General features: G+C 63.2%; 42 protein-coding genes (1 of these 42 only partly in view). 19 read left to right on the forward strand and 23 right to left on the reverse strand.

Annotated features, from left to right (window positions below):
• The 4 genes from ligA to NRG23_RS09625 form a co-directional block, all read right to left on the reverse strand.
• A protein-coding gene (gene ligA, locus NRG23_RS09610; RefSeq protein ID WP_257374568.1) for an NAD-dependent DNA ligase LigA crosses the window boundary here: on the reverse strand, positions 1-1051 show its 5' end (the start). Its footprint begins 1316 nt before the window's first position; 1051 of the gene's 2367 nt are visible here — the first part of the coding sequence; it begins with the start codon at positions 1049-1051; its stop codon lies beyond the left edge, outside the window.
• Between the two features lie 129 nt (positions 1052-1180).
• On the reverse strand, positions 1181-2029 hold the full coding sequence (zipA, locus tag NRG23_RS09615; RefSeq protein WP_009047922.1) for a cell division protein ZipA: 849 nt from the start codon (positions 2027-2029) through the stop codon (positions 1181-1183).
• A 261-nt stretch (positions 2030-2290) separates the two neighbouring features.
• Entirely contained in the window at positions 2291-5779 is a 3489-nt protein-coding gene (gene smc / locus NRG23_RS09620) for a chromosome segregation protein SMC (RefSeq protein ID WP_038631191.1), read from the reverse strand.
• 2 nt (positions 5780-5781) lie between these two features.
• Positions 5782-6441 (reverse strand): GntR family transcriptional regulator, encoded by a 660-nt coding sequence (locus NRG23_RS09625; protein ID WP_009047920.1) that lies wholly within the window; start codon positions 6439-6441, stop codon positions 5782-5784.
• 268 nt (positions 6442-6709) lie between these two features.
• Between NRG23_RS09625 and xdhA the strand changes: the two genes are divergently transcribed.
• The 4 genes from xdhA to guaD all read left to right on the forward strand — a co-directional run bounded on the left by xdhA (position 6710) and on the right by guaD (position 12858).
• On the forward strand, positions 6710-8164 hold the full coding sequence (xdhA, locus tag NRG23_RS09630) for a xanthine dehydrogenase small subunit (RefSeq protein ID WP_257374569.1): 1455 nt from the start codon (positions 6710-6712) through the stop codon (positions 8162-8164).
• Positions 8157-10556 (forward strand): xanthine dehydrogenase molybdopterin binding subunit, encoded by a 2400-nt coding sequence (gene xdhB, locus NRG23_RS09635; protein WP_124313039.1) that lies wholly within the window; start codon positions 8157-8159, stop codon positions 10554-10556. Before xdhA ends, xdhB begins: the two co-directional genes overlap by 8 nt.
• A gap of 130 nt (positions 10557-10686) precedes the next feature.
• Positions 10687-11529 (forward strand): xanthine dehydrogenase accessory protein XdhC, encoded by an 843-nt coding sequence (xdhC, locus tag NRG23_RS09640; protein ID WP_053268569.1) that lies wholly within the window; start codon positions 10687-10689, stop codon positions 11527-11529.
• Between the two features lie 24 nt (positions 11530-11553).
• Positions 11554-12858, forward strand: a complete 1305-nt coding sequence (gene guaD / locus NRG23_RS09645) for a guanine deaminase (RefSeq protein WP_257374570.1) — start codon at positions 11554-11556, stop codon at positions 12856-12858.
• Between the two features lie 177 nt (positions 12859-13035).
• On the opposite strand, the gene NRG23_RS09650 is transcribed toward guaD, so the two are convergent.
• Entirely contained in the window at positions 13036-13800 is a 765-nt protein-coding gene (locus NRG23_RS09650; protein ID WP_007932193.1) for a GntR family transcriptional regulator, read from the reverse strand.
• Positions 13801-14099: 299 nt separating this feature from the next.
• On the opposite strand from NRG23_RS09650, the gene NRG23_RS09655 reads away from it, so the two are divergent.
• Positions 14100-15290 carry a benzoate/H(+) symporter BenE family transporter gene (locus NRG23_RS09655; protein ID WP_124313037.1) on the forward strand — a complete coding sequence of 397 codons (1191 nt, stop codon included), beginning with the start codon at positions 14100-14102 and terminating at the stop codon, positions 15288-15290.
• Between the two features lie 233 nt (positions 15291-15523).
• On the opposite strand, the gene NRG23_RS09660 is transcribed toward NRG23_RS09655, so the two are convergent.
• Positions 15524-15868, reverse strand: a complete 345-nt coding sequence (locus NRG23_RS09660) for a YggL family protein (protein ID WP_007932191.1) — start codon at positions 15866-15868, stop codon at positions 15524-15526.
• Positions 15869-16101: 233 nt separating this feature from the next.
• Between NRG23_RS09660 and dacB the strand changes: the two genes are divergently transcribed.
• Entirely contained in the window at positions 16102-17562 is a 1461-nt protein-coding gene (dacB, locus tag NRG23_RS09665) for a D-alanyl-D-alanine carboxypeptidase/D-alanyl-D-alanine-endopeptidase (protein ID WP_028682010.1), read from the forward strand.
• 60 nt (positions 17563-17622) lie between these two features.
• Here the strand turns inward: dacB and NRG23_RS09670 are convergent, their stop codons facing one another.
• Positions 17623-20022 (reverse strand): diguanylate cyclase, encoded by a 2400-nt coding sequence (locus NRG23_RS09670; RefSeq protein WP_103331029.1) that lies wholly within the window; start codon positions 20020-20022, stop codon positions 17623-17625.
• Between the two features lie 126 nt (positions 20023-20148).
• Entirely contained in the window at positions 20149-22413 is a 2265-nt protein-coding gene (gene rlmKL, locus NRG23_RS09675; protein ID WP_257374571.1) for a bifunctional 23S rRNA (guanine(2069)-N(7))-methyltransferase RlmK/23S rRNA (guanine(2445)-N(2))-methyltransferase RlmL, read from the reverse strand.
• Between the two features lie 556 nt (positions 22414-22969).
• Between rlmKL and rmf the strand changes: the two genes are divergently transcribed.
• Complete coding sequence (gene rmf / locus NRG23_RS09680; RefSeq protein WP_002553055.1) at positions 22970-23185, forward strand: ribosome modulation factor; 216 nt, start codon at positions 22970-22972, stop codon at positions 23183-23185.
• Between the two features lie 128 nt (positions 23186-23313).
• On the opposite strand, the gene NRG23_RS09685 is transcribed toward rmf, so the two are convergent.
• Positions 23314-24333: a quinone-dependent dihydroorotate dehydrogenase gene (locus tag NRG23_RS09685; RefSeq protein ID WP_009047911.1), complete on the reverse strand. Its 1020-nt coding sequence runs from the start codon at positions 24331-24333 to the stop codon at positions 23314-23316.
• Between the two features lie 254 nt (positions 24334-24587).
• On the opposite strand from NRG23_RS09685, the gene NRG23_RS09690 reads away from it, so the two are divergent.
• The 8 genes from NRG23_RS09690 to cobA all read left to right on the forward strand — a co-directional run bounded on the left by NRG23_RS09690 (position 24588) and on the right by cobA (position 36331).
• A complete protein-coding gene (locus NRG23_RS09690) occupies positions 24588-25799 on the forward strand; it encodes a CmpA/NrtA family ABC transporter substrate-binding protein (RefSeq protein ID WP_198919972.1) in 1212 nt (403 codons plus the stop codon).
• Positions 25800-25814: 15 nt separating this feature from the next.
• Positions 25815-26390 (forward strand): ANTAR domain-containing response regulator, encoded by a 576-nt coding sequence (locus NRG23_RS09695; protein ID WP_007932173.1) that lies wholly within the window; start codon positions 25815-25817, stop codon positions 26388-26390.
• A gap of 333 nt (positions 26391-26723) precedes the next feature.
• The gene (locus NRG23_RS09700) at positions 26724-27935 is read left to right on the forward strand and encodes a NarK/NasA family nitrate transporter (protein ID WP_016704979.1); all 1212 of its coding nucleotides are present in this window, start codon (positions 26724-26726) and stop codon (positions 27933-27935) included.
• Positions 27936-27942: 7 nt separating this feature from the next.
• Positions 27943-29613 carry a bifunctional protein-serine/threonine kinase/phosphatase gene (locus NRG23_RS09705; RefSeq protein ID WP_028682005.1) on the forward strand — a complete coding sequence of 557 codons (1671 nt, stop codon included), beginning with the start codon at positions 27943-27945 and terminating at the stop codon, positions 29611-29613.
• Between the two features lie 461 nt (positions 29614-30074).
• Positions 30075-32528, forward strand: a complete 2454-nt coding sequence (gene nirB / locus NRG23_RS09710) for a nitrite reductase large subunit NirB (protein WP_257374572.1) — start codon at positions 30075-30077, stop codon at positions 32526-32528.
• Complete coding sequence (gene nirD, locus NRG23_RS09715; RefSeq protein ID WP_009047906.1) at positions 32525-32842, forward strand: nitrite reductase small subunit NirD; 318 nt, start codon at positions 32525-32527, stop codon at positions 32840-32842. The genes nirB and nirD overlap by 4 nt, the downstream gene beginning before the upstream one ends.
• A complete protein-coding gene (locus NRG23_RS09720; RefSeq protein WP_257374573.1) occupies positions 32842-35559 on the forward strand; it encodes a nitrate reductase in 2718 nt (905 codons plus the stop codon). The genes nirD and NRG23_RS09720 overlap by 1 nt, the downstream gene beginning before the upstream one ends.
• A 10-nt stretch (positions 35560-35569) precedes the next feature.
• Positions 35570-36331, forward strand: a complete 762-nt coding sequence (cobA, locus tag NRG23_RS09725) for a uroporphyrinogen-III C-methyltransferase (RefSeq protein WP_028682001.1) — start codon at positions 35570-35572, stop codon at positions 36329-36331.
• A 77-nt stretch (positions 36332-36408) separates the two neighbouring features.
• Here cobA and NRG23_RS09730 read toward each other — a convergent pair whose 3' ends face one another.
• The 8 genes from NRG23_RS09730 to ppsA all read right to left on the reverse strand — a co-directional run bounded on the left by NRG23_RS09730 (position 36409) and on the right by ppsA (position 44563).
• Positions 36409-37395 carry an OmpA family protein gene (locus NRG23_RS09730; RefSeq protein ID WP_007927525.1) on the reverse strand — a complete coding sequence of 329 codons (987 nt, stop codon included), beginning with the start codon at positions 37393-37395 and terminating at the stop codon, positions 36409-36411.
• 107 nt (positions 37396-37502) lie between these two features.
• On the reverse strand, positions 37503-38093 hold the full coding sequence (sigX, locus tag NRG23_RS09735) for an RNA polymerase sigma factor SigX (protein ID WP_009042922.1): 591 nt from the start codon (positions 38091-38093) through the stop codon (positions 37503-37505).
• Between the two features lie 88 nt (positions 38094-38181).
• Positions 38182-39006, reverse strand: a complete 825-nt coding sequence (locus tag NRG23_RS09740; RefSeq protein ID WP_007927520.1) for a mechanosensitive ion channel domain-containing protein — start codon at positions 39004-39006, stop codon at positions 38182-38184.
• A gap of 2 nt (positions 39007-39008) precedes the next feature.
• Positions 39009-39254 (reverse strand): hypothetical protein, encoded by a 246-nt coding sequence (locus NRG23_RS09745; RefSeq protein WP_007927518.1) that lies wholly within the window; start codon positions 39252-39254, stop codon positions 39009-39011.
• Between the two features lie 63 nt (positions 39255-39317).
• Complete coding sequence (locus NRG23_RS09750) at positions 39318-40313, reverse strand: zinc transporter ZntB (RefSeq protein WP_009042920.1); 996 nt, start codon at positions 40311-40313, stop codon at positions 39318-39320.
• Between the two features lie 25 nt (positions 40314-40338).
• On the reverse strand, positions 40339-40830 hold the full coding sequence (gene rraA / locus NRG23_RS09755; RefSeq protein WP_009042919.1) for a ribonuclease E activity regulator RraA: 492 nt from the start codon (positions 40828-40830) through the stop codon (positions 40339-40341).
• A 267-nt stretch (positions 40831-41097) separates the two neighbouring features.
• The gene (locus NRG23_RS09760; RefSeq protein WP_028682000.1) at positions 41098-42087 is read right to left on the reverse strand and encodes an alpha/beta fold hydrolase; all 990 of its coding nucleotides are present in this window, start codon (positions 42085-42087) and stop codon (positions 41098-41100) included.
• A 100-nt stretch (positions 42088-42187) separates the two neighbouring features.
• The gene (gene ppsA, locus NRG23_RS09765) at positions 42188-44563 is read right to left on the reverse strand and encodes a phosphoenolpyruvate synthase (protein ID WP_009047902.1); all 2376 of its coding nucleotides are present in this window, start codon (positions 44561-44563) and stop codon (positions 42188-42190) included.
• 173 nt (positions 44564-44736) lie between these two features.
• Between ppsA and NRG23_RS09770 the strand changes: the two genes are divergently transcribed.
• On the forward strand, positions 44737-45555 hold the full coding sequence (locus NRG23_RS09770) for a pyruvate, water dikinase regulatory protein (RefSeq protein WP_007927505.1): 819 nt from the start codon (positions 44737-44739) through the stop codon (positions 45553-45555).
• A gap of 108 nt (positions 45556-45663) precedes the next feature.
• Here NRG23_RS09770 and prpD read toward each other — a convergent pair whose 3' ends face one another.
• The 6 genes from prpD to NRG23_RS09800 all read right to left on the reverse strand — a co-directional run bounded on the left by prpD (position 45664) and on the right by NRG23_RS09800 (position 54218).
• Positions 45664-47148, reverse strand: coding sequence for a 2-methylcitrate dehydratase (prpD, locus tag NRG23_RS09775; protein WP_016704984.1), 1485 nt, complete (start codon positions 47146-47148; stop codon positions 45664-45666).
• Positions 47149-47277: 129 nt separating this feature from the next.
• A complete protein-coding gene (gene prpF / locus NRG23_RS09780; RefSeq protein ID WP_257374574.1) occupies positions 47278-48468 on the reverse strand; it encodes a 2-methylaconitate cis-trans isomerase PrpF in 1191 nt (396 codons plus the stop codon).
• 60 nt (positions 48469-48528) lie between these two features.
• Positions 48529-51123: a Fe/S-dependent 2-methylisocitrate dehydratase AcnD gene (gene acnD, locus NRG23_RS09785; protein WP_257374575.1), complete on the reverse strand. Its 2595-nt coding sequence runs from the start codon at positions 51121-51123 to the stop codon at positions 48529-48531.
• 175 nt (positions 51124-51298) lie between these two features.
• Positions 51299-52426: a 2-methylcitrate synthase gene (gene prpC, locus NRG23_RS09790; protein ID WP_025804288.1), complete on the reverse strand. Its 1128-nt coding sequence runs from the start codon at positions 52424-52426 to the stop codon at positions 51299-51301.
• A gap of 176 nt (positions 52427-52602) precedes the next feature.
• A complete protein-coding gene (gene prpB, locus NRG23_RS09795) occupies positions 52603-53499 on the reverse strand; it encodes a methylisocitrate lyase (protein ID WP_016704988.1) in 897 nt (298 codons plus the stop codon).
• Positions 53496-54218, reverse strand: coding sequence for a GntR family transcriptional regulator (locus NRG23_RS09800; RefSeq protein ID WP_009047896.1), 723 nt, complete (start codon positions 54216-54218; stop codon positions 53496-53498). The genes prpB and NRG23_RS09800 overlap by 4 nt, the downstream gene beginning before the upstream one ends.
• 269 nt (positions 54219-54487) lie before the next feature.
• Between NRG23_RS09800 and NRG23_RS09805 the strand changes: the two genes are divergently transcribed.
• The 3 genes from NRG23_RS09805 to NRG23_RS09815 are packed head-to-tail and all read left to right on the forward strand — an operon-like array spanning position 54488 to position 57554.
• Positions 54488-55030, forward strand: coding sequence for an ATP-dependent zinc protease (locus tag NRG23_RS09805; RefSeq protein WP_009047895.1), 543 nt, complete (start codon positions 54488-54490; stop codon positions 55028-55030).
• A gap of 5 nt (positions 55031-55035) precedes the next feature.
• Entirely contained in the window at positions 55036-56568 is a 1533-nt protein-coding gene (locus NRG23_RS09810) for an inactive transglutaminase family protein (protein ID WP_009047894.1), read from the forward strand.
• Positions 56568-57554: an alpha-L-glutamate ligase-like protein gene (locus tag NRG23_RS09815; protein WP_009047893.1), complete on the forward strand. Its 987-nt coding sequence runs from the start codon at positions 56568-56570 to the stop codon at positions 57552-57554. The genes NRG23_RS09810 and NRG23_RS09815 overlap by 1 nt, the downstream gene beginning before the upstream one ends.
• Positions 57555-57671 lie beyond the last annotated feature (117 nt).

Consider the following 57671-nt stretch of genomic DNA (forward strand, 5'->3'; position numbering starts at 1 on the left):
TCAGACGCGCCACTGGGGTCACCGCGCCGGTACGGCCGACCTGGAATTCCACGTCCAGCAGCTCGGTCAGCTCTTCCATCGCCGGGAACTTGTGGGCGATGGCCCAGCGAGGCTCACGGGCCCGGAAGCCCAGTTCGCGCTGCGAGGCAATGCTGTTGACCTTGAACACCACGCCGTCGATTTCATAAGGCAAGCCATTGCGGCGCTCGCCGATATCGCGGTAGTAATCCAGGCATTCGTCGATGCCCTTGGCCAGCTTCAGCTCGCGACTGACAGGCATGCCCCAGTGCTTGAGCTGCTCCAGATTGCCAATATGGGTGTCGGCGATATCAGCAGTGACCTGGCCGATCCCGTAGCAGCAGAATTCCAGTGGACGGCTGGCGGTGATCTTCGAGTCCAGCTGGCGCAAGCTGCCCGCCGCGGCGTTCCGCGGGTTGGCAAAGGTCTTGCCGCCAACCTCCAGCTGCGCGGCATTCAGTCGCTCGAAACCGGCCTTGGACATGTAGACCTCGCCGCGCACCTCCAGGGTCGCCGGCCAGCCGCTGCCATGCAGCTTCAGCGGAATGTTGCGCACGGTGCGCACGTTGACGCTGATGTCTTCGCCGGTGGTGCCATCGCCGCGGGTCGCGCCGCGCACCAGCACACCGTCCAGATACAGCAGGCTGACCGCCAGGCCATCGAGCTTCGGCTCGCAGCTGTATTCCACCGCCGCCCCGCCACCGAACAGATCGCCCACCGGCAGGTCGAGCCCCTCGGTCACCCGCCGATCGAACTCACGCATGTCGGTTTCTTCGAAGGCGTTGCCCAGGCTGAGCATGGGGATTTCATGGCGCACCTGAGTGAAGGCCGAGAGCGCCGCGCTACCCACGCGCTGGGTCGGCGAATCGCTGCTGACCAGCTCCGGATGCTCGGCCTCCAGCGCCTTGAGTTCGTGGAACAAGCGATCGTATTCGGCGTCGGGAATGCTCGGCTCGTCGAGTACGTGGTAGCGGTAGTTGTGCTGATCCAGCTCAGCGCGCAGCTCAAGAATGCGGGTTTCGGCGGCGGTCATGGTGTTCTCTCAAAAAGCAAAAGAGCAGCCTAGGCTGCTCAATATTTGTCTGGAGGGTCTTGCGACCCTGTCGCGAGCCTGCTCCGGCAGGCCAAGGGTTTATGCCGGAGCAGCTGGCTCGCGAAGCGCTCAGCGCTTCTGGGTCAGGGCGCGACGTTCGAATTCGACGATGCGCTGACGGTAGTGTTCGATGGTCTGGGCGGTCAGCACACTGCGCTGGTCGTCCTTCAGTTCGCCGTTCAGTTCCTGGGACAGCTTGCGCGCCGCGGCCACCATCACGTCGAAGGCCTGCTTCGGATGACGCGGGCCTGGCAGGCCGAGGAAGAAGCTCACGGCCGGGGTGCTGAAGTGGTCGATGTCGTCCAGGTCGAATACGCCTGGCTTGACCGCGTTAGCCATGGAGAACAGCACTTCGCCGTTGCCGGCCATGCTTTCGTGACGGTGGAAAATATCCATCTCGCCAAAACGCAGGCCACTTTCCAGGATGTTCTGCAACAGCGCCGGGCCCTTGAAGCCGCCGGCATCACGACAGATCACGCTGATCACCAGCACTTCTTCGGCTTGCGGCTGGTCCTTGTCGGCGTAGCCGGAAGCCTTGGTTTCATCCGGGAAGTCGTCGTCACGGCTGCTGAAGCTCGGGCCGCCGTCCAGGTCCAGGTTGAGGTTCAGGTCGCCCTGCTGTGGCTCGCTGCCACGCTTGCCACGCTTGGAACCAGACTCGCGCGGTTCGCGCGCCGGCGCGCTCATCGACGGCAGGTCGTGCTCATCGAGTTGCGGTTCCTTATGGGTATCCAGCACGCGGGGCGGGCCCAGCAGTTCGGCACTGCTGTCGTCGTCCGGCAGGTTGGACAGGCTACGATCCAGACGGAATTTCAACTTTCCCTTGCCGCCGCGCATACGGCGCCAGCCATCAAAAAGAATACCGGCAATGACAATGATGCCGATGACGATCAGCCACTCGCGCAGACCGATTTCCATGTAATCCCGTGCCTCTATGAAAAATGCTGAAAAATAAGAGGTTTAGCAAACTGCAAACCGCTTTAAAACGTGGCGCCAACTCTATGTTCTGACTGGCCTTTTGCCCACGTATAGGAAAAATTGACATTAAACTAGCACGACCAAAGACAACTTTACACCGTCTGTCGCAACGGCTTCATTCAATATGTCGATCAGCCAGTACTCGGCGCAGGTAAAAAACTCTTACTTGTCACTTACATACCGGCTTTGGTCGCCCGGATATCAGGCGTCCACCATCGCCATCGCCTCCTCGACATCCACGGCTACCAGGCGTGAACAGCCGGGCTCGTGCATCGTCACGCCCATCAATTGATCGGCCATTTCCATGGCGATCTTGTTGTGGGTGATATAGATGAACTGCACCGTCTGCGACATCTCTTTAACCAGCCTTGCGTAGCGTCCAACGTTAGCGTCATCCAGCGGAGCGTCAACTTCGTCGAGCATGCAGAACGGCGCCGGGTTCAACTTGAAGATGGCAAATACCAGCGCCAGGGCCGTCAATGCTTTCTCACCACCGGACAACAAATGAATGGTGCTGTTCTTCTTCCCTGGCGGACGCGCCATGATCGTTACCCCTGTATCGAGTAGATCTTCGCCCGTCAGTTCCAAATAAGCGCTGCCGCCACCGAAAACTTTTGGAAAGAGTGCCTGTAAACCGCCGTTAATCTGATCAAAGGTATCCTTGAAACGATTACGGGTTTCCTTGTCGATCTTGCGAATCACGTTTTCCAGGGTTTCCAGGGCTTCCACCAGATCGGCGTCCTGGGCGTCCAGATAACGCTTGCGCTCGGACTGCTGCTGGTACTCATCGATGGCCGCGAGGTTGATCGCCCCCAGGCGCTGGATACGCGCGGCAATCCGCTCGAGCTCTTCCTCGGCCTCTTTCTCGCTGGCCTGTTCGGTCAGCGTGGCGAGCACGCCCTGCAAGTCGTAGCCGTCTTCCAGCAACTGGTCCTGCAAGGTCTTGCGGCGCACGCTCAGGGCTTGCCATTCCATGCGCTGCTGTTCGAGCTGGCCACGGATCAATTGCGATTGCTGCTCGGCCTGGGTCCGGCGTTTTTCCGCATCGCGCAATTCGCGGTCGGCATCCTCCATGGCGATCTGCGCGCTCTTGAGCTCGACGTCGACGGTCATGCGCTTTTCCAGCAACTCCTCGAGCTTCAGGCGCAGCTCTTCCAGCGGTGCGGCGCCCTCCTCCAGGTTCAGGCTGAGCTGTTCGCGCTTCTCCGTCAGGCGCTCCGATTGCAGCTCCAGGCGTTCCAGGGCCTGGCGGGTGGAATCGTGCTGGGCCTTGAGCGAACCCAGGCGTACCGCCAGTTGGTGAGCGTGATCCTTGTGCTGGCGAGCCTCCTGGCGCACCCGGTCCAGGCGCTCACGCAAACTGTCGCGCTGGGCCAGCAGCAATTCGCGCTGCTCGGTGTCCAGGGCCATGCTGTCGAGGGCTTCCTGCAGCTGCAGACGGGCTTCGCCCACCTGCTCGTGTTCCACGGCGCGCTGCTCGCCCAGCTCCGCCACCTCTTCATCCAGGCGGGTACGGCGCAAGGCCAGCTGTTCGGCCTTGGCCTTGCCGGCGGAAAGCTTGGCTTTCAATTCACCCTGCTGACGGGCTTCGTCCTGCAGCAGGCGGCGCAGGTGTTCGCGACCGTTCTCCTGCTGGCGCTGTTGCGCACGCAGGTTCTGCAAGTGGGTTTCCAGGTCTTCCACGCTGGCTTCGCGCTCGTCGCGCTCTTGGCTCAACTGCTCGATTTCCTGGTTGCGCGCGAGCATGCCGCTTTCCGCTTCGCTGGCGCGGCGCACCCGCAGGAAATGCCGGCCGACCCAGAAACCGTCGCGGCTGATCAGGCTCTCGCCGGCCGCCAATTGGCCACGCAGGGCAAGAGCCTGTTCAAGGTTTTCCACCGGTTTGACCTGACCCAGCCAGGGCGCCAGGTCGACCTGGGCATCGACCTTGTCCAGCAGGCTGCCGGGTATCCGCGCGCCCTCGCCCGCCAGCTGGAGCAGGCGCAGATCGCCCTGCTCGAACCCGGCCAGGTCAAAGCCGGCAAAGTCGTCGACCAACACCGCTTGCAGGTCGGCGCCGAGCACGGTTTCCACCGCCAGCTCCCAACCGGCCTCGACCTTCAAGCCTTCGGCCAGACGGGGACGCTCGGCCAACTGTTGCTCGCGCAGCCACTCCGCCGCGCCAGTCCCCGGATTGAGCGCTGCCTGCTGCAAAGCCTCCAGCGAGGCCAGGCGCCCATTGAGACGCTGCAATTCGCCCTGGGCCTGCTGCTGGGCCTGGGTCGCCTGATGCAGCTCCTGGCGCAGTTGCTCCAGGCGCTCGACCTGACCGTCTTCGCTGGCCTGCAAATCTTCCAGGGTCGCCTCGCTCGCCGCGAGTTGTTCGTTGAGTTCGAGGATTGCCGCGTCTTCCGGATCGGCGGCGAGCAACGCGCGCTCCTCCACCAGACGCCGCTGGCGCTCGCCCAGACGCTCCATGCTGCCTTCGAGCTGCTGGATACGCGACTGCTGCACCTCGGCCTGGCGCCGCGGCTCGGCGGACTTGAGGTTGAATGCGTCCCACTGCTCCTGCCAGCCGTGCATGGTGGCTTCGGCTTCTTCCAGGGCCGCGGCAGCCTCTTCGGCGGCGGCGCTGGTGACTTCCTGCTCGGGCTCGAGCATTTCCAGCTCTTCACCGAGGGTGGCGAGCAAGGTGCGGTCGTGACCCAGGTGGGATTCGGTCTCCTGGCGTGCACGCTCGGCCTCGCGCAAGTCGTCCTGCAACTGGCGCAGACGCTGCTGACCGTGCTGGATGCTCTGCTCGACCCGAGCGATATCGCCGCCGACCGAATAGAAGCGCCCCTGCACCAGATTGAAGCGCTCGGACAGCTCATGGTGACCGTCGCGCAGGCGCTCGATGGCGGCGTCGGCATTGCGTTGTTCCGCCACCAGGGCTTCAAAGCCGACTTCCTGGTTGCCGATGATCGATTCGCGCTGGCCGACCTGCTCGTTAAGCTCCTGCCAGCGCAACGCCGACAGCTGGGCCTTGAGCTGACGCTCCTCGGCTTTGTATTCCTGGTACTTCTCGGCCGCCTGGGCCTGGCGGTGCAGGCGTTCGAGCTGGCGCTCCAGCTCTTCGCGCAGGTCGGTCAGGCGCGCCAGGTTTTCGTGGGTACGGCGGATGCGGTTTTCGGTTTCCCGGCGACGCTCCTTGTACTTGGAAATCCCCGCCGCTTCTTCGATGAAGTTGCGCAGGTCTTCCGGCTTGGCTTCGATCAGCTTGGAGATCATGCCCTGCTCGATGATCGAGTAGCTGCGTGGCCCCAGGCCGGTGCCGAGGAAGATATCGGTAATGTCGCGACGGCGGCACTTGGCGCCGTTGAGAAAATAGCTGTTCTGGCTGTCGCGGGTGACCTTGCGGCGGATGGAGATTTCCGCGTAGGCCGCGTACTCGCCGACCAGGGTGCCGTCGGAGTTGTCGAAGACCAGCTCGATGCTGGCCTGGCTCACCGGCTTGCGGCTGGTGGAACCGTTGAAGATGACGTCGGTCATCGACTCGCCGCGCAGGTTCTTGGCCGAGCTCTCGCCCATTACCCAGCGCACGGCGTCGATGATGTTCGACTTGCCGCACCCATTGGGCCCGACCACCGCCGCCATGTTACTGGGGAAGTTCACCGTGGTCGGGTCGACGAAGGACTTGAACCCCGCCAGCTTGATGCACTTGAGCCGCACGCTCAGGCAACCGTCAAGGCGGCGACTACCAGGTCGCAACTGCGCCGGGCATAGGCCGTCAACACCAGGCGGATGGTCGACAGGTCACGGGCCAGCACGGCGGCCAGCAGTTGCTCGAACAGGTCGAGGAATTCGCTCATTTCCGCCTTGCGCTGCTCCAGGGCCAGGAAATAGGCACGGCTCATCGCCGGCTGCAGGTTCTCGACGGTTTCCTGCAGGTACGGGTTGTTGGCGAACGGATAAGCGGCGCGCATCACGTTGAAGCTGTCTTCGACGAAGCTGCGGATATCCTGGCGCTCGTAGGCGGCGATCAGCCGTTGCTGGATCTGCAGGAACGGCGCCATGTCGGCTTGCAGTTCCCAGCCGTTGGCCACCGAGTTGCCCAGCAGGATGTACAGTTCGCTCATCAGGGTGCACAGGCTCTGCACCTTGTGCGGGGTGAGTTCGGTCACATGGGCGCCACGACGCGGCAGGATGGCGATCAGGTGACGGCGTTCGAGGATCAGCAGGGCCTCGCGGACCGAGCCGCGGCTGACGTTGAGGGCCAGCGTGACCTTCTGTTCCTGAATGCGCTCCCCAGGCTTGAGCTCGCCGCGAATGATGCGTTCGGCGAGGTGGTGAGCGATTTGCTCGGCGAGGCTGTCCGGCGCCTTGAACGTCATGGTTTTCCTTCAAACTCTTAGATCGGTACAAGCGGCGCAGTGTAGCGCAATTGCTACCTCATGGCGGAGTGCCCAAGGGCCTGAATTTGGCACGGAATAAGCAAAAAGCACTGCGGCCCGGGAGGGTCAATACTGTTTGAAAGCGCTTGTTGATCGGCAAAAAGCAATTTCTTGACCCTTAGGTCAGAAATTAATTGACCGAAAAGTCAGACATGACTAAATTCGGCCCACGTCGGTTACCAATAATAATGAGTCTGCGAGGCCTTCCGTGATCCAGTTTTTACTCAACCAGGAACTCCGTAGCGAGCACAGCCTGGACCCGAATCTGACGGTGCTCAACTATCTGCGCGAGCACCTGGGCAAGCCCGGCACCAAAGAAGGCTGCGCCAGTGGCGACTGTGGCGCCTGCACCGTGGTGGTCGGCGAATTGCACACCGATGACACGGGCGCGGAGCACATCCGTTATCGCAGCCTCAACTCGTGCCTGACCTTTGTCTCGTCGTTGCACGGCAAGCAGTTGATCAGCGTCGAAGACCTCAAGCACCAGGGCCAGTTGCACAGCGTGCAGAAGGCCATGGTCGAGTGCCACGGCTCGCAGTGCGGCTTCTGTACGCCGGGCTTCGTCATGTCGCTGTTCGCCCTGCAGAAGAACTCCGAGCAACCCGACTCGCACAAGGCCCATGAAGCCCTGGCCGGCAACCTGTGCCGCTGCACCGGCTACCGCCCGATCCTCGCCGCCGCCGAGCAGGCCTGTTGCGGCAAACAGCCTGACCAGTTCGACGCCCGCGAAGCCGAGACCATCGCGCGCCTGAAAGCCATCGCCCCCAGCGAGACCGGAGAGCTGAACAGTGGCGACAAACGTTGCCTGGTACCGCTTACCGTATCCGACCTGGCCGACCTGTATGACGCCTACCCGCAAGCCCGGCTGCTGGCCGGCGGCACCGACCTGGCGCTGGAAGTCACCCAGTTCCACCGCCCGCTGCCGGTGATGATCTACGTCGGCAACGTCGCCGAAATGAAACGCGTCGAACGCTTCGACGACCGCCTGGAAATCGGCGCCGCCACCGCCCTCTCCGATTGCTACGACGCCCTCAAGGCCGAGTACCCGGACTTCGGCGAGCTGCTGCAACGCTTCGCCTCGCTGCAGATCCGCAATCAGGGCACCCTGGGCGGCAACATCGGCAACGCCTCGCCCATTGGCGACTCGCCACCCTTGCTGATCGCCCTGGGCGCGCAGATCGTCCTGTGCAAAGGCAACACCCGCCGCACCCTGGCCCTGGAAGACTATTTCATCGACTACCGCGTCACTGCGCGCCAGGAAAGCGAGTTCATCGAGAAGATCATCGTGCCGCGGGCCAGCGCCCAGCAGCTGTTCCGCGCCTACAAGGTGTCCAAGCGCCTGGACGACGATATTTCCGCGGTCTGCGCAGCCTTCAACCTGCGCATCGAAAACGGCGTGATCGCCGACGCCCGCGTGGCCTTCGGCGGCATGGCCACCACCCCGAAACGCGCCAAGCACTGTGAAGCCGCACTACTCGGCGCCGCTTGGAACGAGACCACAGTCGAACGTGCCTGCGCCGCCCTGGGCGAGGACTTCACCCCGCTTTCGGACTTCCGCGCCAGCAAGGAATACCGCCTGCTCAGCGCCCAGAACCTGCTGCGCAAATACTTCATCGAACTGCAAACACCGCACATCGAGACCCGGGTGACCGCTTATGTCTAATCATCACAAAGTCGAGAAGACTCAAGCCGAACTGAGCGCCCTGTTTCAGCAGGACCTGACCACCGGCGTCGGGCGCAGCGTCAAGCACGACAGCGCCGTCAAGCATGTGTCCGGCGAAGCGGTGTACATCGATGACCGGCTGGAATTCCCCAACCAGCTGCATGTCTATGCGCGTCTCTCGGACCGGGCGCACGCGAAGATCCTCAGCATCGACACCGCGCCCTGCTACGCCTTCGACGGCGTGCGTATCGTCATCACCCACAAGGACATTCCGGGGCTGAAAGACATCGGCCCGCTGCTGCCCGGCGACCCGCTGCTGGCCATCGACGATGTGCAGTTCGTCGGCCAGCCGGTGCTGGCGGTGGCCGCCCGCGACCTGGAAACCGCGCGCAAGGCGGCCATGGCCGCAGTCATCGAATACGAGGACCTGGAGCCGGTGCTGGACGTGGTCGAAGCCCTGCGCAAACGCCACTTCGTCCTCGACAGCCACACCCACCAGCGCGGCGACTCGGCCAAGGCCCTGGCCAGCGCCGAGCATCGCCTGCAGGGCACCCTGCACATCGGCGGCCAGGAACACTTCTACCTGGAGACCCAGATCTCCTCGGTGATGCCCACCGAAGACGGCGGCATGATCGTCTACTGCTCGACCCAGAACCCCACCGAAGTGCAGAAGCTGGTGGCCGAGGTGCTGGACGTGTCGATGAACAAGATCGTGGTCGACATGCGCCGCATGGGCGGTGGTTTCGGCGGCAAGGAAACCCAGGCCGCCAGCCCGGCATGCCTGTGCGCGGTGATCGCGCACCTCACCGGCCAGCCGACCAAGATGCGCCTGCCGCGGGTCGAAGACATGCTGATGACCGGCAAGCGCCACCCCTTCTATATCGAGTACGACGTCGGCTTCGACAGCACCGGGCGCCTGCATGGCATCCAGCTGGAGCTGGCCGGCAACTGCGGTTGCTCGCCGGACCTGTCGGCCTCGATCGTCGACCGGGCGATGTTCCACGCCGACAACTCGTACTACCTGGGCGACGCCACCATCAACGGCCATCGCTGCAAGACCAACACCGCGTCGAACACCGCCTACCGTGGTTTCGGCGGCCCGCAAGGCATGGTCGCCATCGAGGAAGTGATGGACGCCATCGCCCGCCATCTCGCCCTCGACCCGCTGGCGGTGCGCAAGGCCAACTATTACGGCAAGACCGAACGCAACATTACCCACTACTACCAGACCGTCGAGCACAACATGCTCGAAGAAATGACCGCCGAGCTGGAAGCCAGCAGTCAGTACGCCGAGCGCCGCGAAGCGATCCGCCGCTACAACGCAGGCAGCCCGATCCTGAAAAAAGGCCTGGCGCTGACCCCAGTGAAATTCGGCATTTCCTTCACCGCCAGCTTCCTCAACCAGGCCGGCGCGCTGGTGCACGTCTACACCGACGGCAGCATCCACCTCAACCACGGCGGCACGGAAATGGGCCAGGGCCTGAACACTAAGGTGGCGCAGGTGGTGGCCGAGGTGTTCCAGGTGGAAATCGACCGGGTGCAGATCACCGCGACCAACACCGACAAGGTGCCCAACACCTCGCCGACCGCTGCTTCCAGCGGCGCCGACCTGAACGGCAAGGCCGCGCAGAATGCCGCCGAGACCATCAAGAAACGCCTGGTGGAATTTGCCGCCCGGCAGTACAAGGTCAGCGAGGAAGATGTGGAATTCCACAACGGCCATGTGCGGGTCCGCGACCAGATCCTGAGCTTCGAGGAGCTGATCCAGCAGGCCTATTTCGCCCAGGTCTCGCTGTCCAGCACCGGCTTCTACAAGACTCCGAAAATCTACTACGACCGTGCCCAGGCCCGTGGCCGGCCGTTCTACTACTTCGCCTACGGCGCCGCCTGCGCCGAAGTGATAGTCGACACCCTGACCGGCGAGTACAAGATGCTGCGCACCGACATCCTGCATGACGTCGGCGCCTCGCTGAACCCGGCCATCGACATCGGCCAGGTGGAAGGCGGCTTTATCCAGGGCATGGGCTGGCTGACCATGGAAGAGCTGGTGTGGAACGCCAAGGGCAAATTGATGACCAACGGCCCGGCCAGCTACAAGATTCCGGCGGTGGCCGACATGCCGCTGGACCTGCGGGTCAAGCTGGTGGAAAACCGCAAGAACCCGGAAGACACGGTGTTCCATTCCAAGGCCGTGGGCGAGCCGCCGTTCATGCTCGGCATCGCTGTCTGGTGCGCGATCAAGGATGCCGTGGCCAGCCTTGGCGATTACCGGCACCAGCCAAGGATCGACGCGCCGGCCACGCCGGAGCGGGTGTTGTGGGGCTGCGAGCAGATGCGCCAGTTGAAGGTGACCAAGGCCGTCGAGGCCGAGTCTGAACTGGCGCCGCTCTAGACCGAGGTGCGCCCATCGCGGGCAAGCCTCGCTGCTACAGGTTGTGCGTCGTTCGCGCGTTACCTGTCCGTAGGAGCGAGGCTTGCCCGCGATGATGGCCGAACAGACAACAGCGATGTTGAGGTGAAACATGTACAACTGGATCAGCGCCCTCGCCGACCTGCAAACCCGCGGTGAACCCTGCGTGCTGGTGACTATCATCGAAGAGCTGGGTTCGACGCCACGCAATGCCGGCTCGAAAATGGTCATCAGCGCCACCCAGAGTTTCGACACCATCGGCGGTGGCCACCTGGAATACAAGGCCATGCAGATCGCCCGCGAGATGCTCGCCAGCGGCAAGCAGGACACCCATCTGGAGCGCTTCAGCCTGGGCGCCAGCCTCGGCCAGTGCTGCGGCGGCGTGACGGTGTTGCTGTTCGAACCCATGGGCCAGGTCCAGGCGCAGATCGCGGTCTTCGGCGCCGGCCATGTCGGCCGCGCCCTGGTGCCGCTGCTCGCCAGCCTGCCGTGCAAGGTGCGCTGGATCGACTCACGGGAACAGGAATTCCCCGAGCAGATCCCCCTGGGCGTGCGCAAGATCGTCAGTGAAGAGCCCGTCGATGAAATCGACGACCTGCCCGCCGGCAGCTACTGCATCGTCATGACCCACAACCACCAGCTCGACCTGGAGCTCACCGCCGCGATCCTCAAGCGCAACGACTTCGCCTACTTCGGCCTGATCGGCTCGAAGACCAAGCGAGTGAAGTTCGAACACCGCCTGCGCGAGCGCGGCTTCGACAACAGCGTGCTGCAACGCATGCGCTGCCCGATGGGGCTGGGCGAAGTCAAAGGCAAGTTGCCTGTGGAAATCGCCATCTCCATCGCCGGCGAAATCATCGCCACCTATAACGCCAATTTCGGCCAGCACAGCGTCCGCGCCGAACCCATTGCCAAGCTGCTGCCGGCCTCGCGCCGCAGCCATGCCTCCCATTAAAAAGCCACGAACCGAGACTGCCTCATGCCTCTGACTCGCAAAGCCTACCGTGCCGCCATCCTGCACAGCATCGCCGACCCCGCCGAGGTCGGCATCGAAGCCTCCTACGAGTACTTCGAGGATGGCCTGCTGGTGGTCGACAACGGCCAGATCAGCGCCCTCGGCCACGCCAGCGAATTGCTCGCCAGTTTGCCCCCCGATACCGAGATCACTCACTACCAGGATGCGCTGATCACCCCAGGCTTTATCGACACCCATATCCACCTGCCGCAGACCGGCATGGTCGGTGCCTATGGCGAGCAGTTGCTGGACTGGCTCAACACCTACACCTTCCCTTGCGAAAGCCAGTTCGCTGACCGGGCCCATGCCGAGGAAGTGGCGGAGATTTTCATCAAGGAGCTGCTGCGCAACGGCACCACCACCGCCCTGGTCTTCGGCAGCGTGCATCCGCAATCGGTGAATGCCTTTTTCGCAGCGGCCGAAAAGCTCGATCTGCGGATGATCGCCGGCAAGGTGATGATGGACCGCAACGCTCCCGACTACCTGACCGACACCGCCGAATCCAGCTACCTGGAAAGCAAGGCGCTGATCGAGCGCTGGCACGGCAAGGGTCGCCTGCACTACGCGGTGACGCCGCGTTTCGCCCCAACCAGCACCCCGGAACAACTGACCCTCGCCGGGCAGTTGCTTGGTGAATACCCCGACCTGTACATGCAGACCCACATCAGCGAGAACCTGCAGGAAGTCGAATGGGTCAAGGAGCTGTTCCCGGAGCGCAAGGGCTATCTGGATGTGTACGACCACTATCAGTTGCTGGGCGAACGCTCGGTGTTCGCCCACGGCGTGCACCTGTGCGACGACGAATGCGCACGCCTGGCGCAGACCGGTTCGGCCGTGGCCTTCTGCCCGACCTCGAACCTGTTCCTCGGCAGCGGCCTGTTCAACCTGCCGATGGCCGAGAAACACAAACTGAATGTCGGCCTCGGTACCGACGTCGGCGGCGGCACCAGCTTCTCGCTGCTGCAGACCCTGAACGAAGCCTACAAGGTCATGCAGCTGCAGGGCGCACGGCTGAGCCCGTTCAAGTCGCTGTACCTGGCCACCCTCGGCGGCGCCCGCGCACTGCGCCTGGAAGAGCGGATCGGCACCTTGCAGCCGGGCACCGACGCCGACTTCCTGGTGCTCGACTACAACGCCACGCCGCTGCTGAGCTATCGCCTGAAGCAGTCCAAGAGCATCGCCGAGACCCTGTTCGTGCTGATGACCCTGGGCGACGACCGCACCGTGGCGCAGACCTATGCCGCGGGCAATCTGGTGCACCAGCGCTAATCCCGAAAACGAAAAATCCCCCGCCTCAGATTCTGGGGCGGGGGATTTTTTTACCTGCTGTAAACCCTGTAGGAGCGAGCTTGCTCGCGAAAAGATCGCCAACGATGACGCGTCTTGGCAGACAGGTCGCCGCTTCGCGGCTATCGCGAGCAAGCTCGCTCCTACAGAGAGATGGCGTTACAGCTTGGCGGGAGAACGGCCCGGCTTCTTGGTTTGCAGCAGGTGCGAGAACACCGCGTGCAGGTCGTCCGAGGCGCTTTCTTCGTCGAGGTTGAGCTTGCTGTCGATGTGATCCATGTGATGCATCATCAGGGTCACCGCCAGCTCCGCGTCGCGGGCCTCGATGGCGTCGATCAACTGGGTGTGTTCATCGTAGGAACAGTGCGAGCGGTTGCCGCTTTCGTACTGGGCGATGATCAGCGATGTCTGCGAGACCAGGCTGCGCTGGAAGCTGATCAGCGGGGCATTCTTCGCCGCTTCGGCAAGCTTCAGGTGGAACTCGCCCGACAAGCGGATACCGGCGCCGCGATCGCCGCGGGAGAAGCTGTCGCGCTCGTCGTTGACCATCTGCCGCAGCTCGGCAAGCTGCTCGGCCGTGGCATGCTGCACCGCCAGTTCGGTGATCGCCCGCTCCACCAGCCGGCGCGCCATGAACACCTGACGGGCTTCCTCGACACTCGGGCTGGCCACTACCGCGCCGCGATTGGGCCGCAGCAGCACCACGCCTTCATGGGCCAGGCGCGACAGCGCACGACGAATGATGGTACGGCTGACCCCGAAAATTTCCCCCAGCGCCTCTTCGCTCAACTTGGTGCCGGGCGCCAGGCGCTGTTCGAGGATGGCCTCGAAGATATGCGCGTAGACAATATCGTCCTGGGTCCCGCTGCGACCGGCCTTGCCTGCTCGCGGTTGTTTCTTGAGGGGTTGCAACTGTTCGTTCATGGGCACTCGAGTCGGGAGAACTGCGGCGAATTGACCGTGACTGTAATACGGCACAGTGGGTCGCTGACAAGTATCGCGTAAAAACAATGGCACATTGTACACAACCCATGGGGTCCATTCGCAATAACTGTATGGTCCAGCGCCTGTCGCAACGACTGTACGGCCATTTGCCGCCCTGGCTGTATTGCAATGAATAGTTACTTTTACGTTTAGGCTTGGCCCCTGCTTTCGTCACCCAACGCCCCTGCGCCGGGCTTTCGGGTGGCAGATATCTTCATCAGAACAAGGAACAGTGCTCCATGTCCGACGCCTCCCTCGCGCCGTTACGCCCCCTGGCCGATACTTCGCCCTCGGCCGTAGTCGCTGGCTTCATCGCCATGATGACCGGCTACACCAGCTCCCTGGTGCTGATGTTCCAGGCCGGACAGGCCGCGGGGCTGAGCAGCGGGCAGATTTCCTCCTGGATCTGGGCCATCTCCATCGGCATGGCCGTGTGCAGCATCGGCCTGTCCTTGCGCTACCGCACCCCGATCACCGTCGCCTGGTCGACCCCCGGCGCCGCGCTGTTGATCACCAGCCTGTCCGGGGTGAGCTACGGCGAAGCCATCGGCGCCTATATCACCTGCGCGGTGCTGGTGACCATCTGCGGCCTGACCGGCAGCTTCGAACGCCTGGTCAAGCGCATTCCGGCCTCGCTCGCCGCGGCGCTACTGGCGGGCATCCTGTTCAAGATCGGCAGCGAGATCTTCGTCGCGGCGCAGCACCGCACTGGCCTGGTGCTGGGCATGTTCTTCAGCTACTTGCTGGTCAAGCGCCTGTCACCACGCTACGCGGTGCTCGCCGCGCTGTTGATCGGCACCGCGCTGGCCGGCGTGATGGGCCTGCTGGACTTCAGCCAGTTCCACCTGGAAGTCGCCACACCGGTGTGGACCACTCCGCACTTCTCCCTGGCGGCGACCATCAGCATCGGCATCCCGCTGTTCGTGGTGGCCATGACCTCGCAGAACATGCCCGGGGTCGCAGTACTGCGCGCCGACGGCTACAACGTGCCGGCCTCGCCGCTGGTCACCACCACCGGTATCGCCTCCCTGCTGCTGGCGCCATTCGGCTCCCACGGCATCAACCTGGCGGCCATCAGCGCGGCGATCTGCACCGGCCCCCATGCCCACGAGGACCGCAACAAGCGCTACACCGCGGCGGTCTGGTGCGGGATTTTCTATGGCATCGCCGGGATCTTCGGCGCCACCCTAGCGGCCTTGTTCGCGGCACTGCCCAAGGAGCTGGTGCTGTCGATCGCCGCCCTGGCGCTGTTCGGCTCGATCATCAACGGCCTGAGCATCGCCATGAGCCAGGTGAAGGAGCGCGAGGCAGCGTTGATCACCTTTATGGTGACGGCCTCGGGCCTGACCCTGTTTTCCGTCGGCTCGGCGTTCTGGGGAATCGTGGCCGGCGTGCTGACCCTGGTGATCCTGAACTGGAACAACGAATAAGCCTGTGGCCGCTGCCGCAGGCTGCGATCGCGACCGAAGGGTGCGCAAGGCCTCAGGATCGCTGAAGCCCTTCGGGCTTATCGCAGCCTACGGCAGCGGCTACAACCCGCCCACGCGAAATCCCGGGAAACAGGCCCGAGGCATATAAAGGTTCTGCGGGGGGAATAAATAGATGAAGGCTGTACAGCGACAGCCGTGAGTCGGTAGCCCGGACGGGCCACCGACTCAGCACATCAGGCTACCGGATTGATCGAGTTTTCCGGGTACCAGACATCCAGCAGCGGGCTGACTTCAACGCTGGTCAGCTCGGTGCGGGCCTTGAGCCAGGCTTCGACCTTGGCACGTTGCTCTTCGCTGACCGAACCGCGTTTGCTCAGGCAAACCAGGCCGAAGTCATCGCCACCAACATAGCCGAGGCCGTTGGCTTCCATCGCTTCTTTGAGGAACGCGTCGAGGAAAGCGTCAATAGCCTCTTCGGCCAGATCTTCTTTGAAATCCAGGTTCAGCTCAAAACCCAGCTCCTGAAATTCATCTACGCACAGTTTTTTGCGCAGACGGCGGGAACGGTTAGTGGCCATGGAACAATCCTCATAAGTAATAACGGGCGGCACTTTACCAGTTTAAGCAACCGATTGCCTGACTCTATGAGGGCCTTGGCCGGCCATTGGGAAAAAAATAGCGGATTCGCCCGACGCGGCACGGCACAAGCCGCTATACCTTGGGGCATAATGCCGACACTTTCGTGACCACTGAGGGAATTTATCGTCATGCCCTCGTCTTTTCTCCCCTCGGCTGTAGGGTTTTACTTCACATGATCAAATCTTTGCGCCCACTTTTTCTTGCCGGTCTTCTTCTGCCCCTGGCCATTTCCGTTTCCGCAGCCCCCGTCAACACCACCCTTTCGCCCAAGGTTCAACAGGCCCTCAAGGCCAGCAAACTGCAAGACAACGCCCTGTCGCTGGTGATGATCCCGCTCAACGGCCCGGGCACGGCCACGATCTACAACGCCGACGTGTCGGTCAACCCGGCCTCCACCATGAAACTGGTCACCACCTACGCCGCCCTGGAAATGCTCGGCCCGACCCACCAGTGGAAAACCGAGTTCTATACCGACGGCACCCTGAGCGGCGGCATCCTCAATGGCAACCTGTACCTCAAGGGCGGCGGCGACCCCAAGCTGAACATGGAAAAACTCTGGTTGCTGATGCGCGACCTGCGGGCCAACGGCGTGCAGCAAGTGACCGGCGACCTGGTGCTGGACCGCAACTTCTTCGTGCAGCCGCAACTGCCGCAGTTCAACGACGACGGCAATGACGAGAACAAGCCGTTCCTGGTCAAGCCCGACTCGCTGCTGGTCAACCTCAAGGCCCTGCGCTTCGTGGCGCGCAATGACTCGGGCAAGGTGCTGATTTCCGTCGAACCGCCGATTGCCAGCATTCGCATCGACAATCAGGTCAAGGCCGTCGGCGGTAAACAGTGCACCGGCAACGTTCGCTACAACCCGGTCCCGCAGGCGGACGGCGGCGTCACCGTGACCGTCAACGGCCAGTTGGGCGACGGCTGCAGCTCGCAGACCTACCTGTCGCTGCTTGACCACGCGACCTACACCGCCGGCGCCGTACGCGCCATCTGGAAGGAACTGGGCGGCAGCATCCAGGGCAAGGACCGCCTGGCCGCCGTGCCATCCAGCGCCAAGGTGCTGGCCCGGGCCTTCTCGCCGGACCTGGCGGAAATCATCCGCGACATCAACAAATACAGTAACAACACCATGGCCCAGCAGCTGTTCCTCAGCCTCGGCGCGCAATACCGCACCGAAGCCGATGGCGACGATGCCAAGGCAGCGCAACGAGTGGTGCGTCAGTGGCTGGCCAAGAAAGGCATCACCGCGCCGCATCTGGTGATGGAGAACGGTTCGGGCTTGTCCCGTGCCGAACGGGTCAGCGCCCGCGAAATGGCCTCCATGCTGCAAGCGGCCTGGAGAAGCCCGTACTCGGCGGAGTTCATCAGTTCGATGCCGATCGCCGGCATGGACGGCACCATGCGCAAGCGCCTGAAGCGCACCGCCATGTCCGGTGAAGCCCATGTGAAGACCGGGACCCTGAACACCGTGCGCGCCATCGCCGGCTACAGCCGCGACAGCAACGGCAACACCTGGGCCGTGGTGGCGATCCTCAACGATCCTAAGCCATGGGGCGCGTCCTCGGTGCTCGACCAGGTGCTGCTGGATCTGTATCGCCAGCCGAAACTGGCAGACACCGCTTCGACCCTGTAAGCCGTCACTTGCAGGTGGCGCGGCAACCCCGCGCCACCTCGCTCCTCTGCCCCACTCGCCTCAAGCCATCTCGGCCTGGACCCGGTCGCGCCCTGCCTGCTTGGCCGCATAGACCCCGGAATCCGCCCGCAGCAACAGCCCGTCGGCCCCTTCGTGCTCCCGCCAGCTGGCGATGCCGAAACTGGCCGTGACAATGCCCACGCCATCGATCGGCGAGCTGCGCAGCCCGCGCCACAGCTCCTCGGCCAGGACATAGGCCTGCTGGCCATCGGTGTCCGGGCACAGCACCATGAATTCTTCGCCGCCCAAGCGGCAAAACACATCCGTGCGCCGCAGACGAAGGCTGATGCGCTCACAGACACCGCGCAGCACCATGTCGCCGATGGCATGCCCATGCTGGTCGTTGATCCGCTTGAAGTGGTCGATATCCAGCATGATCACCGCCAGATTGCCCACCCCGCGCTCGACCCGCGCCATTTCCGTCTGCAGGCGCTCCTGGAAATAGCGGCGATTGTGAATGCCAGTCAGCGAGTCGGTGACCGACAGGGCCCGCAACTCCTCCTCGACCCGCTTGAGGTCGGAGATGTCCGACAGATAGCCATGCCACAGCACTCCACCCCCCGCCAGCTTTTCCGGGGTCGCCTCGCCACGCACCCAGCGCAGGCCGCGCTGTGGCAACTGCACCCGATACTCCTCGCGCCAGGGGCTGAGGTTGCGCGCCGAAGTCCAGATCGAGCCACGCACCCGGGCCACATCGTCCGGGTGAATACGCTCGAACACCGGGTTGGCATCGCGCTGCAACTGCTGCGGATCGATCTCGTAGATGTCGCGGATGCCGTCACTGACGTAGCTGAAGCTGGAATGGCCTTCGGCATCCACCTGGAATTGGTAGATAGCGCCGGGCACATGGGCGCTGAGTTTCTTCAGCAGGCGATCGCGGGCCGCCAGCGCCTCGTGGACCCGCTTGCGTTCGGTGATGTCGATGCAGATGGCCAGGTGCCCGACCCATAAACCGTGATCGTCCAGGACCGGGGTGGCCAGCATGTTCACCACCAGGTGGCTGCCATCGCGGCGCACCAGGGTCCACTCGCGGGTTTCCTCGCCACGCTCTTCGGAACCGTCCACCAGCATCGCCTGGCACATCGGGATCTGCCGGCCGTAACGCTGGCTGAGGGCTTGCGCGCGCGCATTCAGCTCCGCGGGCAGGTGCAGGCTTTCCAGGGTCAGGTGGCCCACCACCTCGGCGCTGTTGTAGCCGAGCATATGTTCGGCGCCGGCATTGAAGGTGCTGATCACACCCCGCAGGTCCGTGGCGATGATCGCTACCTGGGTCGCCGCATTGAGCACGCTGCGCAGCTGCCCATGGGTGCCGCGCAATTCCTGCTCCCGGACCCGCAGCTCCTCGGTGCGCTGTTCCACCAGCCGCAGCGCGCGCTGCCGCTGGCTGACCAGGACATACAGCAAGGCGCTGAGCAGCAGGCTGAGCAGCGTGCCGAGGATCACCTGGCTGGACACCGAAGAATGGTTGGCCTGGAGGAACACCGCGCTGGGGCGGATGTTCACCTGGTAATCATGATCGGCCAGGCTCAGCACCCGGCTCACCGCCAACGGGCTGTCCCCCGGGCCGTTGCTCGATTCATAGAGCTTGCCGTACGACTCGGCGGTCGACAGGTCGATGATCTGCACGAACAGGTTGTCCTGGCTCTGCTCGGGCAGGCCATCGACCACCAGTTGGCGCATGCTGATCACCGCGATCACATAACCGTATGGCTCGGGGGTCGACAGGGCCACATCGGTGCGCAGGCTGACCGGAGTCGCCAGGATGATGCCGCGCGCGTAGGAAGGCTCGACTCCGACCAAGCGCACCGGCTGTGAAACCGCCACGCCCCCGCGCTGCCGCGCCCGTTCGAGGGTATCGCGACGCATCGGCTGGGCCAGCAGGTCGAACCCCAGGGGCGAGCCCAGCGGGCTTTGGGTCTGGCTGTAGAGCACCGGTATGTACTCATCGCGCTCGGCGGCTCGCTGCAGCTTGCCCTCGGCATTCAGGTCGGCAATGAAATAATCCGGCGCCCCCTGCTCCTGCGCCATGCGCTCGAACGACGCACGCTCGGCGCGGCTGACGCGCGGCGCCCAGGCGTAGGCCTGGGTCCGATGCAAGAGAGGTTTGGTGTAACCGTCGAAGTCCTGGCGCGAGACCGTACCGGAATTGATGAAGAAGCGCTTGAGACCATCCAGGCGCTGCTCCTGGTCTTCGAAGCGCTCTTCGATGCGGCTATAACGTTCGCTGGCCAACAGCTGGAAGCGTTGGCGCAACTGCTGCTGATACAGATTGAGGGTCGACCAGGCCAGCAGCCCGGTCAATACACAGCCAAACAGCAATACCAGTAGCGCGACCAGCCAGGCCGACACGTCTTCGCTGATGAAGCCCAAGATTTTCGGGCGTACCGAGTGCAACGACATAAGCAAAACTCATAACGCCAGCGAACATGAGCGTCACATGGGCTTGCATTGAGTTATAGCTATTCGCCACTAATTTGGCTAGAGCAAAGAGCCTTGAAAATCAAGGCTCTGTGGATCCAATCAACATCAGCGGGCGGTGATTTTCCAGGCCCGGTGGATCTTGCCGTTACGGGCAAAATCCGGGTCGATGGTCTTGGCGGTGATCTCCTCGACGGAGTAGCGCGCCGCCAGGTTTTCCTCGAGCTGGAACTTGCGGAAGTTGTTGGAGAAATACAGCACGCCACCGCTGGCCAACCGGGCCATGGCCAGGTCGAGCAGTTGCACGTGGTCACGCTGCACGTCGAATACCCCTTCCATGCGCTTGGAGTTGGAGAAGGTCGGCGGGTCGATGAAGATCAGGTCGAACTCATCGCGGCAGGTCTCCAGCCAGGCCATGACATCGCCCTGCTCCAGACGGTTCTTGTCGGAGAAACCGTTGAGCGACAGGTTGCGCCGCGCCCAGTCCAGGTAGGTCTTCGACAGGTCGACGCTGGTGGTGCTGCGCGCCCCGCCTTTGGCCGCGTGCACACTGGCGGTGGCGGTGTAGCAGAACAGGTTGAGGAAACGCTTGCCGGCGGCTTCTTTCTGAATCCGCAGGCGCATCGGCCGGTGGTCGAGGAACAGCCCGGTGTCGAGATAGTCGGTGAGGTTGACCAGCAGCTTCACGCCGCCTTCGCTGACCTCGGTGAACTTGCCCTGGGCGCTCTGGCGTTCGTACTGCCTGGTGCCGCTCTGGCGCTCGCGACGCTTGATCACCACCCGGCTCTTGTCGACGTTCAACGCCTGCGGAATCGCCGCCAGGGCATCGAACAGACGGGCCTGGGCCTTTTCCGGGTCGATGGATTTCGGCGCGGCGTATTCCTGCACGTGCACCCAGTCGTGGTACAGGTCGATGGCCAGGGAGTATTCCGGCATGTCGGCATCGTAGACGCGATAGCACTCGACGCCTTCGCGCTTGGCCCACTTGCCCAGCACCTTGAGGTTCTTCTGCAGGCGGTTGGCGAACATCTGCCCGCCTTCGCTCAGGCGCGCCTGCTCGACCACAGGGGCTGGCGCCGGCTTGATCGGGTTGCCGTTCTTGTTGTACTGGCGCTCCTGCGGAACCAGCGGCGCCTTGTCGGCCTCGGCCTGTGCCCGCTCGATCTGCCGCTGTTCCGGGGTGCGGCGCTCACCGGTGACGAACTGATCCGGCTGCACCTTGATCAGCAGCAGCTTGCACGGCAAGGCGCCGTTCCAGAACGAATACTGCTTGTGGCTGCGGATGCCCATGCGCTTGCCCAGGTCCGGCGCGCCGGTGAACACCGCCGCCTCCCAGCCCAGGCAGGCCTGACGCAGGCGTTCACCCAGGTTCTGGTAGAGATACAGCAGACTGGCCTCGTCACCCAGGCGCTCGCCGTAGGGCGGGTTGCTGATCACCAGGCCTTTCTGGTTCTGGTCCGGGCGCGGCTCGAAGGTCGCCACTTCGCCCTGGTAGATCTTGATCCACTCACTGAGGCCGGCGCGCTCGACGTTGTTGCGCCCTGGCTGGATCAGCCGTGGGTCGGCTTCGTAACCGCGAATCCACAGCGGCGGCTTGGCCAGGCCAGCCTGGGCCCGCGCCTGGGCTTCTTCGTGCAGCTTGCGCCACAGGGCCGGGACGTGACCGAGCCAGGCGGTGAACCCCCACTGCTCGCGCTTGAGGTTGGGGGCGATGTCGGCAGCGATCATCGCCGCCTCGACCAGGAATGTGCCCACGCCGCACATCGGGTCGGCCAGGGCGCCGCCATTGGCCGCGATACGTGGCCAGCCGGAACGGATCAGGATCGCCGCCGCGAGGTTTTCCTTCAGCGGCGCCGCGCCCTGCTGCAGGCGATAGCCGCGCTGGTGCAGGCTGTGGCCGGACAGGTCGAGGGAAAGGATGGCTTCGCCGCGATCCAGGCGCAGGTGAATGCGCAGGTCCGGGTTGAGCTTGTCGATGGAGGGACGCTCGCCAGTCGGCGTGCGCAGCCGGTCGACGATGGCATCCTTGACCTTCAAGGCGCCGAAGTGGGTGTTGTCGATGCCCGAGCCGTGGCCGCTGAACTCCACCGCCAGGGTGCCGTCCGCCAGCATGTGGTCCTGCCAGTCGACGTCATGCACGCCGTGGTAGAGGTCTTCGGCGTCCTTCATCGGGAAGCGCTTGAGCACCAGCAGTACCCGGTTGGCCAGGCGCGACCAGAGGCACAGGCGGTAGGCGGTCTCCATGTCGGCCATGCCGCGCACGGCCGAGGTATGTTCGCGCGCGTCTTCAAGGCCAAGCCCGGCGGCTTCCTCGATGAGCAGGCCTTCAAGGCCTTTGGGACAGGTGAGGAAGAGTTCGTAGCGATCCGACATGGGAGTTCAGGGCCTTTAGCAATAAGTGAACGGACAACGCATCGTCCGCCCGGTTTTCAATCAAGCGCTTTTCTTGAAGAGCGCTCGCGTGGCACGAATCTGTGCCGTCCCGCCCCTGCTGTTCAGCTCGCCGCTAGCGGTGACCACGGGGGCCAAAAGAGCTTAGATGCCGGGGCAGATAAATAAGTCAGTGAAACAAAAGGTCATAACTCGACCTTTCATCGAATAATACCTGAGTGCAACGGAGTGGAATTCTCACTAAAGCATTAAGCCCATCATCCAGTAAGAGGCTGATCAGAGCGAGGTTTGCCTGACTGAGCCGAGGTAAAGCAGGCCGTTCTTATGGCCTTAGCATCATTATCGTTACGTCCTTATGACAAAACGATCATTCCCACGCTGTGACGCATTGGTTAGAAATCAACTCAGGTTGGCGCCGCAACGACGCCAACACCACGCTCGCGACGCCGGCAGCGAGCACCAACGGCAGAAGCAATCTGCCCGGCCTCAAACGAGGCCGACGGGACATAAGACAGTCAACAAGTGAGGGAAACACCCTATGAGAAGACTTAAGCGTGATCCGTTGGAAAGAGCATTTTTGCGCGGATATCAGTATGGCGTTCATGGCAAGTCCCGTGAGCTTTGCCCATTTACTCTACCGTCGGTACGCCAAGCCTGGATCAATGGCTGGCGCGAAGGACGCGGCGACAACTGGGACGGTATGACCGGCACTGCGGGAATCCACAGACTCAACGAACTTCACGCCGTCGGCTAAAACAGGGCACACATTCCGACACCAAAATCTGAATACGTAACGACTTAACCACGCACGTCCCATCCGGACGGCGGGCTGCGGCCCAGGGGCTCCTTTCAGGAGCCCTTTTTATTGGCCGCGCAAAAAACTCAGCGCAACGCCGCGATCGCGTCCACCGACTCGCGAATCAGCGCCGGGCCCTTGTAGATGAAGCCCGAATACAGCTGCACCAGGCTGGCGCCGGCGGCGATCTTTTCCGCCGCATGCTTGCCTTCGGTGATACCGCCTACCGCGATGATCGGCAAACGCCCGGCCAGCTCGCCCGCCAGCACCTTCACGGTGTGGGTGCTCTTGTCGCGCACCGGCGCGCCGGACAGGCCGCCCGCCTCGTCGCCATGCTCCATGCCTTCGACGCCGACGCGGCTCAGGGTGGTGTTGGTGGCGATGACCGCATCCATCCCGGTTTCGATCAGCGCCTGCGCCACTTCGGCGGTTTCTTCGTCGGTCATGTCCGGGGCGATCTTGATCGCCAGCGGCACCCGCTTGCCATGCTGCACCGCCAGCTCCTGCTGACGCTGGCTGAGGGCGCCGAGCAACTGCTTGAGCGATTCGCCGAACTGCAGGCTGCGCAGGCCCGGGGTGTTGGGCGAACTGACGTTGACCGTCACATAGCTGGCGTGGGCATACACCTTGTCCAGGCAGATCAGGTAGTCATCCACCGCGCGCTCGACCGGGGTGTCGAAGTTCTTGCCGATGTTGATCCCCAGCACACCCTTGTACTTGGCGGCCGCCACCCGGGCCAGCAGGTGATCGACGCCCAGGTTGTTGAAGCCCATGCGGTTGATGATCGCTTCGGCTTCCGGCAGGCGGAAGATCCGTGGCTTGGGATTGCCCGGCTGCGGGCGCGGGGTGATGGTGCCGATTTCGACGAAGCCGAAACCCAATTGGGCAAAACCGTCGATGGCCGCGCCGTTCTTGTCCAGGCCGGCCGCGAGGCCGACCGGGTTCGGGAAGTCCAGGCCCATGACCTTCACCGGCATCTGCGCCGGCGCCTTGCACAGCAAGCCATTGAGGCCCAAACGCCCGCCCGCGCCGATCAGGTCCAGGGACAGATCGTGGGAGGTTTCCGGGGAGAGTTTGAACAACAGCTGGCGGGCCAGGGTATACATGGGCGGGCTTGACTCGGTGGCGGCGAAATGAGGCGGCGATTATAGCCGGGCATGGGGCTCGCAGGCGAGGCACGCGGCGAAATCAGCGGTGGATGGCATATGCCTTGCACCACAAGCTGCATCAGCACCCAGGCCAATGGCGGCGTGGGTCGAAAGACAAAGGCGTCGTTACCCCGCCGGCTCTGCCTGGCGCGGGTGCGACGTTTTTTTATGGAAGCTTTTTATGGCCGCTTTTTTATGGAGGACGCCACCCCATGAATGAACTCCCCGTCAGCCCGCTGGCCTGGGTCAACGGCAGCGACGCCCCGGAAAAGACCGCGATCAACCTCGGTTTCATGGCCTTGAGCGACTGCGCCTCGGTGGTGGTCGCCGCCACCCAGGGCTTCGCCCAGCCTTACGGCCTGACCCTGAACCTCAAGCGTCAGGCGTCCTGGGCCAACCTGCGGGACAAGCTGGTGAGCGGCGAGCTGGATGCCGCCCACAGCCTGTACGGCCTGATCTACGCCGTGCACCTGGGTATCGGCGGCGTCAACGCCAACGACATGGCGGTGCTGATGGGCCTGAACCAGAACGGCCAGAGCATCAACCTCTCGCGGGAGCTGCAGGCGCTGAACGTGACCAGTCCTGAAGCACTGGACCGGCACGTGCACCAAAGCCGGGCAAGATTGACCTTCGCCCAGACCTTCCCCACCGGCACCCACGCCATGTGGCTGTATTACTGGCTGGCCGCCCAGGGTATCCACCCGTTGCAGGACGTCGACAGCGTGGTGGTGCCGCCACCGCAAATGGTCGCGCACCTGCAGGCGGGGCGCATCGACGGTTTTTGCGTGGGCGAACCCTGGAGCGCCAGCGCGGTGAACCAGAACCTGGGCTTCACCCTGGCCACCAGCCAGGCGATCTGGCCCGACCACCCGGAAAAAGTCCTCGGCTGCACCCGCGCCTTCGTCGAGCAGTACCCGAACACCGCGCGGGCGCTGGTGATGGCGATCCTCGAGGCCAGCCGCTTCATCGAGCAGGGCCGCGAAAACCGCCAGAGCACCGCGCAGCTGCTGAGCGCCCGCGAGTACCTCGATGCGCCGCTGGACTGCATCGAACCGCGCCTGCTCGGAGAGTATGCCGACGGCCTCGGCAACCGCTGGCAGGACCCGCACGCGCTACGCTTTCATAATGAAGGCGCGGTCAACCTGCCGTATCTGTCCGACGGCATGTGGTTCATGACCCAGTTCCGCCGCTGGGGCCTGCTGCGCGAAGACCCGGACTACCTGGGCATCGCGCGCCAGGTGCAGCAACTCGAGCTTTATCGTCAAGCCGCCACCGCCGTCGGTGTCGCGTCCCGGGGCCAGGACATGCGCAGCAGCCAGTTGATCGACGGCAAGCGGTGGGACGGGTCGGACCCGGCCGCCTATGCCCGCAGCTTCCAGCTGCACGCCATGAGCGACAGCTCGCCTCTTCTCGCCAGCCGCTGACAGGAGCCCGAGACCATGTTGCGTATCCTGCTGATCAACGACACCGCCAAGAAGGTCGGTCGGCTCAAGGCGGCCCTGATGGAAGCCGGTTTCGAGGTGATCGACGAGTCGGGGCTGACCATCGACCTGCCGACGCGCGTCGAAACGGTGCGTCCGGACGTGATCCTGATCGATACCGAATCACCGAGCCGCGATGTGATGGAGCAAGTGGTGCTGGTCAGCCGCGATCAGCCACGGCCGATCGTGATGTTCACCGACGAGCACGACCCCGATGTGATGCGCCACGCCATCAAGTCCGGGGTCAGTGCCTACATAGTCGAAGGCATCCAGGCCCAGCGCCTGCAGCCCATTCTCGATGTGGCCATGGCCCGCTTCGAGAGCGACCAGGCCTTGCGCGCGCAGCTGCAGGCCCGCGACCAGCAGCTGGCCGAGCGCAAGCGCATCGAGCTGGCCAAGGGCTTGTTGATGAAGATGAAAGACTGCAACGAAGAACAGGCCTACACCCTGATGCGCCGCCAGGCCATGAGCCGGCAGCAGAAGCTGATCCAGGTGGCGGAGCAGATCATCGCCATGAGCGAGTTGCTGGGCTGAATCCCACGGCTGCGGTGCGGCGGCCTATCGCGGGCAAGCCTCGCTCCTACGGAAGAAGACCGTGAGTTTCCGTAGGCGCGAGGCTTGCCCGCGATCAGGGACAGCAGGACTGCAACTCTTGGCACAGATCTGGCTATGTAATCGACACAGGTAACCAACGGCGGTTGCCCCACCTACGACAAAGACGTCGCACACCCTTCTCGCCCCAGGCGATGCGGGTTGCGGCGTTTTTTCGTTTTGGCCCCACAGCCCGGGGCCGGTGGAGCGGCCGTAATGGCGCCCCACGCAAAAGCTCATGACTCCTTTCGAGACTCTTTACAGCTGAGGTGCGCGATGAATTCAAGCTTCTGGAAATCCGGCCACACCCCGACACTGTTCGCGGCCTTCCTCTACTTCGACCTGAGCTTCATGGTCTGGTACCTGCTCGGCCCGCTGGCCGTGCAGATCGCCGCCGACCTGCAACTGACCACCCAGCAGCGCGGGCTGATGGTGGCCACGCCGATCCTGGCTGGCGCCGTGCTGCGCTTCGCCATGGGCCTGCTGGCCGATCGCCTGTCCCCCAAGACCGCCGGGCTGATCGGCCAGGTGATCGTCATCGGCGCGCTGTTCTGCGCCTGGAAGCTGGGCATCCACAGCTATGAACAGGCCCTGCTGCTGGGGCTGTTCCTGGGCATGGCCGGCGCCTCGTTCGCCGTGGCCCTGCCGCTGGCCTCGCAATGGTATCCACCGCAGCATCAGGGCAAGGCGATGGGCATCGCCGGGGCCGGCAACTCCGGCACGGTATTCGCGGCCCTGTTCGCCCCCTTGCTGGCCGGCGCCTTCGGCTGGAGCAACGTGTTCGGCTTCGCCCTGATCCCGCTGGTCCTGACCCTGGTGCTGTTCGCCTGGCTGGCCAAGAATGCCCCGGAACGGCCCAAGGCCAAATCCATGGCCGACTACTTCAAGGCTCTGGGCGACCGCGACAGCTGGTGGTTCATGTTCTTCTACAGCGTGACCTTCGGCGGCTTCATCGGCCTGGCCAGCGCCCTGCCCGGCTACTTCAACGACCAGTACGGCCTGAGCCCGGTCACCGCCGGCTACTACACCGCCGCCTGCGTGTTCGGTGGCAGCCTGATGCGGCCGCTGGGTGGCGCGCTGGCCGATCGTTTCGGCGGCATTCGCACCCTGCTGGTGATGTACAGCGTCGCGGCGGTATGCATCGCCGCGGTCGGTTTCAACCTGCCCAGCTCCTACGCGGCCCTGGCCCTGTTCGTGTGCACCATGCTTGGCCTGGGTGCGGGTAACGGCGCGGTGTTCCAGCTGGTGCCACAACGCTTCCGCCGCGAGATCGGGGTGATGACCGGGCTGATCGGCATGGCCGGCGGCATCGGCGGTTTCGCCCTGGCCGCGGGCATGGGCGCGATCAAGCAAAGCACCGGCAGCTATCAGCTGGCGCTGTGGCTGTTCGCCAGCCTGGGCATACTGGCCTGGTTCGGCCTGCACGGGGTGAAACGCCGCTGGCGGACCACCTGGGGCTCCGCCGCCGTCACCGCGGCCCGGGTCTGAGCCGTCCATGAGCCTGCGACTGAGCCACGCCCAGGCCAGCGCCATCGGGCCGCGCGCGGAGAACCAGGACGCCTTGCGCCTGGTTACCCCGGCGCCGACCCTGGCCGCCAGCAAGGGCCTGCTGTTCGCCATCGCCGACGGCGTCAGCCAATGCGCCGACGGCGGCCTGGCCGCGCGCTCGACCTTGCAGGCGCTGGCGCTGGACTACTACGCCACCCCGGAAACCTGGGCCGTGGCCCAGGCCCTGGAGCGCCTGCTGCTGGCGCAGAACCGCTGGCTGCAGGCCAACGGCGGCGGCCAGCCGCTGCTGACCACCGTCAGCGCCCTGGTGCTGCGCGGCCGGCGCTTTACCCTGGCCCATGTCGGCGATTGCCGGGTCTATCGCTGGCACGCCGATCAGTTGCAGCGCATCAGCGACGATCACGTCTGGGACCAGCCCGGCATGCAGCACGTGCTCAAGCGTGCCCTGGGCCTGGACCAGCACCTGGTGGTGGACTTCCTCGACGGTGAGCTGCGGGAAAACGAAAGTTTCCTGATGCTCAGCGACGGGGTCTGGGCCACCCTGGGCGACACCGCCATCGCCGCGATCCTGCGCGATCAGCTCGACCTCGACAGCGCGGTGCAGACCCTGGTCAGCGCCGCGCACCTGGCCGGCAGCCAGGACAATGCCAGCGCCCTGCTGGTGCGGGTCGAAGCCTTGGGCGAAAGCTCCATTGGCGACGCCCTGATTCACTTGCAGCAATGGCCTCTGCCGCCGCCCCTCAAGCCGGGCCAGCACTTCGAAGGCTGGCAGGTCGCCGAGGTGGTCGGGCAGAGCCAGCAATCCCTGCTGTACCGCGTACTCGATGCGCAACAACAACCCTGGCTGCTGAAAACCCTACCCGGCCATCTGCACGACGATCACCAGGCCGGGCAAGCGCTGCTGTCAGAGGAATGGTTCCTGCGGCGGGTGGCTGGACGGCACTTTCCCGAAGTGCATGCCGCGACCGCCCGCCAGCATCTGTATTACGTGATGCGCGAATACCCGGGGCAGACCCTGGCCGATTATCTGCAACAGCATGGCCCCTTGCCGCTGGCGCAGTGGCAGGACCTGGCTGAGCGTCTGTTGCGGGCCGTGGGCCTGCTGCACCGCCGGCAGATCCTGCACCGCGACATCAAGCCGGAAAACCTGCTGCTCGGCGACGACGGCGAACTGCGCCTGCTGGACTTCGGCCTGGCCTATTGCCCCGGCCTGTCCGAGGATCAGGCACACCTGCTGCCCGGCACCCCGAGCTATATCGCCCCGGAGGCTTTCACCGGCGTGGCGCCGACACCGCGCCAGGACCTGTACGCCGTGGGCGTGACCCTCTACCACTTGCTGACCGGGCATTTTCCCTACGGTGAAATCGAAGCCTTCCAGCGCCCGCGCTTCACCACCCCGGTCAGCGCCAGCCGCTATCGCCCGGACCTGCCGGACTGGCTCGAACAGAGCCTGGAGCGCGCGGTACAGGCCGATCCGGCCCAACGCTATGAAACCGCCGAAGAGTGGTTGCTGCTGCTGGAACAGGGCGAACGCCGCAGCCTCAGCGTGCGCCCCAGGCCACTGCTGGAACGCGAGCCCTTGAAGGTCTGGCGCACCCTGGCGCTGGTCTCGCTGCTGCTCAACCTGCTGTTGCTGTACCTGTTCCTGCATCACTGATAGCGCCTATAACCCTGTAGCCGCTGTCGAGCCCCGGCGAGGCTGCGCTCGACCGCGTAGCGGGCGCCAAGCCAGGCGACCGTGCAGGTCAGGCACACCGAGCTGTCAGGTTTACGGGGCTGCGCCCCGATCGCAGCCTCGCCGGGGCTCGGCAGCGGCTACAGGTTGCTCCAGAAACGGGCAAGACGCTTTGAATCGGTGCAGTTTTTACCCTTCTCGCCTGCGCAAGCCGCGCCAACCCCGCTAAAACCGCGCTTGGCGGAACTTGGCACAACCACTGCATTAACTCTCCCAACAGCACATACGACCCGGCCTTCAACGACGAAGGATGGGTTTTCCCGAGAGAACGGGACCGGACAAAGGCGTCCTGCCAGGCAACTGGCGGGACGCCTTTTTTGTTTGCGCAACGTTTATCGAGCCAGGCCCGGCATACCCGACGGCCTGTCTACGCGGAGAGCGAAATGAAGAAACTCAAGCTGGTGATGATCGGCAACGGCATGGCCGGGGTACGCACCCTGGAAGAGCTGCTCAAGCTGAGCAATGAGCTGTACGACATCACGGTCTTCGGCGCGGAACCCCACACCAACTACAACCGCATCCTGCTCTCCCCGGTACTTGCCGGTGAACAGACCTTCGAAGAGATCGTGCTCAACGACCTGAGCTGGTACCTGGACAACAACATCAAGCTGCTGCTCAACCGCAAGGTGGTGGAGATCGACCGGGTCAAGCGCCGGGTGATCGCCGAAGACGGCAGCGAAGCCGAATACGATCGCCTGCTGATCGCCACCGGCTCGACCCCGTTCATCCTGCCGATTCCCGGCAACGATCTGCAGGGCGTGATCGGCTACCGCGATATCGCCGACACCCAGGCGATGATCGACACCGCCAAGACCCACAAGCACGCGGTGGTCATCGGTGGCGGCCTGCTCGGCCTGGAAGCCGCCAACGGCCTGATGCTGCGCGGCATGGACGTGACCGTGGTGCACATCGGCGAATGGCTGCTGGAGCGCCAGTTGGACAAGACCAGCGGCCAGCTGCTGCAAACCGCCCTGGAAAGCCGCGGCCTGAAGTTCCGCCTGAGCGAACAGACCCAGGCCCTGTATGACTCAGGCAATGGCCGGGTCGGTTCGGTGCAATTCAAGAACGGCGACATCATCCCCGCCGACCTGGTGGTGATGGCCGCCGGCATCCGGCCCAATACCGAGCTGGCGGAAAAAGCCGGCCTGCCGTGCAGCCGCGGGATCCTGGTCAACGACACCCTGCAGACCTACGACCCGCGCATCTATGCCATCGGCGAATGCGCCAGCCACCGCGGTATCGCCTACGGCCTGGTGGCGCCATTGTTCGAACAGGCCAAGGTCTGCGCCAACCACTTGGCGCAACTGGGCTTCGCCCGCTACCAGGGTTCGGTGACCTCGACCAAGTTGAAAGTCACCGGCATCGACCTGTTCTCCGCCGGCGACTTCATGGGCGGCGAAGGCACCGAGACCATCACCCTCTCCGACCCCATCGGTGGCGTGTACAAGAAGCTGGTGATCAAGGACGACGTCCTGGTCGGCGCCTGCCTGTACGGCGACACCGCCGACGGCGGCTGGTACTTCCGGCAGATCCGCGAGAACCACGTCATCGGCGAGATCCGCGACCACCTGATGTTCGGCGAGAACGCCCTGGGCGATGTCGGCCACCAGGGCCAGGACAAGGCCATGAGCATGGCCGACAGCGCCGAAGTCTGCGGCTGCAACGGCGTGTGCAAGGGCACCATCGTCAAGGCGATCCAGGAGCATGGCCTGTTCAGCGTCGATGAGGTCAAGAAGCACACCAAGGCCGCCAGCTCCTGCGGCTCCTGCGCCGGCCTGGTGGAACAGATCCTGATCAACACCGTGGGTGGCGCGGCCGACGTCAAGCCGAAAAGCGAGAAAGCCATTTGCGGTTGCAGCGACCTCAACCACGGGCAGATCCGCCAGGCGATCCGCGAACAGCACCTGCTGACCATCGCCGGCACCATGAGCTACCTGAACTGGCGCACGCCCAACGGCTGCGCCACCTGCCGCCCGGCGCTGAACTACTACCTGATTTCCACCTGGCCGGGCGAGGCCAAGGACGATCCGCAATCGCGCCTGATCAACGAACGGGCCCACGCCAACATCCAGAAAGACGGCACCTATTCGGTGGTGCCGCGGATGTGGGGCGGCGTCACCACCCCCTCCGAACTGCGGCGCATCGCCGACGTGGCGGACAAGTACCAGGTGCCGATGGTCAAGGTCACCGGCGGCCAGCGCATCGACCTTTTGGGCATCAAGAAGCAGGATTTGCCCGGGGTCTGGAAGGACCTGGACATGCCCTCCGGCCATGCCTACGGCAAGTCCATCCGCACCGTGAAAACCTGTGTCGGCAGCGAGTTCTGCCGCTTCGGCACGCAGAACTCCACTCAGCTGGGCATCGAACTGGAGCACGACCTGTTCAACATGTGGTCGCCGCACAAGGTCAAGCTGGCGGTCTCCGGTTGCCCGCGCAACTGCGCCGAGGCCGGGATCAAGGACGTCGGCATCATCGGCGTCGAATCGGGCTGGGAGATGTACATCGGCGGCAATGGCGGGATCAAGACCGAGGTCGCGGAGTTCTTCGTCAAGCTGAAAACCGCCGACGAGGTACGCGAATACAACGGCGCCTTCCTGCAGTTGTACCGCGAGGAAGCCTTCTACCTGGAGCGCACCGTGCACTACCTGCAACGGGTCGGCATGGCGCACATCAAGCAAGCCATCATCGAAGACCCGCAACGGCGCAAGGCCCTCAACGAGCGCCTGCAGTTCGCCCTGTCCTTCGAACAGGACCCGTGGAAGGAGCGCCTGGAACAGCCGCTGCTGAAAAAAGAGTTCGAGCCGATCCGCGTCAAGCAACTGGAGGTGCCGCTATGAACTGGCTGGATATCTGCGCCCTGGACGAGATCAACGCCCTGGGCTCGCGCATCGTCAACGGCCCCAAGGGCGACATCGCGATCTTCCGCACCAGCGACGACGAAGTCTTCGCCCTCGACGATCGTTGCCCGCACAAGGGCGGACCGCTGTCCCAGGGGCTGATCTACGGCAAGAAGGTCGCCTGCCCGCTGCACAACTGGCAGATCGACCTGGAATCCGGAGAAGCGCAGGCACCGGATATCGGTTGCGCCCATCACCATCTGGCGCGGGTGGAAAACGGCCGCGTGCTGCTGGCCCTGCGGGATGCCGGCTGATGAACCGCCAGACGACCGCCTCGACCTGCTGTTACTGCGGCGTTGGCTGTGGCGTGCTGATCGAGCACGACGGCGAACGCATCCTCGGCGTCAGTGGCGACCCGAGCCACCCGGCCAACCACGGCAAACTGTGCAGCAAGGGTTCCACCCTGCACCTGACCGGCGACCTCGCAGCCCGCGCCCTGTACCCGGAGTTGCGCCTGGGCAAGGCCCTGGCGCGCAGCCGCACCGACTGGGACACCGCGCTGGAGCACGCGGCCAACCTATTTGCCGAAACCATCGCCGAACACGGCCCGGACAGCGTGGCCTTCTATATCTCCGGGCAATTGCTCACCGAGGACTACTACGCCTTCAACAAACTGGCCCGGGCCCTGGTGGGCACCAACAACATCGACAGCAATTCGCGGCTGTGCATGTCCTCGGCGGTGGTCGGCTACAAACGCAGCCTGGGCGCCGACGCCCCGCCCTGCAGCTACGAAGACCTCGAGCTGAGCGACTGCGTGATGATCGTCGGCAGCAACATGGCCTACGCCCATCCGGTGCTGTTCCGCCGCCTGGAACAGGCCAAACGCCTGCGGCCGCAGATGAAAGTGATCGTCATCGACCCACGGCGCACCGACACTTGCGACCTGGCCGACCTGCACCTGGCGATCCTGCCCGGCACCGATGTCGCGCTGTTCCACGGGATCCTGCATCTGCTGCTGTGGCAGGACTGGATCGACCGTGACTTCATCCAGGCGCATACCGAAGGCCTGGCCGAGCTGAAGAACCTGGTCCACGACTACACCCCGCATATGGTCGCGCAGCTGTGCGGCATCAGCGTCGAGCAACTGCGCCAGTGTGCCGAATGGGTCGGCACCTCGCCGAGCTTCCTGTCGCTGTGGTGCATGGGGCTGAACCAGTCCAGTGCCGGCAGCGCGAAAAACAGCGCGTTGATCAACCTGCACCTGGCCACCGGGAAGATCGGTCGCCCCGGGGCCGGCCCCTTCTCCCTCACCGGCCAGCCGAATGCCATGGGTGGCCGGGAAACCGGCAGCCTGTCGAACCTGCTGCCGGGGCACCGGGAGGCGGCCAACCCGGAGCATCGGGCTGAAGTCGCGGCCTATTGGGGCATCGAGCAATTGCCAGCCAACCCCGGCCTGACCGCGATCGAGCTGTTCGAACAACTGCGCGGCGGCAAGATCAAGGCACTGTGGATCGCCTGCACCAACCCGGCGCAGTCGCTGCCCGACCAGAACGCGGTGCGGGAGGCCTTGCTGGCCTGCCCGTTCGTGGTCCTGCAGGAAGCCTTTCGCACCACCGAGACCGCGGCCTTTGCCGACCTGCTGCTGCCCGCCGCCAGTTGGGGCGAGAAGGAAGGCAGCGTGACCAACTCGGAACGGCGCATCTCCCATGTGCGCCGCGCCGTGGCGGCGCCAGGCGAAGCACGCCCGGACTGGGCCATCACCCTGGATTTCGCCCGGCGCCTGGAACAGCGCCTGCGCCCGCAACAGCCCAGCCTGTTCGCCCTGGATACGCCTGCCCAGCTGTTCGATGAGTACAAACTGCTGACCCGCGGCCGCGACCTGGACCTTTCCGGTATCAGTCACGCGCTGATCGACCAACTGGGTCCGCAGCAATGGCCCTTCCCCGCCGGTGCCGAACAAGGGACAGCGCGGCTGTACGTTGACGGCCGCTTCCCGACCGCCAGCGGGCGGGCACACTTCATCAGCGACCCGTATCGCGCGGCCAAGGAACAACGTGATGCACGCTTCCCTCTGACCCTGATCACCGGCCGCCTGCGCGATCAATGGCATGGCATGAGCCGTACCGGCACCGCGGCGCAGCTGTTCGGGCACGTCAGCGAAGCAGTTCTCAGCCTGCACCCGGACGAACTGCGCCGGCAGAACCTGCAGGCGGGTGATCTGGTGTCGCTGAAAAGCCGGCGCGGCAGCGTGATAGTCGCCGTGGCGGATGACGACAGCGTGCGCCCGGGCCAGGCTTTTCTGCCGATGCATTGGGGCGACCGGTTCCTCAAGGGTGGCGTCAATGCCGTGACCCAGCCGGCGTTCGACCCGCTGTCCAAACAGCCGGAACTCAAGCACAGCGGCGTGCGCCTGGAGCCGGTCCAGCTGCCGTGGCAGCTGTTCGCCCTGATCGAAGGCGACGTGCAGCGGCATTTCGAAGCCTTGCGCCCGCTCTGCGAAAGCTTCGCCTACGTCAGCCTGAGCCTGGCCGGTCGCGAACGCCCGGCCCTGCTGCTGCGGGTGGCCAATGCCAAGGCGCCGGCAGCGCAGTTGCTCAAGGACATCGACCAGTTGCTGGGGCTCAACGAAGGCCCGGTACTGGCCTATGACGATCCGCGGCGCTCCATCGGCAAGCGGGTACGTGTCGAACAGGGACGGATCACCGCCATTCGCCTGGCCGGTGAAACCCTGGCCCAGCACTGGCTGCAGAACCTGTGGCTGGAAGGCAAGGCCGATGAGCAACTGCGTCGCTGGCTGCTGGCGCCAATGAGCGCGCCACCGGGGGCCGCCGGGCTGATCGCCGCGAGTGGCAAGACCTTGTGCAACTGCAAGAACGTCAGCCAGAGCGCAGTCTGTGCCGGGATCTCCCGCGGCCTGGACCTCGATGGCCTGAAACAGGAACTGGGCTGCGGCACTCAATGCGGCTCCTGCGTCCCCGAAATCAAACGTCTGCTGGCCAGCTCGGCACAGCCCGTCGCAATCCCCCTGTGAGGAAACAAACATGAGCGCAAAAGTCTGGCTGGTGGGTGCGGGCCCTGGCGACCCTGAACTGCTGACCCTCAAGGCCGTGCGGGCCCTGGGCGAAGCCGATGTGGTGCTGATCGACGATCTGGTGAATCCGGCGGTGCTCGAGCACTGCCCCCAGGCACGGGTCATTGCCGTGGGTAAACGCGGCGGCTGCCGCTCGACGCCCCAAGCGTTCATTCATCGGCTGATGCTGCGCTACGCCCGGCATGGCAAGTGCGTGGTACGCCTCAAGGGTGGCGATCCATGCATCTTCGGCCGTGGCGGTGAGGAAGCGCAGTGGCTGCAGGAACGTGGCGTCGAGGTGGAACTGGTGAACGGCATCACGGCCGGCCTGGCGGGAGCTACCCAGTGCGGGATCCCGCTGACCCTGCGCGGTGTTGCCCGTGGCGTCACCCTGCTGACGGCCCATACCCAGGACGACAGCAGCCTCAACTGGCAGGCCCTGGCGCAGAGCGGCACAACGCTGGTGATCTATATGGGGGTGGCCAAACTGGGCGAGATACGTGAACAGCTGATTGCTGGCGGCCTGGCGCCGCATACCCCGGTGGCCATGATCGAAAATGCATCCCTGCCCGAGCAGCGCCTGTGCCGGAGCGATCTGCACACCATGCAGGACGATGCCCATACCTTCCAGCTGAAAAGCCCGGCCATCCTGGTGGTTGGCGAGGTGGCCGCTTGCGGCGCACAACTGCCGGCCCTTTCCGAGGCGGCCCTGGCGGCCGCACTTTCGGCCTGACGCCAGGCTCTTTCAACAAATCGCGGACAAAGAAAAACCCGGCCTAGGCCGGGTTTTTCAAAGCTGCAAGCTACAGATTACTGAGCTTGTTGAGCTTGTGCTTCAACCTGCGCCTCTACGCGACGGTTTACAGCGCGGCCAGCTTCAGTTGCGTTGTCAGCAACTGGGCGGGACTCACCGTAACCAACGGATTGAACGCGGCTCGACTCAACACCGTACTGGCTGGTCAGAACTTGCTTAACGGCGTTTGCACGACGCTCAGACAGTTTCTGGTTGTAAGCGTCAGGACCGACGGAGTCAGTGTGACCTTCAACAACGGTGGTGGTTTGTGGGTACTGCTTCATGAAGTCAGCGAGGTTCTTGATGTCAGCGTAGCTGTTAGGCTTAACGACCGACTTGTCGAAGTCGAACTTCACGTCCAGCTCAACACGAACAACTTCAGCAACCGGAGCTTCTGGTTCTGGAGTTGGCTCTGGAACTGGAGCAGGAGCTGGAGCAACCTTGCCAGCGTTGCCGCCGAAGTTCACACCCAGACCAACCAGAGCGGAGTAGTCCCACTTGCCGTTGTCCATTGCGTAGTCGGCTTCAACGCCGGCACGAGCGAACAGGTTGTCGGTGAAGTAGTACTTAACACCGGTACCGATGATAGCCAGGGTCGACTGGTCGCGACCGCTGTGGCCGTCAGCCAGGACGTTGGTACGGCTCTGGTGACCGAAACCACCCGAAACGTATGGACGCAGGGAGTCCACGCCAGCTTGACCGAAGTGGTAGGTAGCCAGCAGGCTGCCGGTGTCACCTTTGATCTTCTGGTTGCCAGTGCCGTCGTTCGAACGGGTGTGGTTGGTTTTGTCGTAGTTCAGGTCCAACGACAGGTCATCGGTCAGGAAGTAGCCGATACGAGCGCCTGGGTTGAAGCCGTCTTCGATGTGCTTAACGCTGTCGTTGTACTGTTTTTTGTAAAACAGTTCACCCTCGACCGCGCCTTGGCCTTGCGCCAGAACGCCGAACGAAGTCACGGCAACAATAGAACCAATGGCAATGCCCAAGGTGTTTTTCAGTTTCATCCGTTAAATCCCCATCTGGTGATTGTAAAGCAGTCCCACATACCGGGGGACAACTCGGCGGTAAGTCTATCAGAACTTACCTAGACGTAAGAGATATTTGCGCCGAACTAAGTTTCAGCAATGCCTGCAAATTTCTCACGCAATTTATCAAGCGCACGCTTGTACCGCATTTTCGTAGCACTCAACCCCATGTGCATGATGTCTGCGATCTCCTGGAACTCCAGTTCTGCGACAAATCGTAGCACCAGAATCTCCCGATCGATCGGGTTCACATGCACCAACCAGCGGTCAAGTCCGCCCTTTTCCTCAGGTTTCGGCGCCTTATCTTCAGACGCTTCCTCGAGGGGATCAAGACTTAACGCATCCATCAAGCGACGCTTGCGCCGTTCTTTCCGATACTGAGTGATGCATTCGTTGTACGTGATGCTATAGAGCCATGTCTTGAACTTCGATTTCCCCTCGAAGTTCTTGAGGCCATACAGCACCTTCAACATCACCTCCTGACAGACATCATCAGCATCACGATCGTTCCCTAAATAACGTGCACAAACGTTGAAGAGGGTTCGCTGATAGCGTCGCATCAACTCTTCATACGCACGCGTCACATGAAACAGCTCCGTGTGCGAGCGCGCAACCAACTCCTCGTCAGAGAGCTCACGGGGGTCATAGCGCGTGGATAGCGATTGGGCTTTATTCAAAACGAGTCGGGCCGACAGTCAGGTCAATGTCCACCGCAGCCCAGGCAAGGGCATTTTGCGGCGGCATACATTAGCAGGGTTTGCCGGGTTAGCGGCTACTTACATGCTGCTCCAGCATGATCCGATTGGAGAGAGAGACCAGCTCACCCTCATCGGTCAGCAGTGTAGTCTTAACCGTGCCGATCTCCTCGATCTGCCCTTCGACCTCGCCAACTCGCACTTGTTGCCCAACCTGATACAACTCACGCACATAGATTCCCGCAAGAATCTGACCGGCAATATCCCGGCTTCCCAACCCCATGGCCAAGGCAACAGCCAGACCAACGGTAATCAAAACGATCACGATCACATGGTTGAGCAGGTCGGTTTTGACCTCCAACTGACTGATCGCAACGGAAATACTGATGATGATCACCAGCCCCTGGGCGATTCGCCCCAGGCCACTGGCGTAATCCAGACCAACCCCTTCGGCCGCTCCACGCACCAGCCCATTGGCCAGTTGCGCCAGCAATACCCCCACCAACAGCACCAGCGCGGCCCCGAAAACCTTCGGTAAATACAGCGCCAGCATGTCGAGCGTAGCCGAAACCCGCTCCAGGCCAAGGGATTCTGCAGCAGAAACCAGGAAAATCAGTAAAACAAACCAATACACGATTTTACCGATCAAGGTAGAAATCGGCACCTGCAGGCCCGCACGAGACAGCAGTTTGGTCAAACCGGTACCGCCCATCAAGCGGTCCAGGCCCAGTTTGGCGAGCAGTTTGGAAAGCAGGGTATCAAGCAGTTTGGCGACCACGAACCCCAACAGCAGCACGACCAGCGCGCCAAACAGGTTGGGAATGAAGTTCGCTACCTTGGTCCACAACGCAGTCATCGCAGTGACGAGGCTCTGAGTCCAGAGATCAAGTTCCATATTCAATCAGCCTTATCAGCAGTGCGAGCAGTAGGTTTACGACGGGAAACCGGCGAGATATGGGCCGATCCGTTATTCAGAGCAATCATCAGCGCCGGCAACCAGCGGCCGAGCAGGCTGAACAGATCGCCCGCCCCCACCTGCCGGTTGGCGGTTTTCAGTACGCGGCCCAGGCACGCATCGTCGTCCCGGGTGGACGGTGTGGCCTTGAGCATGTCACGCAACGACTGTTCAAACGGATCGTGCATACGCACCTCTCGATATGTCTGTGAAAGACGCGATCAAAATTCCCCGGGTCACATAGTTCATGATCAGACCCAGCGCAAACGTCGGAATAACCACCATTGTCCCAGCGCTACCAGCGCCATCAACAGGCAGGCCACCAGAAACCCGTAGGGGCTGTTGGAAAGCGGGATTCCTCCGACGTTGATCCCCAGCAAGCCGGCCAGAAAACTCATTGGCAGAAAGATCCCGGTGATGATCCCGAAGCGAAACATGATGCGGTTCATGCGCACGCTCAGGCGCCGGTCTTCGGCCTCCAGCACAAGCCCCACGCGCTCTCGGGTCAATTCGAGCTCTTCCAGGTAGCGGGTCAGGCTGTTGTTCAATTCGTTCCAGTAATCGCCATCGTCATCGGCGAACCAAGGCAGCCTGATGCGGCTGAGTTGACCGAAAATATCCCGCTGCGGAGCGAGGAAACGCTTGAGTCCGGCAGCCCGTCGACGGATCTGCAGAATGTTGCTGTGCTCGGGGGTATACCGTTCGTCGGCATCCAGTTTTTCTTCCTCGGCATCGACCACTTCCGACAGGTCGCTGACCAGATCCTGCACCTTATGAGTCAGGTACTCAGCCATATAAAGGATGAGTTCGGAGGCGGTCTTGGGTCCCTTGCCTTCGCCCAGTTGCACCAGCAGCTCATCGGTCGCGCGCAATGGCCGCAGGCGCAGGGAGATCACTCGCTGGGCCGAACCGAAGATGCGTACCGAAACCATGTCCTCCGGCTCGGCGCCGGGGTTGAGGTTGATGCCGCGTAAAAACAGCAGGAACTCGGAATCCGGCAGCGCCAACAGGCGCGGCCGGGTGTTTTCTTCGAGTAGGAGGTCACAGCTGAACTCGCTCAGACCGCTGGATTTACGCAGCCAGGTCTGGGTTTGCGGATGGCTGCGATCCCAATGCAGCCAGAGGCTCTCATGGGCTTGCAGCTGCAGGTCGTCCAGTTCAGTTCGGGCAATTGCACGCGCACCACCTTTACCATCCAGCACCAGGGCATGTACCAGCCCCCATTGCGCGTTGTCTTCCTCGAACATCCTCATCCCTTGCTTGGTCGACTGCTTATTCAGGCATTTTCAGTGGGCTTGGCGAAACGATCACGCCATTGTTGTCGGCATAGACATATTCGCCCGGACGGAAAGTCACCCCGGCAAAGGTCACTGCCACGTTGAGATCGCCAATGCCGCGCTTGTCGGTTTTCATCGGATGGCTGGCCAGCGCCTGAACACCCAGGTCGGTTTGCGCGATGACATCGACGTCACGGATGCAGCCGTAGATCACCAGCCCTTCCCAACCGTTCTTGGCGGCCTTCTCGGCCAGCATGTCACCCAGCAGCGCGCGGCGCAGGGAGCCGCCACCGTCGACCACCAGCACCTTGCCGTGCCCCTTGAGCTCGACCTGTTCCTTGACCAGCGAGTTGTCTTCGAAGCACTTGATGGTCACGATTTCGCCGCCGAAGGAGTCGCGACCACCGAAATTGCTGAACATCGGTTCAACCACCTGTACCAGATCCGGGTAGGCGTCGCACAGGTCGGGAGTGAGGTAATGATTCATCGAGAAACTCCTGTAATGGAAAGAACACGTCGCGGTGTCGGAACTCGCAGGGTTCATGCTGAGTGACGAGCGCTGGCGGCAAATGTTCAACACCTTGCCTTAGCCCTCGATCCCCATGCAGCCCCCACCATACGCCAATTTCAGCAGGGGCAATGAGCACGAACAGGATACCGAACCAGCGACCGAATGTGACCAAAACCGCTCAATGCGTCATATCTTAGCCGCAAGCGCAGCGGAACGAAATGCTCTTGTCAGAGCCTTCTGAACTCAACTCGCGGCAGCCAGTTCGGCACTCGATGCCAACAACGGGCTCTGCTGATCCTTCAACCAACGCGCCACCAAAGGCCAGACTTCGGCCTGGGCGGCTTTGCTCACCAGCATCTCGACGTGGCCGAAATTGCCGCTGAACCCTTGTTCGCGCCCCAGGCAGACAAACTGTTTGTGATCGGAACTCAACTGGTCAAACAACTTGCGGCAGGCCCAGGTCGGATCCTGATGATCCCCGGCCGCGCTCACTGCCAATACCGGCAGCGAAACATCGGACAAACCGGCCCACCAGTCCTTCTGCCCATCCCCGAAACGCCCGAACAGCCCATACCAACGCATGCCTTCCAGGGCCAGGCCAATGGGTTCGTCCTCGGGACCGCGCTTGAGCCGCGAGCCGGACAACTGGGCAAACCGCTTGAGAATGAAACGACCGCCCCACTCCACCGCCGGGATTTTCAACGGCCAATAGGTGCGGCTGACCTGACAACCGAACAACGCCGCCGACGCCACTGCCGGCTCTCCCAGATACTGGCCGCCCAGGGCCGCCGCCAAGGTAATGCCGCCCAGGGAATGGCCGATCCAGTGCGGAACCTGGCCGCTTTGTTCCCGCACGAAAGCGCCGATGGCCGGCAGATCGTATTGCGCATAGTCGGCGACGCGATTCTTGCGGTAGTCGGCATTACGTCGCGACAGGCCGTGGCCACGCATCTCGGGGATCCATACATCGAAGCCCATGCGCGCCAGATACGCGCCCAGGCCGATGCCCTTGGGCGAATACCAGAAACGCCGATTGGAGAAACTGCCGTGCAGCAGGATCACCGGCACGCCACGGGATTCGGGCTCGTCCGCCATTCCCAGGCGGGTGACGGCCAGCTCGACCGTGGTGTCCGGGCTGTTGCCGGGCTTCAGGCGATAGACGTCTTCACTCAGGTCGCCTCGACGTTCGGCACTGATCAAGGCGACGGGAAATAGGTTGCTGCTGCTTTGCATAATGCTCTTGCACAAAAAAGGGCGGCTTCCAGATGGAGCCCGCCCTACTTGAATCTCAAAGCCCCGGCCAGCCCGAAGGCTGGCCGGTGCTTCATTCCGCTTAGACCGCACCCTGCCCCTCGGCCAGGAAGAACCAGGTTTCCAGTACGGAATCCGGGTTCAGCGAGACGCTTTCGATGCCCTGCTCCATCAGCCACTTGGCCAGGTCCGGGTGGTCGGACGGGCCCTGGCCGCAAATACCGATGTATTTGCCGGCCTTGTTGCAAGCGGCGATGGCGTTGGCCAGCAGCTTCTTGACCGCCGGATTACGCTCGTCGAACAGGTGCGCGATGATGCCCGAGTCGCGGTCCAGGCCCAGGGTCAGCTGGGTCAGGTCGTTGGAGCCGATGGAGAAACCGTCGAAGAACTCGAGGAACTCTTCGGCCAGGATCGCGTTGGAAGGCAGCTCGCACATCATGATCACGCGCAGGCCGTTTTCACCGCGCTTGAGACCGTTTTCGGCCAGCAGATCCACCACCTGGCTGGCTTCGCCCAGAGTACGGACGAACGGCACCATGATCTCGACGTTGGTCAGGCCCATGTCGTTGCGCACGCGCTTGAGGGCGCGGCACTCGAGTTCGAAGCAGTCACGGAACGATTCGCTGATGTAACGCGAAGCACCGCGGAAGCCCAGCATCGGGTTTTCTTCTTCCGGCTCGTAGAGCTTGCCGCCGATCAGGTTGGCGTATTCGTTGGACTTGAAGTCCGACAGGCGCACGATGACCTTTTTCGGCCAGAACGCCGCGGCCAGGGTGCTGATGCCTTCGACCAGCTTGTCGACGTAGAAACCGACCGGTTCGTTGTAACCGGCGATGCGCTTGTCGACGCTTTCCTTGATTTCATGGGGCAGGCCGGCGTAGTTCAGCAGTGCCTTGGGGTGCACGCCGATCATGCGGTTGATGATGAACTCCAGGCGGGCCAGGCCGACACCGGCGTTCGGCAACTGGGCGAAGTCGAAGGCGCGGTCCGGGTTGCCGACGTTCATCATGATCTTGAACGGCAGCTCCGGCATGGCGTCGACGGAGTTTTTCTTCACGTCGAAACCCAACTCGCCTTCGAAGATGAAACCGGTGTCGCCTTCAGCGCAGGACACAGTCACGCCCTGGCCGTCTTTCAACAGTTCGGTGGCATTGCCGCAACCGACAACCGCTGGAATACCCAGCTCGCGCGCGATGATCGCGGCGTGGCAAGTACGGCCGCCACGGTTGGTGACAATGGCGCTGGCGCGCTTCATCACCGGTTCCCAGTCCGGGTCGGTCATGTCGGACACCAGCACGTCGCCGGCCTGGACCTTGTCCATCTCCGACACGTCCTTGATGATCCGCACCTTGCCGGCGCCGATGCGCTGGCCGATGGCACGACCTTCCACCAGCACGGTGCCGGTTTCCTTCAACAGGTAACGCTCCATGACGTTGGCCTGGGTGCGGCTCTTCACGGTTTCCGGACGGGCCTGGACGATATACAGCTTGCCGTCATCGCCGTCTTTGGCCCACTCGATGTCCATCGGGCACTTGTAGTGCTTCTCGATGATCATCGCCTGCTTGGCCAGCTCGCTGACTTCGGCATCGGTCAGGCAGAAACGCGCGCGATCGGCCTTGTCGACGTCGACGGTCTTGACCGAGCGACCGGCCTTGGCTTCGTCGCCGTAGATCATCTTGATCGCCTTGCTGCCCAGGTTGCGGCGCAGGATGGCCGGGCGACCGGCTTGCAGGGTGCCCTTGTGGACGTAGAACTCATCCGGGTTCACCGCACCTTGAACGACGGTTTCACCCAGGCCGTAGGCGCCGGTGATGAACACCACGTCACGGAAGCCCGACTCGGTGTCGAGGGTGAACATCACGCCGGCGGTACCGGTTTCCGAACGCACCATGCGCTGCACGCCGGCAGACAGGGCGACCAGCTTGTGGTCGAAGCCCTGGTGCACGCGGTAGGAAATGGCGCGGTCGTTGAACAGGGAAGCGAAGACTTCCTTGGCGGCGCGAATGACGTTCTCGACGCCACGGATATTAAGGAAGGTTTCCTGCTGGCCGGCGAAGGAAGCGTCCGGCAGGTCTTCGGCGGTGGCCGAGGAGCGCACGGCCACGGCCATGTCAGGGTTGCCCGCGGACAGTTTGGCGAACGCGGTGCGAATTTCGGTATTCAGTTGCTCGGGGAATTCGGCTTCCATGATCCATTGACGGATCTGGGCGCCAGTCTTGGCCAGGGCATTCACGTCATCGACGTCCAGGGCGTCGAGCGCGGCGTGGATCTGGTCGTTAAGACCGCTCAATTCGAGAAAATCACGATAGGCCTGGGCCGTCGTGGCAAAGCCTCCAGGAACCGATACACCGGCGCCTGCAAGGTTACTGATCATCTCGCCCAGGGATGCGTTCTTGCCCCCCACATGCTCTACATCATGGACGCCGAGCTTATCGAGGGAAACTACGTACTCTACCAAGGTGATCTCTCCACTAACTGTGTTGGAAAAGCTCAGAAGCCGGCTGCTCGGGGAGCGCTTGCCAGCTGTATGGCCTGGACCTGGAAAATAAGTGAGAATGCGGGCCATTGGAGGCCGGCAAATCGCGCCTATCATATCCAAGATTCGTCACTAGCTTAAGGCCCAAGGTGCAAATGAAACGATCTGCTTTCTTCATCTCCGACGGTACCGGCATCACCGCTGAAACCCTCGGCCAGAGCCTCCTGGCGCAGTTCGAAAACATTACCTTCAGCAAAATCACGCGGCCGTATATCGACAGCGTAGATAAAGCGCGGGCCATGGTACAACAAATCAACATTGCCGCCGAAAAGGACGGATTTCGTCCGATTATCTTCGACACCATCGTCAATCAGGACATCCGTGAGATCCTCGCGACGTCCAATGGTTTCATGATCGACATCTTCTCGACCTTCCTCGCCCCCCTGGAGCTGGAGTTGAGCGAGCACTCGTCGTACTCGGTCGGCAAGTCCCATTCCATTGGCGGCAACTCCAACTATATGGAGCGGATCGAGGCGGTGAACTTCGCCCTCGACAACGACGACGGCGCCCGTACCCACTACTACGACAAGGCCGACCTGATCCTGGTGGGCGTGTCGCGCTGCGGCAAGACCCCGACCTGCCTGTACATGGCCATGCAGTTCGGGATCCGCGCCGCCAACTACCCGCTGACCGAAGACGACATGGAACGCCTGCAGTTGCCGACCGCCCTGCGCGCCCACCAGCACAAGCTGTTCGGCCTGACCATCGACCCCGACCGGCTCACCGCCATCCGCAACGAGCGCAAGCCCAACAGCCGTTATTCGAGCTATGCCCAGTGCGAGTTCGAAGTGCGCGAGGTGGAAAACCTGTTCCGCCGCGAGAACATTCCGCACATCAATTCCACGCATTTCTCGGTGGAAGAGATCTCGGCGAAGATCCTCGTGGAAAAAGGCGTCGAGCGGCGCTTCAAGTAGCGTTATCTGACCAATAGAAGGCTATCGCGAGCAAGCTCGCCCCTACATGGCTTACAAGATCTTGTAGGAGCGAGCTTGTCGCGATCGGACCAACGGTCCGCCCTACCCTCAGATCACCAACAGATCCACGAACCGGTGCACCGCCGTGGCCTCCAGCTGCGCCTGGTCCTTGCACAGAGCAAAGATCTGCGCCGAACGCTGGGCCGTGAAGCGGGTGGCCAGGTTGGCCTTGAACTTGTCTTCCAGCAGCGGAATGCCTTCGGCGCGGCGCCGGCGATGGCCGATCGGGTATTCCACCACCACCTGCTCGGTGCTCGAGCCATCCTTGAAGAACACCTGTAGCGCATTGGCGATGGAGCGCTTGTCGGCCTCCAGGTACTCGCGGGTGTAGCGCGGTTCTTCGACTATCTGCATCTTCTCGCGCAACTGATCGATGATCGGGTGGGCGGCATGGAAGCCGTCTTCATAGTGCTCGGCCACCAGGTTGCCGAAGGCCAGCGGCACGGCGGTCATGTACTGGATGCAGTGGTCGCGGTCGGCGGCGTTGGCCAGCGGGCCGACCTTGGAAATGATGCGGATCGCCGATTCGTGGGTGGTGATGACAATCCTGTCGATCTCGTGCAGGCGATTGCGTACCAGCGGATGCAGGGTCACCGCCGCTTCACAGGCGGTCTGCGCATGGAACTCGGCCGGGAAGCTGATCTTGAACAGCACGTTTTCCATCACGTAACTGCCGTACTTCTGCGACAGGCTGAAACGGCGCTGGTCTTCGGGCTTGAGCGCCAGGTCCTTGTTGGTGTGGCTGAACAGCACGTCGTAGAAGCCCCACTGCGGCGCGCTCAGCACTCCCGGAATGCCCATCTCGCCGCGCAGGGCGATATCCGCCAGGCGCACACCACGACTCGTGGCGTCCCCCGCCGCCCAGGACTTGCGCGAACCGGCATTCGGCGCATGCCGATAAGTGCGCAGCGCCTGGCCATCGACAAAGGCATGGGACAGCGCCGCCAGCAGCTGTTCGCGGTTGGCTCCCATCAGTTTGGCGGTGACCGCGGTCGAGGCGACTTTCACCAGCAGCACATGGTCGAGGCCGACGCGGTTGAAGGAGTTCTCCAGGGCGATCACTCCCTGGATCTCATGAGCCATGATCATGGCCTCGAGCACCGCGCGCATGGTCAGCGGCGCCTCGCCATTGGCCACACGCTTTTGCGACAAGTGATCGGCCACGGCGAGGATGCCGCCGAGGTTGTCGGAAGGATGACCCCACTCGGCGGCGAGCCAGGTGTCGTTGTAATCCAGCCAACGGACGATGCAGCCGATATCCCAGGCCGCCTTGACCGGGTCCAGGCGGAAACTGGTGCCCGGCACCCGCGCGCCAAACGGCACGACCGTGCCCTCCACTATCGGCCCCAGGTGCTTGGTGCATTCGGGAAAGCGCAGGGCCAGCAGGCCGCAGCCGAGGGTGTCCATCAGGCAGTTGCGGGCGGTATCCAGAGCCTCGTGGGACTCGATCCGGTAGTTCAGAACGTAATCGGCAATGTCCTGCAGGACCTGGTCGTAATCGGGGCGTTCGTTCAGATCAACGTTGGCGCTCATGGGCTGTTCACTCCATCAAGGGTTAGGTGTGGGTTGCATCCTCAAGGTCAGGCTGATCGGGTTATGTCTGTTTATTTTATCCCCCGCAGGAGCGCCGGTCGGCGGCTTCCTGCGGGTAGCGGTTTTTCCTTAGAAAGCGTCGCCAGGCACACGCACCCAGCCTTCCATCAAGACCCGCGCGCTGCGGCTCATGATGGCCTTGGTCACGCTCCATTCGCCGTTGTCCTGCACGGCTTCGGCGCCAACCCGCAAGGTCCCCGACGGATGGCCGAAACGCACCGCGCTGCGCTCCCCGCCGCCGGCCGCCAGGTTGACCAGGGTGCCGGGGATCGCCGCCGCCGTGCCGATGGCCACCGCGGCGGTACCCATCATCGCGTGGTGCAGCTTGCCCATGGACAGCGCGCGCACCAGCAGATCGACATCCCCAGTCTTCACCGCCTTGCCGCTGGACGCCTGGTAGTCCGCCGGCGGGGCGACAAAGGCGACCTTGGGCGTGTGTTGGCGCTTGGCCGCTTCGTCCAGGTGCTGGATCAGCCCCATGCGCAGCGCGCCGTGGGCGCGGATGGTCTCGAACATCGCCAGCGCCTTGGGGTCGCCGTTGATATCGCCCTGCAGCTCGGTGCCGCTGTAGCCGATGTCGCGGGCATTGATGAAGATGGTCGGGATCCCGGCATTGATCATGGTGGCCTGGAAAGTCCCGACGCCCGGCACTTCCAGGTCGTCCACCAGGTTGCCGGTGGGGAACATCGAACCGCCGGCGCCCTCTTCCTCGGCCGCCGGCTCCATGAACTCCAGCTGCACTTCGGCCGCCGGGAAGGTCACGCCATCCAGTTCGAAGTCGCCGGTTTCCTGCACTGCGCCGTTGGTCATCGGCACATGGGCGATGATGGTCTTGCCGATATTGGCCTGCCAGATGCGCACCACGGCCACGCCGTTCTGCGGGATGCGCTCGGCATCCACCAAGCCGCTGCTGATGGCGAAGGAACCGACCGCCGCCGACAGGTTGCCGCAGTTACCGCTCCAGTCGACGAAAGGCTTGTCGATGGACACCTGGCCAAACAGGTAATCCACGTCGTGGTCGGGCTTGATGCTTTTCGACAGGATCACCGTCTTGCTGGTGCTGGACGTGGCGCCGCCCATGCCGTCGATCTGCTTGTCGTACGGGTCGGGGCTGCCGATCACCCGCAACAGCAACGCATCGCGGGCCGCGCCCGGCAGCTGCGCCGCCTCAGGCAGGTCTTGCAGGCTGAAGAACACGCCCTTGCTGGTGCCGCCACGCATGTAGGTGGCGGGAATCTTGATTTGCGCTACGAAAGCCATGGATTTCGGTCCTGATAAAGACCGAGGGCGGCGCCTTGCGGCCCGCCCCCGGTACGTCACTTAACTGGCGACAGCCGATTCGAGGAAGTCCTGGGCAAAGCGCTGCAACACGCCGCCCGCTTCGTAGATCGACACCTCTTCGGCGGTGTCGAGACGGCAGGTCACCGGCACCTCGATGCGCTCGCCGTTCTTGCGCCGGATCACCAGGGTCAGGGTCGCGCGTGGCTTGCGCTCGCCCACCACATCGAAGGTTTCGGTACCGTCGATGCCCAGGGTCTTGCGGTCGGTGCCCGGCTTGAACTCCAGCGGCAGCACGCCCATGCCCACCAGGTTGGTGCGGTGGATGCGCTCGAAGCCTTCGGCGGCGATGGCCTCCACCCCGGCCAGGCGCACGCCCTTGGCCGCCCAGTCACGGGACGAACCCTGGCCGTAGTCGGCGCCGGCGATGATGATCAGCGGCTGCTTGCGCTGCATATAGGTCTCGATGGCTTCCCACATCCGGGTGACCTGACCTTCCGGCTCGATCCGCGCCAGCGAACCCTGCTTGACCTTGCCGCCTTCCTGGACCATTTCGTTGAACAGTTTCGGGTTGGCGAAGGTCGCGCGTTGCGCGGTCAGATGGTCACCGCGGTGGGTCGCGTAGGAGTTGAAGTCCTCTTCCGGCAGGCCCATTTTCGCCAGGTACTCGCCGGCCGCGCTGTCGAGCATGATGGCGTTGGACGGCGACAGGTGATCGGTGGTGATGTTGTCCGGCAGCACCGCCAGCGGGCGCATGCCGGTCAGGCTGCGCGCACCGGCCAGGGCGCCTTCCCAGTACGGCGGGCGACGGATGTAGGTGCTCATTTCGCGCCAGTCGTACAGCGGCTCGACCTTGGGCCCGGTGTCTTCGTGAATGGCGAACATCGGGATGTACACCTTGCGGAACTGCTCGGGCTTCACCGAGGCCTTGACCACCGCGTCGATCTCTTCGTCGCTCGGCCAGATGTCCTTGAGGCGGATCTCCTTGCCGTTGGCATCCAGGCCCAGCACGTCCTTCTCGATATCGAAGCGGATGGTCCCGGCAATCGCGTAAGCCACCACCAACGGCGGCGACGCGAGGAACGCCTGCTTGGCATACGGGTGGATGCGCCCGTCGAAGTTGCGGTTGCCCGACAGCACCGCGGTGGCATACAGGTCGCGGTCGATAATCTCTTTCTGGATCACCGGGTCCAGCGCACCGGACATGCCGTTGCAGGTGGTGCAGGCGAAGGCCACGACGCCAAAGCCCAATTGCTCCAGCTCGTGGGTCAGGCCGGCTTCGTCCAGGTACATGGCCACCGTCTTGGAACCCGGCGCCAGCGACGACTTGACCCAGGGTTTGCGGGTCAGGCCGAGTTTGTTGGCGTTGCGCGCCAGCAGGCCGGAGGCGATCACGTTGCGCGGGTTGCTGGTGTTGGTGCAGCTGGTAATGGCCGCAATGATCACCGCGCCATCGGGCATTTGCCCCGGCACTTCTTCCCACTGGCCGGCGATGCCCTTGGCCGCCAGGTCGCTGGTCGCCACCCGGGCGTGGGGGTTGCTCGGGCCCGCCATGTTACGTACCACCGAGGACAGGTCGAACTGCAAGCCGCGCTCGTACTGCGCGCCTTTCAGGCTGTCGGCCCACAGGCCGGCCTGTTTGGCATAGGTCTCGACCAACTGCACTTGCTCGTCTTCACGGCCGGTGAGCTTGAGGTAGTCGATGGTCTGCTGGTCGATGTAGAACATCGCCGCGGTGGCGCCGTATTCCGGGGCCATGTTGGAGATGGTCGCGCGGTCGCCCAGGGTCAGCGCCGCGGCGCCTGCACCGAAGAACTCAAGGTAGGCACCCACCACCTTCTGCTTGCGCAGGAACTCGGTCAGCGCCAGCACCATGTCGGTGGCGGTGATGCCCGGTTGCAGCTTGCCGGTCAGCTCGACGCCGACGATTTCCGGCAGGCGCATCCAGGACGCCCGGCCGAGCATCACGCTTTCGGCTTCCAGGCCGCCGACGCCGATGGCGATCACGCCCAGGGCATCCACGTGCGGGGTGTGGCTGTCGGTGCCGACGCAGGTATCGGGAAAGGCCACGCCATCGCGCGCCTGGATCACCGGCGACATTTTCTCCAGGTTGATCTGGTGCATGATGCCGTTGCCCGGCGGGATCACGTCGACGTTCTTGAAGGCTTTCTTGGTCCAGTTGATGAAGTGGAAACGGTCTTCGTTGCGCCGGTCTTCCACGGCGCGGTTCTTGGCGAACGCATCCGGGTCGAAGCCGCCGCACTCCACCGCCAGCGAGTGGTCGACGATCAACTGGGTCGGCACCACCGGGTTGACCTGGGCCGGATCGCCACCCTGGTCGGCGATGGCATCGCGCAGGCCGGCCAGGTCCACCAGGGCGGTCTGGCCGAGAATGTCGTGGCACACCACGCGGGCCGGAAACCACGGGAAGTCGAGGTCGCGCTTGCGCTCGATCAGTTGCTTCAGGGAATCGGTCAGGGTCGCTGGATCGCAACGACGCACCAGGTTTTCCGCGAGCACGCGCGAGGTGTACGGCAGGGTGTCGTAGGCGCCGGGCTGGATCGCCTCGACGGCCGCGCGGGTGTCGAAGTAGTCCAGTCGGGTACCGGGTAACGGTTTACGAAATTCAGTGTTCATCGTCAGGACTCGGTCACGGTGATTGCAAAAGGTGGTGCTGCTGAAACCGCTCCCCGGTAGGAGCGAAGCTTGCTCGCGATGGCGGTTTGACGGTCGACATCAATGGTGAATGTCAGTCCGTCTTCGCGGGCATGCCTCGCTCCTGCAGGGCTCTGGTTTTTTAAGCAGCCACCATTCAGCGACGTTCGATTGGCACGAACTTGCGCTGCTCGACGCCGACGTACTCGGCGCTTGGACGAATGATGCGGTTGTTGGCGCGCTGTTCGAACACGTGGGCCGCCCAGCCAGTCAGGCGCGAGCAGACGAAGATCGGGGTGAACAGCTTGGTCGGGATGCCCATGAAGTGGTACGCCGAGGCATGGTAGAAGTCCGCGTTGGGGAACAGCTTCTTCTGCTCCCACATGGTCTTGTCGATGGCTTCGGAGACCGGGAACAACACCTTGTCGCCCACTTCGTCAGCGAGCTTTTTCGACCAGCCCTTGATCACCTCGTTACGCGGGTCGTTGTCTTTGTAGATCGCATGGCCGAAGCCCATGATCTTGTCCTTGCGCTCGAGCATGCCGAGGGTGCCCTTGATCGCCTCTTCCGGCGAAGCGAAGCGCTCGATCATCTCCATCGCCGCCTCGTTGGCGCCGCCGTGCAGCGGACCGCGCAGCGAGCCGATGGCCGCGGTGACGCAGGAATACAGGTCGGACAGGGTCGAGGCACAGACCCGGGCAGTGAAGGTCGAGGCGTTGAATTCGTGCTCGGCGTAGAGGATCAGCGACACGTTCATCACCTTGACGTGCAGCTCGCTCGGCTTCTTGTCGTGCAGCAGGTGCAGGAAGTGACTACCGATGCACGGCTCGTCGGTCACACAATCGATGCGCTTGCCGTCGTGGCTGAAGCGGTACCAGTAGCACATGATCGCCGGGAACGCGGCCAGCAGGCGGTCGGTGACGTCACGCTGTTGGGAGAAGTCCTGTTCCGGCTCGATATTGCCGAGGAACGAACAGCCGGTGCGCATCACATCCATCGGATGGGCGTCGGCCGGAATGCGTTCCAGCACTTCTTTCAGCGCCTGCGGCAGGTCGCGCAGCTTGCTCAGCTTCTGGGCGTAGGCGTCCAGTTGCGCCTGGGTCGGCAGCTCGCCGTACAGCAGCAGGTAGGCCACTTCCTCGAACTGCGCGTCGGCCGCCAGTTCGCGGACGTCGTAACCCCGGTAGGTCAGCCCGGCACCGGCCTGGCCCACGGTCGACAAGGCAGTCTGTCCGGCCACCTGGCCACGCAGGCCAGCGCCACTCAATACTTTTGCTTCGGCCATTGCTCTCTCCAATCTTGAATTTGTTAGGGAATCGGCAACTTCATGGGTCGGGGCTCACCCCGACACCGCAGGAACGAAGCGGCTCGCGATGCTGATCGACACACCCCGGTGTATCAGGGGCTGCGCGTTGTCGTTAACGTCCATCGCGGGCAAGCCTCGCTCCTACAAAGGTTGGTTCAGCTTTTCTTCTGGGCGAACAGCGCATCGAGCTTCTGCTCGAAGGCGTGGTAGTCGATGCGGTCGTACAGCTCCATGCGGGTCTGCATGGTGTCGATCACGTTCTGCTGGGTACCGTCGCGACGGATCGCGGTGTAGACGTTTTCCGCCGCCTTGTTCATGGCACGGAACGCCGACAGCGGGTACAGCACCAGGGAAACATCCACGGATTTCAGTTGTTCGGTGGTGTACAGCGGCGTGGCGCCGAACTCGGTGATGTTGGCCAGGATCGGCGCTTTCACCCGGCTGGCGAAGATCTTGTACATCTCCAGCTCAGTGATGGCTTCCGGGAACACCATGTCGGCACCGGCCTCGATGCAGGCGGCGGCGCGGTCCAGGGCCGACTCCAGCCCCTCCACCGCCAGGGCGTCGGTACGGGCCATGATCACGAAGCTGTCGTCGGTGCGGGCATCCACCGCGGCCTTGATACGGTCGACCATTTCCTGCTGGGAGACGATCTCTTTGTTCGGACGATGGCCGCAGCGCTTGGCGCCGACCTGGTCCTCGATGTGAATCGCCGCCGCGCCGAACTTGATCATCGACTTGACGGTGCGCGCCACGTTGAACGCCGACGAACCGAAACCGGTGTCCACGTCCACCAGCAGCGGCAGGTCGCAGACGTCGGTGATGCGGCGCACGTCGGTCAGCACGTCGTCGAGCCCGGTGATGCCCAGGTCCGGCACGCCGAGGGAGCCGGCCGCCACCCCGCCACCGGACAGGTAGATCGCCTTGAACCCGGCGCGCTTGGCCAGCAGCGCATGGTTGGCATTGATGGCGCCGACCACCTGCAACGGTCGTTCGCTGGCGACCGCATCGCGAAAGCGCTGGCCTGGAGTGCTCTTATTATTGGAACTCATGACTCACCTCGTGGAGTGGCTGTCTGCTTGGCGCCGTCCTGGTAATGACGGGCAATGTTGCGTTTGGAAGCGCCGATGTGACGGCGCATCAACAACTCGGCCAGTTCGCCGTCGCGATCGGCAATGGCATCGAGAATCCGGTGGTGCTCGGCGAACGCCTGGTGCGGGCGGTTGGGCGTGGCGGAAAACTGGATGCGGTACATGCGCACCAGCTGGTACAGCTCGCCGCAGAGCATCTGCGTGAGGGTGCGGTTGCCCGCGCCCTGGATGATCCGGTAGTGGAAGTCGAAATCGCCTTCCTGCTGGTAGTAGCCGACCCCGGCCTGGAACGCCGCGTCGCGCTCGTGGGTATCGAGCACCCGGCGCAGCTCGTCGATTTCCTCGTTGGTCATGCGTTCGGCGGCCAGGCGGCAGGCCATGCCTTCCAGGGACTCGCGGATTTCATAAAGCTCGATCAGCTCGGCATGGCTCAGGGACACCACCCGCGCCCCGACATGGGGCACCCGCACCAGCAGGCGCTGGCCTTCCAGGCGGTGGATCGCCTCGCGCAGCGGGCCGCGGCTGATGCCATAGGTGCGCGCCAGTTCCGGCTCGGAAATCTTGCTGCCCGGGGCGATCTCGCCCTTGACGATGGCCGCCTGAATGCGCCTGAAGACGTTTTCGGACAAGGTTTCCGAATCGTCCTGCGTCACGGCGGGGGGATCGAGCTGATCCAGCATATTGTCGACACCTTGAAAATCAATGCGACAAAAACTAGCCAATACAAGCCAACCAGTCAAAGGAAAAATAGATATTGTCGACAATCGTCTAATAACCCTTTGCACCAAACCGGCACAAAAGCCCCCGCCCCGCCGCTGGCGCCATAAAACCAGCATGCTAGAATGCCGCCCGCATTTGCCTGTCACATTAATAAGGCAGCACACGAGGGAGCTTGCGCAGCAATGCCAGTCGCCTTGAACTGAAGAACCCATGCAACGCACCAGGATCTATGAGACTCAAGGCCTTCTCCATACTGTTCTGCCTGCTCGGCCTGCCGGGCCTGAGTGCCGCCGCCGGCAAGACCGTTTACGGTCTGAATGAATACGCCAGACTGTCCGGGATCGACCTGGAAGTCGCCGCCAAGCTCGACACCGGCGCCAAGACCGCCTCCCTCAGCGCCCGCGATATCAAGCGTTTCAAGCGCAATGGCGAGTCCTGGGTACGCTTCTATCTGGCCATCGACGCCGCCCATTCCCACCCCATCGAACGTCCGCTGGCCCGCGTCAGCAAGATCAAGCGCCGCGCCGGCGACTACGACCCCGATGAGGAAAACAACAAGAAGTACACCGCGCGCCCGGTCATCGAGCTGGATATCTGCATGGGCACAGCCCTGCGCAGCATAGAAGTGAACTTGACCGACCGCAGTGCATTCCAATACCCGCTCTTGATCGGCTCCGAAGCGCTCAAGCGCTTCGATGCACTGGTCGACCCCAGTCTTAAATACGCTGCTGGCAAACCTGCCTGCGCCACCGACGCTCATACCGCAGAGTAATTCCAATGCGCTCTCTTACCCTCCATCTGAAAATCCTGATCGCCATCCTGGTGGTGCTGGGCATCTCGATCACGGCCTATCAGATTTTCGTGCTCGGCATCCCGGTGACCGAAGACGCCACCGACGACCTGTGGAACATCGACGCCAAGGTCGAATTCGTCGCCAACGCCAAGGACCCGATCAAGATCCAGATGTTCGTGCCGCCCCTGAGCCGCGACTACGTCAGCCTGAACGAGAGCTTCATTTCCAATAACTACGGGGTGGCGGTGAACCGCGTCGACGGCAACCGCAAGGTCACCTGGTCGGCACGCCGCGCCAAGGGCAACCAGACCCTCTACTACCGCCTGGTCCTGACCAAGCGCTACACCGCGGAAAAAGCCAAGATCAAGGGCCCGACCTTTCGCGACAGCATCGCCGTCGAAGGCCCGGAAAAGATCGCCGCCGAAGCCCTGCTCGCGCCGATCCGCCAGCACTCGGCCGACGTCGAGACCTTCATCAGCGAAGCCATCAAGCGGGTCAACAACAGCAGCGACGACAACGCCAAGATGCTCCTGGCGGGCGATCCGTCGCCGGCGAACAAGGCCAAGATCGTCGACCTGCTGCTGTCCATCGCCCACGTGCCGATGGAAAAGGTCCACACCATCCGCCTGGTGGCCGACCAGCCGCAGGCTCCGGAACTGTGGCTGCGCAGCTTCAACGGTACCGACTGGCTGTACTTCAACCCGGAAACCGGCGAACAGGGCCTGCCCAGCGACCGCCTGTTGTGGTGGATCGGTGACGACAGCCTGATCACCGTCGATGGCGGCAAGAAAGCCACCGTCACCTTCAGCCTGAACAACAGCGAAATGAACGCCATTCGCCTGGCCAAGCTGACCGACGAGAACACCGACGCCAACTTCCTCGAATACTCGCTGTACGGCCTGCCGCTGCAGACCCAGCAGACCTTCATGATCATGGTGATGATCCCGATCGGCGTGCTGGTGATCCTGGTGCTGCGCAACCTGATCGGCCTGCAGACCCTGGGTACCTTCACCCCGGTGCTGATCGCCCTGGCCTTCCGCGAAACCCAGCTGGGCTTCGGCATCGTGCTGTTCACCGTAATCACCGCGCTCGGGCTGTCGCTCAGGTCCTACCTGGAACACCTGAAGCTGCAGATGCTGCCGCGGCTGTCGGTGGTGCTGACCTTCGTCGTGGTGCTGATCGCCGCCATCAGCCTGTTCAGCCACAAGCTCGGCCTGGAACGCGGCCTGTCGGTCGCCCTGTTCCCGATGGTGATCCTGACCATGACCATCGAACGCCTGTCGATCACCTGGGAAGAACGTGGCGCCGGCCACGCGATGAAAGTCGCCATCGGCACGCTGTTCGCCGCCTCCCTGGCCCACCTGATCATGAGCGTGCCGGAGCTGATCTACTTCGTCTTCACCTTCCCGGCGATGCTGCTGATCCTGGTGGGCTTCATGCTGGCGATGGGTCGCTACCGCGGCTACCGCCTGACCGAGCTGATCCGTTTCAAAGCCTTCGTCAAGGCTGATTCGTAATGTTCGGCCTGTGGAAGACCTGGAAGGCCCTGGAAGCCCGGGGCATCATGGGGATCAATCGGCGTAACGCGGACTACGTGCTCAAGTACAACAAGCGCAGCCTGTACCCGATCGTCGACGACAAGATCATCACCAAGGAACGCGCGATCAAGGCCGGCATCCATGTGCCGGAACTGTATGGCGTGATCTCCACCGAGAAGGAAATCGACAAGCTCGGCGAGATCATCGGCGGGCGCAACGACTTCGTGATCAAGCCGGCGCAAGGCGCCGGCGGCGACGGCATCATCGTGATCGCCGACCGTTTCGAGGGTCGCTACCGCACGGTGTCGGGCAAGATCATCAGTCATGAAGAAATCGAGCACCACATCTCCAGCATCCTCACCGGCCTCTATTCCCTGGGCGGCCACCGTGACCGGGCGCTGATCGAATACCGGGTGACCCCGGACCAGATCTTCAAGAGCATCAGCTACGAAGGCGTGCCGGACATCCGCATCATCGTGCTCATGGGCTACCCGGTGATGGCCATGCTGCGCCTGCCGACCCGCCAGTCCGGCGGCAAGGCCAACCTGCACCAGGGCGCCATCGGCGTCGGTGTCGACCTGGCTACCGGCCTGACCCTGCGCGGTACCTGGCTGAACAACATCATCGCCAAGCACCCGGACACCACCAACGCGGTGGACGGCGTGCAGCTGCCCTACTGGGACGGCTTCATGAAGCTGGCGGCCGGCTGCTACGAGCTGTGCGGCCTGGGCTACATCGGGGTCGACATGGTGCTGGACCAGGAAAAGGGCCCGCTGATCCTCGAGCTCAACGCCCGCCCCGGCCTGAACATCCAGATCGCCAACGACTGCGGCCTGACCCAGCGCACCCACGCGGTCGAAGCGCACCTGGCAGAGCTGAAAGCCCGCGGCATCAGCGAAACCGTCGAGCAGCGCGTGCAGTTTGCCCAGGATCTGTTCGGCCATATCCCGGCGGTGGAAGGCTGATCCACGGCATTGACCTGTAGCCGCTGCCGCAGGCTGCGATCGGCCGGCACGGCCGTGGCGTCCTTATGGACGCTGGAAGACCTTCGGTCTTATCGCAGCCTGCGGCAGCGGCTACAG

This window comes from Pseudomonas sp. T8 (genome assembly GCF_024610635.1).
GTDB lineage: Bacteria > Pseudomonadota > Gammaproteobacteria > Pseudomonadales > Pseudomonadaceae > Aquipseudomonas > Aquipseudomonas chlororaphis_I.

Excerpts from the sequence above, each read along its gene's own strand:
- guaD (WP_257374570.1), top strand. The coding sequence starts at position 11,554 with ATGCCTCTGACTCGCAAAGCCTACCGTGCCGCCATCCTGCACAGCATC.
- NRG23_RS09815 (WP_009047893.1), top strand. The coding sequence starts at position 56,568 with ATGTTCGGCCTGTGGAAGACCTGGAAGGCCCTGGAAGCCCGGGGCATC.
- xdhB (WP_124313039.1), top strand. The coding sequence starts at position 8,157 with ATGTCTAATCATCACAAAGTCGAGAAGACTCAAGCCGAACTGAGCGCC.
- acnD (WP_257374575.1), bottom strand. The coding sequence starts at position 51,123 with ATGAACACTGAATTTCGTAAACCGTTACCCGGTACCCGACTGGACTAC.
- NRG23_RS09655 (WP_124313037.1), top strand. The coding sequence starts at position 14,100 with ATGTCCGACGCCTCCCTCGCGCCGTTACGCCCCCTGGCCGATACTTCG.
- NRG23_RS09800 (WP_009047896.1), bottom strand. The coding sequence starts at position 54,218 with ATGCTGGATCAGCTCGATCCCCCCGCCGTGACGCAGGACGATTCGGAA.
- NRG23_RS09650 (WP_007932193.1), bottom strand. The coding sequence starts at position 13,800 with ATGAACGAACAGTTGCAACCCCTCAAGAAACAACCGCGAGCAGGCAAG.
- rraA (WP_009042919.1), bottom strand. The coding sequence starts at position 40,830 with ATGAATCATTACCTCACTCCCGACCTGTGCGACGCCTACCCGGATCTG.
- NRG23_RS09810 (WP_009047894.1), top strand. The coding sequence starts at position 55,036 with ATGCGCTCTCTTACCCTCCATCTGAAAATCCTGATCGCCATCCTGGTG.
- NRG23_RS09760 (WP_028682000.1), bottom strand. The coding sequence starts at position 42,087 with ATGCAAAGCAGCAGCAACCTATTTCCCGTCGCCTTGATCAGTGCCGAA.
- prpF (WP_257374574.1), bottom strand. The coding sequence starts at position 48,468 with ATGGCTTTCGTAGCGCAAATCAAGATTCCCGCCACCTACATGCGTGGC.
- nirB (WP_257374572.1), top strand. The coding sequence starts at position 30,075 with ATGAAGAAACTCAAGCTGGTGATGATCGGCAACGGCATGGCCGGGGTA.
- NRG23_RS09695 (WP_007932173.1), top strand. The coding sequence starts at position 25,815 with ATGTTGCGTATCCTGCTGATCAACGACACCGCCAAGAAGGTCGGTCGG.
- NRG23_RS09770 (WP_007927505.1), top strand. The coding sequence starts at position 44,737 with ATGAAACGATCTGCTTTCTTCATCTCCGACGGTACCGGCATCACCGCT.
- NRG23_RS09705 (WP_028682005.1), top strand. The coding sequence starts at position 27,943 with ATGAGCCTGCGACTGAGCCACGCCCAGGCCAGCGCCATCGGGCCGCGC.
- rmf (WP_002553055.1), top strand. The coding sequence starts at position 22,970 with ATGAGAAGACTTAAGCGTGATCCGTTGGAAAGAGCATTTTTGCGCGGA.
- NRG23_RS09670 (WP_103331029.1), bottom strand. The coding sequence starts at position 20,022 with ATGTCGTTGCACTCGGTACGCCCGAAAATCTTGGGCTTCATCAGCGAA.
- prpC (WP_025804288.1), bottom strand. The coding sequence starts at position 52,426 with ATGGCCGAAGCAAAAGTATTGAGTGGCGCTGGCCTGCGTGGCCAGGTG.
- NRG23_RS09805 (WP_009047895.1), top strand. The coding sequence starts at position 54,488 with ATGAGACTCAAGGCCTTCTCCATACTGTTCTGCCTGCTCGGCCTGCCG.
- NRG23_RS09745 (WP_007927518.1), bottom strand. The coding sequence starts at position 39,254 with ATGCACGATCCGTTTGAACAGTCGTTGCGTGACATGCTCAAGGCCACA.
- NRG23_RS09740 (WP_007927520.1), bottom strand. The coding sequence starts at position 39,006 with ATGGAACTTGATCTCTGGACTCAGAGCCTCGTCACTGCGATGACTGCG.
- NRG23_RS09720 (WP_257374573.1), top strand. The coding sequence starts at position 32,842 with ATGAACCGCCAGACGACCGCCTCGACCTGCTGTTACTGCGGCGTTGGC.
- zipA (WP_009047922.1), bottom strand. The coding sequence starts at position 2,029 with ATGGAAATCGGTCTGCGCGAGTGGCTGATCGTCATCGGCATCATTGTC.
- prpB (WP_016704988.1), bottom strand. The coding sequence starts at position 53,499 with ATGAGTTCCAATAATAAGAGCACTCCAGGCCAGCGCTTTCGCGATGCG.
- NRG23_RS09690 (WP_198919972.1), top strand. The coding sequence starts at position 24,588 with ATGAATGAACTCCCCGTCAGCCCGCTGGCCTGGGTCAACGGCAGCGAC.
- NRG23_RS09700 (WP_016704979.1), top strand. The coding sequence starts at position 26,724 with ATGAATTCAAGCTTCTGGAAATCCGGCCACACCCCGACACTGTTCGCG.
- NRG23_RS09625 (WP_009047920.1), bottom strand. The coding sequence starts at position 6,441 with ATGACGTTCAAGGCGCCGGACAGCCTCGCCGAGCAAATCGCTCACCAC.
- cobA (WP_028682001.1), top strand. The coding sequence starts at position 35,570 with ATGAGCGCAAAAGTCTGGCTGGTGGGTGCGGGCCCTGGCGACCCTGAA.
- NRG23_RS09660 (WP_007932191.1), bottom strand. The coding sequence starts at position 15,868 with ATGGCCACTAACCGTTCCCGCCGTCTGCGCAAAAAACTGTGCGTAGAT.
- dacB (WP_028682010.1), top strand. The coding sequence starts at position 16,102 with ATGATCAAATCTTTGCGCCCACTTTTTCTTGCCGGTCTTCTTCTGCCC.
- NRG23_RS09750 (WP_009042920.1), bottom strand. The coding sequence starts at position 40,313 with ATGTTCGAGGAAGACAACGCGCAATGGGGGCTGGTACATGCCCTGGTG.
- NRG23_RS09730 (WP_007927525.1), bottom strand. The coding sequence starts at position 37,395 with ATGAAACTGAAAAACACCTTGGGCATTGCCATTGGTTCTATTGTTGCC.
- xdhC (WP_053268569.1), top strand. The coding sequence starts at position 10,687 with ATGTACAACTGGATCAGCGCCCTCGCCGACCTGCAAACCCGCGGTGAA.
- rlmKL (WP_257374571.1), bottom strand. The coding sequence starts at position 22,413 with ATGTCGGATCGCTACGAACTCTTCCTCACCTGTCCCAAAGGCCTTGAA.
- nirD (WP_009047906.1), top strand. The coding sequence starts at position 32,525 with ATGAACTGGCTGGATATCTGCGCCCTGGACGAGATCAACGCCCTGGGC.
- prpD (WP_016704984.1), bottom strand. The coding sequence starts at position 47,148 with ATGAGCGCCAACGTTGATCTGAACGAACGCCCCGATTACGACCAGGTC.
- NRG23_RS09685 (WP_009047911.1), bottom strand. The coding sequence starts at position 24,333 with ATGTATACCCTGGCCCGCCAGCTGTTGTTCAAACTCTCCCCGGAAACC.